A 57,671-nucleotide genomic window follows, 5' to 3' on the forward strand; every position below is an offset into this window, starting at 1 on the left:
GAAGGTTTCCCCATCTTCGCTAAGTAGCACCTCCACATCGCCCGGCATATAGACCCACTGCATACGCTCCTGCATGAAGCGAGCAAAGACATGCTTTAGTTCGGTGACTTCCCCTAGGTCGATTGTGACATCGAGGGGCGTAGTGTAGCCCTGCCACTTCCCATCTAGATAGGTCGGAGTACCTCGTAGACCGTCGACGAGAGCCTGAGTACCTCCTGCGGGATACTTCTCATTCCATGTGTGTCCATTATAGGTAACCTTCTTGCCAATCGCCTTATGGTAGTCCGTGCGGTACCTTACAGAGGGTAGATCTAAAGGCTTAGCTCCATCGAAGAGCCGAGCCACGAGCAGGATCGAGTCCGCAGAGACGATGGGTTTGCCCAAATAGAGCTGAGAGGTAGCCGTCGGCTCTGTACCATCGGTCGTATAGCGAATCTCCGAGGGCTGTCGCTCCGAGGACAGATGGATCGAGACCTCACGCCTTGTACTGTCGAGCTGCATATCCACGGCGATACGGCGTAGAGGATAGACGTTGATACCACGCTCTTGGAGTCGTGGGACATGGTAGTTTACCCTTGCAAGGAAATCTGAGTAGCTGCGTGTGGCCTGTGGTGACCAAACTACCTCGGATAAGGCAAGTAGGCGTGGGAAGAGCATGTACTCAGCGTGCCGTGCATCGAGGACGTACTCCGTCCATAGGTTCGCTTGAGCACCCAAGATATGCTTATGCTCCTCGGGGGTAAGGGCTGTGGGCTCGGGGTTATAGGAGTAGACCTTCTCAAGGGTAGTAAAGCCTCCGTTGGCACGTGGCTCACCTTCGCTCTCCCGTTGGTAGAAGTCTAGGTAGACATGGCTACCAGGGGTCATGATGACATCGTGCCCTGCCCTTGCAGCGGTAATGCCCCCTTCCTCTCCACGCCAACTCATGACGGTCGCCTCTGGTGCCAACCCACCCATCAGAATCTCATCCCACCCAAGGAGCTTACGCCCCTTACTCAGCAGGTAACGCTCGATGCGCTTGATCATATAGCTCTGGAGCTCATGGTTGTCCTTGAGACCTTCCTCCTTCATACGTCTCTGGCAATCCGTGCATGAGCCCCAATGGTTCATGGCGGCCTCATCGCCCCCGATATGAATATACTTCGAGGGGAAGAGCTGTATTACTTCGCTGAGGATATCCTCAAAGAAACGGAAGGTAGACTCCTTACCAATGCACACATCCGAGGCATCAAAGGTCCACTTCCCCTTACAGCTTAGCTCTGGGTAGGCGAAGAATAACTCATTGCTGTGCCCAGGCAACTCAATCTCGGGGATAACAGTGATACCCAGCTTCGTGGCGTGGCTAATGACTCTGCGGATCTCATCCTTGGTATAATAGCCACCATAGGCACCCGGGGTCTGCTCGTCGACGAACTTGCGGTCTTTCTGCCAGAAGGTATCCCAGTCCTTCTCCATACGGTAGGCAGCTTTCTTCGTCAGTAATGGGTACTTCTCACTCGGGAAGCGCCACCCTCCGCCATCGACCAAATGCCAATGGAAGCGGTTGAGCTTATAACGAGCCATCTCATCGAGGAGCCTTAGGATCATCTCCGAAGGCATGAAATGTCGTGAGACATCGAGCATCACACCTCGATAAGCAAAGCGTGCTGAGTCGGTGATCGTCATGTAGGGGAGCTTCGTGCCATACTGCTCTAGGAGCTGAAGGAGCGTCTGTGTCCCTTGGCGCAGGCCATCCTTAGAGCCCCCGATGAGCGACACACCACGCTCCCCGATCGAGAGACGATAAGCCTCTCGACCACGAAGTTTAGGATCGATCGAGCAAGCAATACGGCCCCTACTGCGACGCATGCTCGGTGCAGCATTGATGGAGAGCCTCTTGAGTCCCTCTGTGAGGAGTGGGGGCGTATCAACACCCAGACGTAAAGGGCTAGGCAAGCAATACACCCCAGTGCCACGCTGGACAGATACAGGCCGAGGGATGAGCTGTAGGCTATCCGAGCAGGCTCGAAGCTGGGAAGGGGTTACCCACACACCTAGACAGATCAGGAGGGCGAAGCACCATGATGAGCGAAGGAAATTCATAAGACCAATCGTACTAACTGAATGAATGAACACAAAGATAACCCACCAAAGGGTAAGAAGCGAATAAGCCCCGAGTAAAGAGACCTGACTATGCTGGTTTTCCCCAACACCATCCGGACTTTACCCGAGGCATATCCACTAAATTACTACGGCAAGCCGAAGACCCTCTTGATTTAAAAGAGTGGGCAACTCTTTGGGGAATGAATTCCAAGCATAGAGTGCTATACTTGTAGCTTTCCTCGAAGCATTTGATAAGCATTGCAGGTCTTCTGACTTGTACACCTTGTCTACCGACGCATCACCTTCCCAAGGACACAGAACCCTCAGTGGTGGTGGGTTACCCCAGCATATCGTGGTAGCTGTATGATGTACTCACAGCAGCGGGACTGTCCGAGACTCACACTCGATTCCCTTTTAAGCTCACCCCCACGCACACAGATCTATGTGAGAGCAAGACACAACGCTTTGGGGGCAAAGGTAGTAAAATAGTCGAGAATGTACACCTCTTATCCGATGATGGGGGAGCATATTCCTTCGCTCGTTTCTCTCCCCGTACCCATCGATCGACATGTGGTGTAATGGGAATAAAGTGTACACCTAAAGTCAAAAAACGACCCTAAAAGGAGTACAAAAACAAACTATAATCCAGCAACTTATAAACCCCACCCAAACACACCCCAATGACTTACCATAACTCGTCACAACGAGTTACTATAACTCATCCAAGCGAGTTACCATAACTCTCTGAAACGACTTACCACAACTCTCTAAAACGAGTTATGGTAACTCTCAGAGGCACCCCCAAACACACTCTATATCTAACTCTCCTTCACCCTTGCTCGAGGCTCTTTGATTCATCCTGCACCACCTCACCCCAACCTCTACATTATTATATAGCAGATACACGAGGGTCAGTTGAGGTGTGTTCATTTGACACATCATAACGAGCCAGCAACCAGACCCAAGGCAACAAGCATGTCATTATCACACACTCTAGGAGCAGGGTATTACCAAAATTTGGGGGAAACATGCACATCATTAAATATTTTAATTGACTGAATATCAACGCTTATAGACTAACATTTTTACCCCTCGGGGCAAATAGTGAAGTAAAGTAACAATCTTCTCGTTTTTTTGATACCTTTGCCTATGGGTATAGTCCGAAGGCTCTTCCCAGTAGCACAGAGTGTCTGATCGTGCCCAGAGCTTGATGTCAATAACTATTCATTTTCAAATACTGCTCTTATGAAGAAGCACAATTTCTCGGCAGGACCATCCATCCTAGACGAAAGTGTGATCAAGGACGCAGCCTCTGCTGTCCTCAACTATGCAGGCACAGGCCTGTCCCTCCTCGAAGTATCTCACCGTGGTAAGGAGTTCACCGCTACTATAGAGGAAGCTCGCAACCTGATGAAGGAGCTGCTCGATGTACCCGAGGGTTACGAAGTGATCTTCCTCGGGGGCGGTGCGAGCCTACAGTTCTATCAGGCTCCACTGAACCTACTGAAGACCAAGGCTGCCTACGTAGACTCCGGCACGTGGGCGAGCAAGGCTGCTAAGGAAGCTAAGCTCGTCGGTGAGGTTGTCACCTTCTCCTCTAAGGCAGACAACTACGTCTGGTACCCCAAGCCATGGGAAAAGAACGAGGTGCCCGATGATGTAGACTACCTCCACATCACGACCAACAACACCGTCTACGGTACGGAGCTCCGCTACGACCCAGACGTCAAGACTCGTCTCGTGGGTGATATGTCCTCCGACATCTTCACTCGTGAGGTGGATGTAGCTAAGTACGACCTCATCTACGGTGGTGCACAGAAGAACATCGCTCCTGCTGGTGTGACCTTCGTCATCGTACGCCGTGATGCCCTCGGCCACGTAGATCGTCCTCTGCCTACGATGCTCGACTATCGTACGCACATCGAGAAGGACTCTATGTTCAACACTCCTCCCGTATTCCCCATCTACGTCGCTCTACAGACGATGAAGTGGTACAAGGAACTCGGCGGTGTGAAGGCCCTCGAAAAGATGAACCTCGAGAAGGCTCGCATCCTATACGATGCCATCGACTCCAGCCGCCTCTTCCGTGGTACCGTCAATCCCGAAGACCGCTCGATCATGAACGTCTGCTTCGTCATGAAGGACGAGTACAAGGAGCTCGAAAAGGACTTCTTCGACCTCGCTACCTCACGCGGTATCTCCAGCATCAAGGGGCACCGCTCTGTAGGAGGCTTCCGTGCTTCACTCTACAATGCCCTACCAAAGACCAGCGTAGAAGTGCTCATCGAAGCTATGAAGGACTTCGAGCGTAAGCACTAAACGGAGCCTTTCATCTCTCATTGAAACTTGGTTGCCATCAGTTTCAACTAGAAGTAACGCACAGGCACGCACCTCCTATTACAACTAAGGCAGAGGTGTCCGTGTGCTGTGCGCTACTTCTTCACTATGCGTATCTATTCACTAGCTAATTATTACCAGAAATCATGTCCAAGGTACTTATTGCCACCGAAAAGCCATTCGCAGCACCTGCCGTAGCAGGGATACGTCAAATCCTCACCGATGCAGGCTTTGATGTTGTTGCACTCGAGAAGTACACCTCTAAGGCTGAGCTCCTCGCCGCAGTAGCCGATGTAGAGGCTATCATCATCCGTAGTGATATCATAGATAAGGAGGTCTTCGACGCTGCTAAGCAACTCAAGATCGTCGTACGTGCTGGTGCAGGCTACGACAACGTAGACCTCGAGGCTGCTACCGCACACGGCGTATGCGTCATGAACACCCCAGGGCAGAATGCCAACGCTGTGGCTGAGCTCGTCTTCGCCCTCCTACTCTTCTCCGTTCGCAATCGCTTCAACGGCGCATCCGGCACAGAGCTCAAGGACAAGAAGCTCGGACTGCTGGCCTATGGGAACACTGGTCGTAACGTGGCTCGTATCGCCAAGGGCATTGGCATGGAGATCTTTGCCTTCGACCCCTATACCCCAGCTGATGTGATGGTCAAGGAAGGTGTGACACCCGTTAGCTCACAGAAGGAGCTCTTCTCCACCTGTGACGTCGTCTCCCTACACATCCCCGCTACACCCGAGACCAAGGGCTCGATCGGTCGTGAGCTGGTAAGCCTCCTGCCTAAGAAGGCTATCCTCGTCAATACAGCACGTAAGGAGATCATCAACGAAGCTGAGCTACTCGAGCTCCTCAAGGAACGCGAAGACCTTCGCTACCTCAGCGACATCCGCCCCGCTAACCACGAAGAGATGGAGGCAGCCCTCGGCGAACGCTACTTCTCTACACCTAAGAAGATGGGTGCTCAGACCGCTGAAGCCAACACCAACGCTGGTCTAGCTGCTGCTCGCCAGATCGTGGGCTTCATCAAGGAGGGTAACGAACGCTTCCGCCTCAACAAGTAGCCGACACATACACGTACACATCACACTAGCACAAACACCATCCTATGGCTGTCATCAAACCATTCCGTGGTATCCGCCCACCCCAAGATCTCGTAGAGCGTGTCGCCTCTCGCCCCTACGACGTGCTCAATAGTGACGAAGCTCGTGCCGAAGCAGCGGGCAACGAGATGTCCCTCTACCACATCATCCGTCCCGAGATCGACTTCCCAGTCGGTACAGACGAGCATGAGGAGAAGGTCTATGCTAAGGCGGCTGAGAACTTCCGCCTCTTCCGTGACAAGGGCTGGCTCGTACAGGACGACAAGGAGAACTACTATGTCTACGCTCAGACAATGAACGGCAAGACACAGTACGGCCTCGTCGTATGTGCCTCCGTCCAGGACTACATGACGGGCGTCATCAAGAAGCATGAGCTTACCCGCCGTGACAAGGAAGAGGACCGCATGAAGCACGTACGTGTGAACAATGCCAACATCGAGCCTGTCTTCTTCGCCTACCCCTCCCAAAAGGAGATCAACGACATCGTCGCTAAGTACACGAAGGAGAAACCCGTCTACAGCTTCATCGCTCCACTAGACGGCTTCGGCCACGAGTTTTGGATCATCGACAACGAAGCCGATATCCGTCGTATCACCGAGCTCTTCGCTGCTATGCCTGCGCTCTACATCGCAGACGGTCACCACCGTTCTGCCGCCGCTGCCCTCGTGGGTGACGAGAAGCGCAAGCAGAACCCCAACCATCGTGGCGACGAGGAGTACAACTACTTCATGGCTGTCTGCTTCCCCGACGACCAGCTGACCATCATTGACTACAACCGTGTCGTCAAGGATCTCAATGGCCTCACCAAGGAAGAGCTCCTAAAGAAGCTCGAGGAGAACTTCGTCGTCGAGGACAAGGGTACGGAGATCTACAAGCCCGCATGCTTGCACAACTTCGCCCTCTACCTCGGAGACCACTGGTACTCACTCACAGCCAAGCCCGGCACGTACGACGACCACGATCCGATTGGGGTACTTGACGTGACGATCTCCTCCAACCTCATCCTCGACAAGATCCTTGGCATCAAGGACCTGCGTTCGGACAAGCGCATCGACTTCGTCGGTGGTATCCGTGGCCTTGGCGAGCTAAAGAAGAGGGTGGACAGCGGTGAGATGAAGTTTGCTCTTGCCCTCTATCCCGTATCGATGAAGCAACTCATCGACATCGCCGACTCGGGCAATATCATGCCACCTAAGACCACGTGGTTCGAGCCTAAGCTCCGCTCAGGCCTGATCATCCACGAACTCGTCTAAGCACGAAATCACACAAGATAGCCTCCGAAGCTCTTTATAGAAAGACATCTCGGAGGCTATCTACTTTTATCCAACCATATAAAACCACAAGTCCAAATGAAACCTTCTTTATCTCTTATTATGGTACTGGCTTTAGCCTTCTCTTCCTGCACTAGTGATCCCTCTGGGCTAGGTAAGAAGGTAGAGCTCCCTTTAAAGGGCAATAGGGTAATACACCTTGCTATCCAATCGCCTCGTACAGTAACACTCCGAGCAGAGGAGCAGGATAAAGACCCAATGGAGGAAATTAGTTCTCTACGTTTCGTCTTCTATGGCGGAGCAAGCAAAGACAAAGTGAGCCACATCAGAGAGCTCACCGTACTGCCCTCCACAACACTGAGCGACATACCCCTTACGCTCCCCGCAGAGGATTATCGTCTGGTTGTAATCGCTAACGCAACACCCAGTCTCAAGGCGTCGACTCAAGTAGGGAGTCCACTCTCTATGCTAGAGAACTTCACTCCTCATCGGGCTTCTGATTTCACTACTGACCATCCTTTACGTTTAGCGATGCTCAACAGCCAAGGTGCAGTAGAGGTCAGTCGTACAGCCTTCTCCTCCCCTACCCCCTCAGTAACGATCACCCTAGAATCTACACTTGCTCGTGTGCTGGTTTATGGCGATCCAACACTCGCGGGTGGAGCGAAAAAAGGCAATCTACCGCCAAGCTACATAATCACCGCACAAGCAAAGTCCATTGCAGCCCTTCGCCCACTCGCCCTACTCCCCAACGGGAGCATGGAAGTACCAGGTGATGGATCCTCTCCCGAGGATCGTTATCCTAAGGGAGAGTACTACGATACTTGGCTCTCAACACCTCCCACAAAGACTGCAGGGCTACTCTCCTATTTTGACCCTCTGAGTGTCGCCATAAATACCATTGAGTGGTGCGCAATGCCAACCAGCGAACCAACAAGCAACTCATGGAAGCAGGTGCGTGGCATCTATGCAAAGGAAAGTACCATCCCTCCAACGGCCTACCTCACAGGCACTGTTCCTACCGTCTATCTACGCTATCCCTACATCCCCAGCGGACTTACGCTTACAGCCAAGGAAGGCTGGCTTAGCTTCCAAGGACAATATTACACCGAAACACAAGTCAAGCAGATGCTTCAGACGGAACGATACCCCGATGAAGAGCTGAAGGAAGCCCTGACACGAGCAGGGATTACCTCTGCATCCTTTACCAAGCCATTCGATAAGGAGGGACTTGCTTTTTACTATATGGGAATTAGCTACTACACAATCCCCATCCGGCACTTCGACAACACCAAGGCTCCATTAAAGAACTCCATTGGTCGCTATGGCCTTGTCCGTGGTAATGAATACCGCATACATATCACCAATATCCAGCGAGCAGGTAGCCCTCTTCCCGCCAAGCTCGAGGACAACTTGACGCCGCTCTCTGAGGAGAAAGCACATCACTCTGCTCTCACCCTCGCCCCTGTTATCACGAGACGATCAGACACTGAGTTATACTAAGGACGATAAGGTAGCACATATACCATACATATCGTCTGGTTCTTACCTTGGGTTGGCAGAGCTATCAAATACTCTAGTTAATCCTCCCTGTTTCTCTAGAGAAACTCTCGCAAAAGATAATAGTCTGCAATCCGAAGAATACAAGGATCCAATAAGAGACGCTCAAAAAGCGATATGCTCCTGCGTCTCTGTCCTCAATCTTCACAAGATGGGCTTTTAGATCTGCCCAACCAACAGGAAGTAACACTTAGTAAAGAATAAGAGTGGGGACATCACGTGGCGTACATTGCCACGTGATGTCTCCACTTCTTTTTATCCAGATACTAATTATGATACAGCCTACCCTCAGAGGACATCTCTAAGAGTAGGCTGTACGCATTTATGAGAAATAGTAGTAACCTAATCAGCGAGACCTCGAGCACGAATAAGGCTCTTCATATCAGGAGCTAGGCGTCCAGTGAAGGCTGCGAAAAGGTCTTTGACAGGCTGAGAATTGCCACGTGAAAGGACAAGGTCTCGTAGACGCTGACCATTCTCTGCCGTCATCCCTCCGTGCTCGACGAACCAGTCAAAGATGTTACTCTCCAGCACCTGGGTCCAGAGGTAAGAATAATAGCCGGAAGCATAGCCTCCACCGAAGACATGTAAGAAGTAGGTAGAGCGATAGCGAGGTGGCACCTGAGACAGGTAGAGACCTCGCTCATCCAGAGCCTTCCGCTCGAAAGCATCTACATCCGTGATCTTCACACCGGGAGCGAGCATACCCCATGCCATATCAATCGCTACAGCACCAAGATTCTCCCCAAGAGCATAGGCTTGGTTGAAGAGGGCTGAAGCCTTGAGCTTATTGACGAGGGCCTGAGGCATGGGTTCACCCGTCTGGTAATGGCGAGCATAGTTGCTGAGGACGACAGAGTCCGTCATCCAATGCTCATTAAACTGCGAGGGCATCTCTACGAAGTCACGAGGTGTCTGAGTACCAGAGATACTAGCATACTGCTGCGAAGCAAAGAAGCCATGCAGAGCGTGGCCAAACTCATGGAAGAGTGTCTCGACATTATCGGAGGATAGGAAAGCTGGGGCATCTCCAACGGGGGCTGGGAAGTTACAGACGTTATAGATGACAGGCTTACGACCAAAAAGGAAGCTCTGCTGGACGAAGTTTTCCATCCATGCTCCACCATTTTTAGTCGGACGGCGGAAGTAATCTGTGTAGAAGAGTGCAAGTGAGGAGCCATCCTTGTCAAAGACTTCATACACCTTCACCCCATCTGCATAGACCGGTATATCGGTGCGTGGCTTGAAGGTCAGGCCGTAGAGTCTATTTGCAGCGAAGAAGACGCCATTCTTCAGCACACTATCAAGGACAAAGTAAGGCTTGAGGTCATTCTCATTCAAGTCAAACTTTGCCTTCTTCAGACGCTCAGCATAGTAATCCCAGTCCCAAGCCTCGAGCATGAAGTCCTTACCCTCAGTCTTACGAGCGAACTCCGTTAGCTCAGCTGCATCAGCCGCTATCTTCTTCCTATAGGCAGGAGCAATCTCCTCAATGAGGCTATAAACAGCACTTGGCTCACGAGCCATCTGGTCACTCAGCGCCCAAGCCGCAAAACTATCATAGCCGAGGAGCTTAGCCTTCTCTGCACGTAGCTCAGCGATGCGAGCAATCGTCAGCTGAGTATTATTTGGATCATTGGGACGAGAAGCACGAGAGAGCGAAGCCTCCAGTACACGACGGCGTAGATCACGATTATTCAGCTCGGCGATATAGCCAGGGCGCGTAGTATTGGAGATCTCTAGGAGATATTTCCCTTTCTCTCCTCGCTCCTCAGCGAGCTTAGCTGCTCGGTCAAGATTCTCTTGCGAGAGACCGTCCAACTCCTTGATATCCGTGACGAGTACTGCTGCAGCATTGGTGGCATCACGTACCTGATTGACGAACTTAGTCTCCAGCACGGAGAGCTCTCCATTAATCATCGAGAGCGAATCTCTACTCTCAGCTGACAGGAGCGCTCCTGCGTGGACAAACTCTCGATAGAGCACCTCGGTCAAGCGCTGGTCTTCCCCCGTGAGCAAGGTATCGGCATCGTACACAGCTTTTACTCGAGCGAAAAGCTTCTCATTTAGCAAGAGGGCGTCATGATGTGCCGAAAGAAGCGGTGTTGCCTCTTCCTCTACCTTACGAAGCTCATCCGTACCATTGGCAGACGTCAGCACAGAGAGCAGAGTGGAGGCTCGAGTAAGCAATCGTCCACTCTTCTCGTAAGCTAGGATGGTATTTGCAAACGTTGGAGTCTCTGGATTGCGAATGATACTATCTATCTCTGCTTGCTGCTCAGCTATCCCCTGCTTAATGGCAGGCATAAAGTGTTCAGGCAGGATCTTGTCGAACGGAGGAGCATAGAAGTCAAGAGTGCTCTCCGTCAGCAAGGGATTGTCCGTAGTAGAGGTCTTCGTATGACAGGCACTAAGCATGGCAAAAAGGCCAAAGGCGATGATTAAATGTTTCACGTTCATAGGACAAATGGGTAGTTAGTAAAGTTAAAGTAGAGGCTCGCGCTCTCCAATCCAAGCGATAGCCTCATCTAGAGTAGACATGCTTGTCTCAGGTAGATGACGGCGTAGGTCGTTGATAGATGCTTTGACGCAATAGTCCCCAGCAAGGCCGGCGACATCAATATGCGTAGCACCTAGCAATAACTCAGGTACAGCATCCTCGAAGGCACTATATGCATCGCGATGGCGAGACATCGCCTTGGGAACGAAGAAAACACTCGCACCTGAGCGTTTGGTATTCATCAAGATTTCAGCTAGCGGTGGGTAGAGTGCAGCCCCAACGGTATAGCGCACACAGTGAATCGGCCACTGACCTCCCTGTACCTGAAAGCTACAGTGGTCGGCAGGATGCTGATCGAGTGTGACCACAAAGGCATCATACTCGGTGTGATGCTCACGCAGCCACTCTGTGAGATAATCCATGGCCTTTTTCGCACCAGGTACAGCGAGCGAGCCTGTGATAAAGTCGTTCTGTGGATCTACGATGAGTAATACTTTCATGTGTTGTGTAAGATGGTGTGTGATAAAAGTGAGCGAGACCGCCCCACAAGTCTAGTGTAGGGACGGCCTCGACATATTATTCATTTCTAAGCAAGTGTGTGACTTCTACTAGAGCTCAAGGTCTAGTCCAAAGTCTTCATGCCAAGGCAATCCCTGTAGCTTCAGTTGCTCCATGAATGGATCTGGATCAAACTCCTCGACATTGTAAACACCCGGCTTGCGCCATAGACCACGGAAGAACATCATAGCACCGATGGCTGCTGGCACACCTGTTGTGTAGCTCACGCCCTGCGCTCCAGTCTCCTCATAAGCAGCCTGATGGCTACAATTATTCCAGACGTAGTAGGTCTGCTCTCGGCCATCCTTGATACCTCGTATACGGCAACCGATAGAGGTCTCTCCCGTGTAGTTCTCCCCAAGCTCACCGGGGTTAGGCAGTACAGCCTTGAGAAACTGTATAGGCACAATTTCCACCCCATTGTATAGGATAGGATCAATACGTGTCATGCCGATATTCTGCATCACCCTGAGGTGTGTCAGATACTCCTGTCCAAAGGTCATCCAGAAGCGTGCGCGCTTGATAGTTGGATAGTTCTTTACCAGTGACTCCAGCTCTTCGTGATAGAGGAGATAAGACTCACGCACTCCGATATTAGGATAGGTAAGGGGCTTGTGAATCTCCTGTGGCTCGGTTTCCTTCCACTGCCCATCCTCATAGTAGCGTCCTTTCTGCGTGATCTCTCGGATGTTAATCTCGGGATTGAAGTTCGTCGCAAAGGCCTTGTGGTGATCTCCGCCGTTGCAGTCTACGATGTCTAGGTAATGGATCTCATCGAAATGATGCTTGGCAGCATACGCCGTGAATACACCAGTCACACCCGGGTCAAAGCCACAGCCAAGGATCGCCGTGAGACCAGCAGCCTTGAATCGCTCTTGATAGGCCCACTGCCAGCTATACTCAAACTTTGCTTCATCCAGAGGCTCATAGTTCGCCGTATCAAGGTAGTTCACACCTGCCTCGAGACACGCATCCATGATGTGTAGATCCTGATAAGGTAGAGCGACATTGATTACGAGCTCGGGCTTAAACGAACGCATCAAGGCTACGAGCTCAGGTGCATTATCGGCATCTACGGCCGCTGTCTGTATCTTGACACCTTGTATCTCAGAGGCAATCTTATCACACTTACTCTTGGTACGGCTAGCGAGCATTATCTCTGTGAATACATCGCTATTCTGTGCCACCTTCTTTGCCACTACCGTGCCGACACCGCCAGCACCGATAATGAGGACTCTTCCCATAGGCTTTATATTCGTCTTCTTTTTAGGATGATTAATCAAAAACAAACTCTTTACTCCCCATGACAATGTGGAATAGGGACCACACAAAGATACGAAAAGTCAAGGAAGCCAGAGGGCTATTCCTCCTCTCCCTCCTACACAACAAACAAGAAGGGGACTGCATCCGACAGATGCAGTCCCCGTTGTGGTGACCCCGGTGAGGCTCGAACTCACGACCCAGTGATTAAGAGTCACTTGCTCTACCAACTGAGCTACAGAGTCATTGATTTGTGATGTGGAAGTCAGTGACCCCGGTGAGGCTCGAACTCACGACCCAGTGATTAAGAGTCACTTGCTCTACCAACTGAGCTACAGAGTCATTAAATGGTTGGTGCATTCCCTTCACTTAGCGTGATGGGTCTCCCCTCACAAATCGTGTGCAAAGGTAGCAGAAACTTTTGAATACGCCAAATACCCTACTCGCCCCTCACCTGACGGTCTCCCTGTATTTCGTGTGACTGAGGATAGAATACGTCTCCACCTCTAGCACAAACACCTCTAGTCAAAGACCTCATAAAACGACGGAAGGTGAGTAAGGATTTCTCCTCATTCACCTTCCAAGAGAGGTCACTGCGTCTTAGGCAACCTTCGCCTACTCTAGATGAATCAAACCGAGCAAGCTAGAGGGTCACTCCTAAAACTCAGACTGAAGAAGTGCGACCCACTTCTCTATGCGTTCGTCGGTTAGATCAGACTGGTTAGCCTCATCGATACATAGCCCAACGAGCTTACCACCTTGCTCCGTCTCCGTAGCATCATAACTGTAACCCTCGGGTGCATAGGCACCAATAAATGTACAGCCTGTGCTAGCAAGTCCTTCTTTAAGCTTAGCGATCGCTTCGCAGAAGCTATCAGGGTAGCTATCTGCATCGCCACAACCGAAGAGAGCAACCTTCTTACCAGCTAGATTTTGCTCAGCGAGCTTGGGGAGGAAATCTTCCCAATCATCCTGAAGGTCTCCAATCCCCCATGTAGAGGAACCGAGAAGGAGGACATCAAAGCCTGCTACATCGGCAGCATCTGCACTAGCGACATCGAAGATATTAGCCTCTGCGCCAAGTGCCTTACCTAGGCGTTGTGCTACCTCTGAGGTGGAGCCTGTCGAGGAGCCGTAGAAAATACCGATCTTACTCATTACGATATAAGTGTATTGATGTTAGTGATTAAGTTTCCAGAGACAAAGATAACAAACTCTTTTTTCCTCCACATCATTTCGTCTATTCTGTTCGGGCTTTCTGTATTTTCGCCGTAAGTACAACAGCAGAGGAATAAAGAGAAGAGGGATAAAGAGATGCAACCTGGTAACGAGTCATCCTCCGGGCACAAAATCCAGAGGCTCTATATCCGTAGTGATAAAAAGAAATGCAAGCAATTAAAGTAAGAGTAAAAACACACGATTTCCCGACCAAACTAAGCCCTGTTGTAACAAGCTATGTTTAAGCTATTTGCAAGAGGTCACGACGAGTTACCATAAGTCGTCTCAACGACTTACCACAACTCTCTACGACGACTTACCATAAGTCGTTTGAACGAGTTACCATAACTCTTTGGGACGAGTTACTACAACTCGTTATAAGCTCTTTTAGGAAACATCACAACATATTGACAACAAACGCCTTACACAACCATCAAAAAGAATAAAAAGGAAGGCATTACATGGGAGATACACAAGCCCGAATGTACTAACCCTCTCCTCAGCTGAGCATATAGGTTGGAGAAAAACCTATCAAAACCTATCTCTAGGTGGACTCTTGCTATACATTATATATTATAGGTATTATATGCGTGCCCCACATCAGAAGCAGTGGGGAGAAGGACACACTAGCTACAAGTTGACCTCATCTATCACCCTCTAGTCTTGTCCTTTGTATTATCTTTGCAGGACAGCAATCAAAAGAAATCCTTATGAGCTCAATGATAAAAGTAACATTCCCCGATGGCAGTCAGCGTGAATATCCCGCAGGTACGACCTCTTGGGACATCGCTGGTGACATCAGCCCACGCCTACAACAAGATGTGCTGGCAGCGGGTGTCAATGGACAGATATGGGATCTAATGCGTCCCCTCAAGGAGGACACCGAGCTAAAGCTCTACAAGTGGGATGACCCCGAGGGGAAGTATGCCTACTGGCACTCCAGCGCACACCTCATGGCAGAAGCTCTCCAGGCTCTTTACCCTGGAGTGAAGTTTGGTATCGGTCCTGCCATCGAGAATGGGTTCTACTATGACATCGACCTCGGCGAAGGGGTACAGCTCCGTGATGCTGACCTCGGAGCAATCGAGGCTAAGATGGCGGAGTTCGCTGCTCGCAAGGAACCTATCATTCGCAAGGACATTACCAAGGCTGATGTAACAGAGTTCTTCAAGCAGAAGAACGACGAGTACAAGCTCGAGCTCATCGCTGACCTACCTGATGGTTCAATCACAACCTACACTCAAGGAGAATTCACAGACCTATGTCGTGGGCCACACGTGCCTAACACCGGCTATATCAAGGCAATCAAACTCCTCAGCGTGGCAGGGGCCTACTGGCGTGGAGATGAAAAGCGCAAACAGCTTACCCGTCTCTATGGGATTACCTTCCCCAAGAAGAAGATGCTCGATGAGTATCTAACGCTCCTCGAGGAAGCTAAGAAGCGTGACCACCGTAAGATTGGTAAGGAGCTGGGGCTATTTGCCTTCTCACAGAACGTAGGCTCGGGGCTTCCCCTCTGGCTCCCCCGTGGTACACAGCTACGCCTTCGCCTAGAGGACTTCCTCAAGCAAATCCAAAAGCAGTTCGGCTACCAACAGGTAATCTCCCCACATATCGGGAGCAAACAGCTCTATATCACCTCGGGTCACTGGGCTAAATATGGTGCGGACTCTTTCCGCCCCATCACGACACCTCAGGAAGGCGAGGAGTTCATGCTCAAGCCGATGAACTGCCCTCACCACTGTGAGATTTTCAAGGCACTTGGCCCTCATTCCTATCGTGACCTGCCCCAGCGACTCGCTGAGTTCGGCACAGTATATCGCTATGAGCAAAGTGGCGAGCTCCATGGGCTGACACGTGTACGTGGCTTCACGCAGGACGATGCCCACCTCTTCTGCCGTCCAGACCAGATCAAGGAGGAGTTCTGCAAGGTGATGGACATCATCTTCATCATCTTCAAGGCACTGAACTTCGAGAGCTTCGAGGCACAGATTTCCCTGCGTGACCAAGTCAATCGTGAGAAGTATATCGGTAGTGAAGAGAACTGGGAGCGTGCCGAGCAAGCCATCATCGAGGCATGTGAAGAGAAGGGACTCCCTGCCAAGATTGAATATGGTGAGGCAGCCTTCTATGGCCCTAAGCTCGACTTCATGGTCAAGGATGCCCTCGGCCGTCGCTGGCAGTTGGGTACAATTCAGGTAGACTACAACCTACCTGAACGCTTCGACCTAGAGTACACCGGAGCTGACAACAAGAAGCACCGCCCTGTGATGATTCACCGTGCCCCCTTCGGCTCAATGGAGCGTTTCGTCGCAGTGCTTATTGAGCATACCGCAGGTCACTTCCCACTCTGGCTCACCCCCGACCAAGTGGTCGTGCTGCCCATCAGTGAGAAGTTCAACGACTATGCACACCAAGTAGCAGCACAGCTCAACGCACAGGATATCCGCACTCAGGTAGATGACCGCAATGAGAAGATCGGTCGTAAGATACGTGACAACGAGCTCAAGCGTATCCCCTACATGCTCATCGTGGGTGAGAAGGAAGCTCAGGAAGGAGAAGTCTCTGTGCGTGTGCAAGGTGAGGGTGATAAAGGTTCGATGAAAATCACTACCTTTGCCGAGCAAATCACCGAAGAGGTCACTCGCCAGCTTAACGCTTGGCACACTGAAAACGAGCAGTAGAGACCTAGGTGGTAGTTTACAATTAACAATACTGAATGGCAGTAGACAACAAACAAAAGTTCCAGTACCGCACAAACGAAGCTATCCGCGTCAAGGAAGTACGTCTCGTCGGGGACAATGTAGAGCAGGGAGTTTACACGATCCAACAAGCTCTTCGCATCGCAAATGACCAAGAGCTCGACCTAGTGGAAATATCCCCTAATGTCTCACCTCCAGTATGCCGTGTCGTAGACTACCAGAAGTTCATTTTCCAGCTCAAGAAGAAGCAGAAGGAACAGAAGGCAAAGAGTGTCAAGGTCGTCGTTAAAGAGATTCGCTTCGGACCTCAGACCGATGACCACGACTACAACTTCAAGCTCAAGCACGCTAAGGGCTTCCTCAGCGAAGGCTCTAAGGTCAAGGCTTACGTCTTCTTCCGTGGTCGCTCCATCCTCTTCAAGGATCAGGGTGAGGTACTTCTCCTACGCTTTGCAAATGACCTTGAGGACTACGGTCGTGTAGAGAGCATGCCTGTGCTAGAGGGTAAGCGCATGACCATCATGATCGCCCCCAAGAAGGTCGCTTCCTCTGCACCAAAGAAGGATAAAGCTACCAAGTCTGAAACTGAAGACGTTGAAGAGCTCTCTAGTGAAGACTAGTGCTCAGCACTCTACTCAGAGATTTATACATAATCCCCATCCCTGCACCTCGCGCATAGGCTGCGTCAGTGGAGTAGGGTCATATAGTAACTCATATAAATAGAAAAGAAAATGCCTAAGCTGAAGACAAACTCCAGTGCTAAGAAGCGTTTCGCGCTCACTGGCTCTGGTAAGATCAAGCGCAAACATGCCTTCAAGAGTCACATCCTGACCAAGAAGACGAAGAAGCAAAAGCGTAACCTCACCTACTTCACCACGGTGGACAAGGTAGACGAACGTGAAGTAAAGGAACTCCTCCGCCTTCGTTAATTCGGCAAGTTTAGTAACGATTATTCAGTAACAGAGCGGTAAGCAAAGACAAGTATCTGTCTTGGGATTACTTCCCAGCCAGATCGCTACCAATCACAAAGAAGAAACATCATGCCAAGATCAGTCAATCACGTAGCTTCGCGTGCGAAGCGTAAGCGCATCCTCAAGCTCACTCGTGGCTACTACGGCGCTCGTCGTAACGTCTGGACCGTTGCCAAGAATACTTGGGAAAAGGGTCTTACCTACGCCTTCCGTGACCGTAAGAATAAGAAGCGCAACTTCCGTGCTCTTTGGATACAGCGTATCAATGCAGCAGCACGTCTAGAGGGGCTCTCTTACTCACGTCTGATGGGAGCTCTGCATGCTCAGGGTATCGAGATTAACCGCAAGGTCCTCGCTGACCTCGCCGTCAATCATCCCGAAGCCTTCAAGGCCATCGTTGCCAAGGTAAAGTAAGGATCGCTCTCACCTCAATAGAGCAACCTACGAAGCCTCATCTGTCACCCTCTCCTAGAGGACACAGATGAGGCTTCGCTATTTTTCATTCCAACCTTAACGCACAGATTACACTCATCCTACTCAGCAGGGAGCGAAGAGAGACAAGGCGAACCCTTCCTACCTCAGCATCAAAGTCTCCTCTCTCCCTCGAAGCCCAGCTCCAGCAACACAAACAAGGCCCTAACCGTTGGTCTTTATCCTAAGGCTACGAATACGAAAGCCCCCGAGGTGGTAAAACGAACCTACCATCCCGGGGGCTTTCTGTACTTACCTTTCTCGACTGCCGAGAAAGGCCTGTCGTGACCTTATGCTTCGAGGGAAGCAATCATCCAGACTGTCTTCTCCTGGTCATCGATGAGGTCAGAGACGAGATCGCCCGTAGCGATATCGCCAGCCTCATCAGCGAGGGCTGCCACAGCACGTTCCTGAGCGATAAGTACCTTCAGAGCATTAAGGATGAGTGGGATAATGTCATCCTTGCTGGAGACCTTCGTTTGCTCCTTGATCTTGCTGATCTTGAGGTACTCGCTAAAGCGATTTTCAGGCATTGCCCCGAGCTGAAGGATACGCTCTGCGATCTCATCGATATGCTCTGCAGCACCATCATACATCTTCTCAAACTGCTCGTGCAGTGTGAAGAACTGTGGGCCACGCACGTGCCAGTGATAGCCACGCAGGTTCGTATAGTACACCTGGAAGTCTGCGAGTAGTTGATTGAGTCCCTTGACGACCTTAGCCGCAGCGGCAGCCTTGATACCGGTAATGGATAGTACGTTCATAATCGTTAATTTCTTTTTGTTTCATTTAACTTTCACTGCAAAGGTACAGCTTCTTCATTCAGCCAACCAACAGACATCATCTATTCCCAAATAATCAAAGTCAATAGCTATCTCACACTTCGCCTCCCCCAGCTCTACCTCAAGGCTGTCCATCCCGAGATAAGAGGGGCAGAAGACTCTGCCGAGCACACATTTACCTCCACCCACAAACGGATAGCATCTAGCTAAAAGACAACACATTAAGGAGATCACCCCAAGAGCCTCCAACGAGTTACCATAAATCGTCCAAGAGAGTTATGGTAACTCACCAGCAAGAGTTACCGTAACTCGTTCACGGGAGTTATGGCAACTCGCCAAGACGACTTATAGTAACTCGTTAGCAACCATTACTACGTCTTCACAGCACACTGGTTACCAACTGGTTAGAAACGGGATTCGGAAGGGGTGTTTCTATCCTTCCCTTACATTATATGTATAAAGGGCAAGGAAATCCAGCCTCCCTACTAGGGAGAAACAGGGAGAGAAAGGGCACGGATGCGTCGAGCCTCTTGGAATGGCGGCTTCACCTTTTAGAGTCTCTTCGGGCGTCATGCTCCCTAGCTTTGGTCATTTCCCTAATATTATGTACCTTTGCGTGATTTTCTTATGTAAGGTTTGGGAGAAAGCACGCTGCGGGATTGCCGTAGCGACACCTTACGAGGCTAACTTTTTAGTAGTTATAGATACGCAATGTACGTTATTGCAGAAATCCAAGGGCAGCAGTTCAATGTAGAGCAAGGCCGCCGCTTGTTCATCCACCACGTCAAGGGTGCAGAGAGTGGCACAGTAGTCGAATTTGACAAGGTACTCCTCGTCGACAAGGATGGTGCCGTCACCGTTGGCACTCCTACCGTAGCAGGTGCGAAGGTCGTTTGCGAAGTCATCACTCCGCTTGTAAAGGGAGATAAGGTGCTCGTTTTCCACAAGAAGCGCCGTAAGGGCTATCGTAAGCTCAACGGACATCGCCAGCAGTTCAGTGAAGTCCGAGTAAAGGAAATCATTGCATAATTGTATCACCGCATCAGTTTAGAATAACAAGACAATGGCACACAAAAAAGGTGTAGGTAGCTCCAAGAACGGTCGTGAGTCAGAGAGCAAACGACTTGGTGTAAAGCTTTTCGGTGGTCAGAGAGCAAAGGCTGGGAACATCATCGTTCGTCAGCGTGGCACACAGCATCACCCAGGTGCAGGTGTCGGTATCGGTAAGGACCATACCCTCTATGCTCTGATCGACGGTACAGTCGTCTTCACACGCAAGCGTGACGATCGCTCCTACGTCTCGGTACAGGCAGAAGCCTAAAGCGAGACAAAGGAAGTTCACAGGACGACCACAAGATACTCCTTCCCCCTTCCCCTAGAGGGTTTGGGCATGGACGGATAGGTATAAGTGAGGCCGCTTCTAAGGATCTATTCCTTGGGGCTGCCTCTCTTTCATTTTGGCACAAACCATATATCACCCATATGCTTACCCTAAAGCAAATCAAAGAACAGACTGAAGATGTCCTCAGACGCCTGAAGAAGAAGCACTTCGAGGCTCGTGAGTACATCGCCGAGATACTTAACCTCGATGAGCTACGCCGTAGTACCCAGCAGGAGCTTGACGCTGCGCTCGCACGGCAGAACGCCATCGCCAAGGAGATCGGAGCGTTGATCAAGCAGGGAGCGAAGGAGCAGGCTGAGGCTATTCGCACTCAGGTTGCAGAGCTGAAAAGCCTTAGCAAAAGCCTAGAGGAGCGCAAGGAGTCTGCCGAAGCAAAGATCCGAGAGCTCCTACTGCTCATCCCTAATCTTCCTAATGAGATTGTCCCTGAGGGCTCCACAGCCGAGGACAATGTCTGTGTTAAGATGGGAGGTGATTCGCCTGCTCTCCCAGAGGATGCCCTACCCCACTGGGAGCTTGCCAAGCAATATGACCTCATCGACTTCGAGCTAGGGGTGAAGATCACAGGGGCTGGGTTCCCTGTCTACAAAGGCTATGGTGCACGTCTGCAACGAGCGCTCATCAACTTCTTCCTCGACAACGCACGCCATGCAGGCTATACCGAGGTACAGCCTCCGTACGTCGTCAACGAAGACTCTGGCTACGGCACAGGACAGCTCCCTGACAAGGAGGGACAGATGTATCATGTCGGAGTAGATAATCTATACCTTATCCCAACAGCCGAAGTCCCCGTCACCAACCTCTATCGGGATGTCATCCTCGAGGAAAAAGACCTTCCCGTGAGGAACACCGCCTACTCCGCATGCTTCCGTCGTGAGGCTGGCTCCTATGGTAAAGACGTACGTGGGCTGAACCGCTTGCATCAGTTTGACAAGGTAGAGATCGTGTGTATCGACACACCTGCACGTAGCTATCAGCGTCTCGATGAGATGGTCGCTTATGTAGAGACCCTTGTCACGAAGCTGGAGTTACCCTGGCGTATCCTCCGCCTCAGTGGTGGGGATATGAGCTTCACCAGTGCATTAACGTATGACTTTGAGGTCTTCTCTGCAGCACAGAAGCGATGGTTGGAGGTTAGCTCTGTCTCCAACTTCGAGAGCTACCAAGCCAATCGCCTACGCCTCCGCTACCGCAGTAGTGATGGCGTCCAGCTGGCACATACCTTGAATGGTAGCGCTCTGGCTCTACCACGTATTGTAGCAGCCCTTCTAGAGAACAACCAGACCCCTGAGGGCATTCGTATACCCGAGGCACTACGCCCCTACACAGGCTTTGACCTCATCCCTCACCCCTAGAGCATGATAGGGAGTATGATAAGGTAAAGGAGCATCTCACCTCTGCTCCACTATCCTTTTCACCCTCGACGCTATAGGCTATTCCCAACAAGCCCAATAAAGCTCGGGGCGGCACATCACAGTGATGTACCGCCCCGAGCTTTATACCTTTGGCTAGAAAGGATAGCCTATCGCTAGATGTAGCCCCAAGGCATCTCGGAAGCGAGGGATGTTATACCATCCCTTTCGAGAGGTCTCATAGGGTAAGTGCAAGCCTATACCCACATCAAAGCGTACGACCAAGAATGATAGGTCATAACGCACACCCACACCTGTCCCCACAGCTATCTGACGGGCGAACTCACTCAGGCCTGCTAGCTCCCCGAGGGATGCTCCTGGGCGATCGGGGTCACGACGCAAGAGCCATATATTCCCAGCATCTAGGAAGACTGCCCCATAGCAGTCACCGAAGAGTCGACCACGATACTCAACATTCCCCTCCAGCTTCATCTCCCCTACTCTATCCATGAAGGAGTAGGCACTCTCCTCCTGCGTGCGGAAACGTCCTGGGCCAATACTCCTTACTGTGAAAGCTCGGATACTGTTAGCACCTCCGACGTAGTACTGCTCGATATAAGGCGCAGTCGATGCATTACCGAACGAATAGATTGCCCCTGTAGCCAAGCGGGTCGCTATCGTCTGGTTACGGTCTATCCGCCAAGAGTAGCGTAGGTCCATCGAGGCTTTCACGAACTGAGCGAAAGGCACCCCAAGCATCGTCTTCGTCCCATTATATGGCCTCCCGAAGGCAGCCATCAGACCATTGGTCAGATTACCTGCCTCACTCACCTCCCCGAATATCTGGAAGAAGTGGGGGCTATCCTCCTTATGCCTAGTATAGGTGAAGTAATAGCCCACCTTGGGGATGAACTGGTTACGTAGGCTAAGACCCAGAGCAGGGTTCTCCTGTAGGAGCTTATCAAATCGTGCCGTCGTACGTGTGAGCTGTGTATAGTTGAGGCTCAGTGGACTCAAGCGGTGACTCCATCGTGAGGATGGCTGGAAGCTGTAGTCCATCGTGAAGGCAAGTGAGCGAAGGGTATAGTACTGAGCATGGTTGATCCCCTGCATCCCGACCTTAAAGGAGGTAGAGGTCGGATACTTATAGTAGTTATTGATCCAGCCTGGGAAGAGGATGAAGGGGAAGGTAATACCAATATCTCCCCCGAGCTGATAACTATTGATCGATATAGAGCTACCAGCCACTGGGCTTCGACCCGTTTGCCACTCGTAGGAGCCATACACGTTAGCCGTCAGTCGCTCCCCACCACCGAATAGGTTACTACGCTCTATAGACGCTGAGATCCCTGGGCCTATATAGCTCGTAGACTTACGCATGAAGGCTGCCCCTAGGTACGTACTCCAGGGCTTGTCTGGGCGTAGTAGGATGGTTACATCGAGCGTCCCCATCGTATCGGGTTGCATGGTGAAGGCAGGGTGTGGGTTATCCCCTAGGCTATCAGCAGCAAGGACAGTCACGAGGCTATCGGGAGAAACAGCTGCTTCCTCTCGCTTGGCGAAATAGAACTCTACCGAGGAGAAAGCCCCAAGGTTCGTCAAGGCGCTCAGTGTCCGCTCTTCATCCTTATGTCGATAGATCTCCCCCTCCTTCATCCGTATGCGTGTCCTCAGCACAGCAGGGCGCACCAGCGTCTTATCCCTATAGTAGAGCATGATGCTGTCACTTAGGGCAAGGCTATCGTTAGCCACTACCGATCCGCCATCACTCTCCCGCCCCATCAGGCGCAGTTGTACCCGCCCGATCTTCCATTGCCTTAGGGCATCCATCGGGGTAGTCTCTGCAAGCACTGTCCTCAGAGCCACATGCTGGGGCTTCATCAACGTGTCTGCTTGGTAACTGATGTAGTCGGGTTTTAGGTAGTAGTAGCCGAACTGCCTAAGGTAAGTACTGATGGCATTACGATCTCGCTCCAAAATCTCCATGGAGAAGGGCGTCCCCTTCTGTAACTCACTCACACTGCCATGCTCGAAGTATCTTCCCTTACTCATGTGCACACGTGGGAAGTACGTCACACTGTCCAGTAGGTACAGAGGCCCCAGCTGCATCTGGTAGCTCACCCTCGCTTGGAGTGAATCCTTCGGCTGTGGCAGGATCTCCGAGCGTACCGTGGCACCGAGGTAGCCATGCTCACGTAGGGTCTGCTGAGCAACCTTTGCTCTGAGGCTGGGGCTCACCTCTCGCATCCATACAGGTTTAGAGGTAAAGCGTCTCAGCACGCGAGCTATGAAGGTCGAGTCCGAGGAGAATCGCATGTATAAGTAGGGACTCATGAGGGGCAGTGGCCAGCGATGGCTACTACTGCCGAAGATCGAACCATTGGGTGCATAATTGAGCTTCTCCTCAGCTTCTCCTATGGCATGATCTGCATACGACCCTCCGGGCTTATCCACGACCTCTATGCTCTTAACCCCAATATAGAGCTGATCCTCGGGACCTTGGTAGCGATGCAGGGAGCAGCTCCCGAAGACTAAGGACAAAAGGCACAGGAGGCTGAGCTGGAGACTCACCCGAGATAGGCTAGGGAAACCCTTGCAAGCATCGCAGAGGAGACTCTTGCAAGCCTTCCTCGACATACCCATGCTAGGATAAGCGTCGGAGTGCATGCGTGGGTTTCTTTTCGAGGGAATAAGCCACCTCAAGAGAAGCGCTATTGGAGACATCATGTGAAGGGGTTATTGCTCTACGGGGCGAGAGGATGACGTACTATCGGGGGTAGGCATATCGGTCGTATCACCACCGAGACGCCAGGGCAGAGCAACGGTCTTCGGGGGGGTGACCTTGGGCTTCTTCTTTAGGAAGCTGAAGAGATCCGAGAGGCTATTCATCTTACGTCTGAGTACATAGCCGACCCCAGTCTCTGCATATTCGCCCTCGAGGATGTTGTCTGTCACCCACTTATGATAAAGGCTGAAGTACTGCTCACCCGTCTTATCCAGCTGGTACTGGATTGAGACATTATCAAGGAAGTTTTGCCCTTGGTTACTGCGGTTAGAACCACTCTGCACCTTCCCCCCGACGATGATACGAATACGATCGTTGTAGAAGCGGCGACTGAAGCTATACGTATAATCCGTACGAGTAGCTTCCCCAGAGGAGCCATCATAGTGGTCCATGCCGATGCTGAGGTCTGTACCCTGTAGGAGCTTGCCTGCGGTCTTATTGATCTGAGACTGCAGGAGGCTAGAGAGGGCGGAGTTCAGACTAAGGTTACCGCCCCCGGAGGAGCCAGATAGGTACATCCCCGTAGCCATGAGAGCGATGGCCTGTTTGCTCTGCTCCTCGGCAGACATTGTGGATATGCTATTCTGCATCGAGAGGTTATCAGGGGCTGCGATGGCGAAGCTCAAGTTCATCCGTTCGACATAGTCCTTGATCCGGATGCTGACATTGAAATTCACTCGCTGCGAAGACTTCCCATCTGAGGAGGGAACAGTCGCCTTGACCTTCTGCGTTGCAGTGAAGTTGAGGTACGGGTTCGCAATAGGTCCATTCCAAGCCAAGGTGCTGGTTGGATCGATGGAGAACTGCTTATTGCCCACCACGGGGAGTGTATAGCTTAGGTCCCCACCACCGCTCATCTCATATCGACCCGTGAGGCTCATCTCACCATAGGGCGGATAAGTAAAGTTCAGTCGTCCCCCCCCCTGTGCACGTACGTAGTCTTGCCCATCAGTAGTGAGGTCTGCTCCAATACGCACCGAGGGATCTACGTTTATGGTGAGGCTAACATCCAACCCTCCAAGGGAAGGGGGCTCAACCTCTGCTTGCTTGATAAAGAGAGTGTCTGAGAAGTCCTTAAACTCTACCAGCTCACGGCCTCGCTGGCTGGAGCTAAGGGGGTCTTCGCGCATGATGTAGGTACAGTTCGTTCCACTCAGCACATTGAGGCTTCCTCGCACACGTAGGCTGGTCATCGGCCCCGATACATTCATATTCGTCGAGGCAATGATGCGACCATAGAGGAGCTGATCCTCCTTGGTCGGGCGAGGCTCGTTGAGCAGGGTCAGCTCATCCGAAGTGATACGCAGTGCAGCCCGAGCCTGAGCACTCGTACTCTTCATGATGCTCCCATCGATATAGATTGCCTTAGTCGTATCCACCGAGGGATGAATAGCATAGTGGTCGAAGTAAAGGTTAGAGCGGTCAAGCCGGAGGGGGATGGTATCCAATCGTAGATGTGTGCCATAGGTATCGAGGTTCACCCCTGCATGGCTTAGAGAGAGACGGCCAGATAGGATCGGCTCAGTCAGTTCCCCAGAGAGGTTTATCTCACCTAGGGCAAGCCCCTGCAACGACGCCCCACGCTCCAGGAGGAAGGGGTTAGCAAGCTCGAGAGGGAAGCCCGTGAGGGAGAGTGTCCCCGAGAGTGGGGAGGTCTTCTGCTGGGGACGGTATATGCCATCGATTGTCATCGCTGACTGTCCGTTGTAGCCAATGTCTGCGGTGATGTAGTGTGAGGAATGGTCACGTGGCTCATAGAAGAGTGAGGCAGAGAAGTGACCGAGCTTCTTATCCTCATAGCGGAAGCCTGTGAGGGAGAGATCACCCGAGATCGTAGGCTGAGCCTTCAGATCTCCATGACGCTCATAGTGTAGCCCCACGAATACATTCCCTGCCACATCTGGTAGGCCAAGGCTTCGGAAGTCCTCAAGGTGTAGGTTTCGGATGCTTAGTTCAGCCTCCTGCACACCCGGTGTTTGCTCTACGGCCTGCAACGATATATCACCGTGCTCCTGACTAGAGAGGGAGAGCGAACCAAGGAGGAAATAGTCCCGCTTGCGCAGGCTCAATAGATTGTCGCTATTCACAGCAAAGTCCGTGTAGCCGATACGCACCCGCTCCTTGTCGAAGTGGAGCTTGTACGCCTCTCCCACCCATGAGCCTAGGATATATGCCTCATGCATCGGGCGCCCGCTCTCATCACTCCAGGTGAAGCCCAGAGACCCCTCATGCAGAGATGTCTGTAGCTGGGCTTGTATATCAAAGCCCGCTTGGTTACGGAAGCGAGACTTACTGACCTTCGCCAGCAGAGAGAGGCTCATACTATCCCCTCGGGCGGTTGGGCTATGTAGCGTAGAGAGTGAGAGTGAGGCTGCATTCAGGCGAAGGGTATCCATCCGAAGGTCAGAGACACTTACTTGCCCCGTCAGCCCATCCCTTGCCGAGGTGGTGAGCGTAGCCTTCATGCCTCCGAGAGCAATCCTTTGCTCAGCTAGATAGTAACGTAAGGGGTTGTTCTTGCCCATAGAGAGAGTTAGGCTTGCCTCGGGAAGCAAGTGGAGGAGGTCTCCAAGATTACCCTTCGGTGAGCCTCCCGAAGATATAAGCCCCCACTCCCTCTGTGCTTCAGAGCCAAGGCGAGTAAGTAAGGTCTGTAGGGAGCGAAGCCCCTGCCCCACATCGAGCGAAGCCAACATATCGCCAGAGGTGAGCTTCCCTGTTATCTTCTGTGGCGTGGTATGTACCTCTAGGTCTGCACGAGGCGGTGCAATCGTCTCCTCACCCATCGTGAAGTGCATGGAGTCTACAGCCGCGATGAAGCTATGCGTATCATTTAGGTCTGAGCGCAACTCTCCCTCTAGACGTAGACGGCAAGCCATTGGGGAGGTAGCCAGCCCAAGGCGTTGTAGGTCGAGGTCAATGAGGTCAATACCAACGCCCGTATTGATCCCCTTAGGTGAGAGGATGCCATCTAGCTGGAGTGAGAGGTTAGCCCCAGGGTTCTCACTATTAAGAGAGAGTGCTAGATATCCGCCCTCTAGGTTTGCATCGAGTGTCACATCACGTAGCTGTAGGCTCCCCCAGTGAGCCTCATGCAGTCTCCCCGAGAGATTAAGATGAGTCTTGGGACTGAGGGGCTCAAAGCCTCTCCCCTTCACCACGATCTCCGTGCTCAGTATCCCTAGGGAGTCAAGGGGCATGAAGTGCATTAGATTAAGGTCAGCCACACGTAGCGTTGCCTCGTAGCTCTTTGTCGCCTCATGGAAGCGTCCCTTCAGAGCCACGGTACCCGAGCTATCGGTAGCTTTTAGGTCAGTGATATAGCTCCCTCGGCGAATATCCACATCTCCCTTCAGGGCTAGGTCTGCTGGGAGGCGATACTCCTTGGCTAGGTCAGGGGCGACAAGAGCTAGTAACAGACTTGCCTTCTTCCCCAATTTGCCATCGAGGTAGAGCTTACCTGCTCGTGCCTTAGCATCAGTGAGTGCATAGAGCTTGCCCTGCATGGAGAGTGTGAGCACATCAGGCCAACGGAGCTTCGCCTCACTCAGTCGTAGCTCGGAGAGCGACCCCATACATCCCACTTTGAGGGAGATTGGGGCAATGAGCTGTCTATGGGCTAGCTTACCTCGGAAGACACCCCCCTGATCCATTTCCTCCAGCTCCTTCCCTGTGAACGTAAGGATATCCTTCGTACCAATAGAGGCCTCCGCACCTAGGAAGAAGCGAGCCGTGCTATCACCCGTCAGGACGCTCCACGGCAGGAGCATGTCACCTCGGATGTATGATGCATCAGTAGTCAAATCCAAATTCCCTAGCTCCACGCGGGTACTATCCATCTGGTAGCGACCAGACAGATGGATGAGCTTCAGCCCCGACTGCTCTCTGAGCTGACCATGCTTGAGATATAGAGATAGGAAGGTCCCCTTCGAGTCAATATCCTCGGCCTCTAGACGTATACCAGAGAGGAGTATGTGCCTGTAATCGAAAATCGGCTCTACAGAGATTCCTTCATCCACAGCATAGCCTAGCTCTCGACCCTCCGCACGTAGATGGGCAACCCTAAAGTGCATCTGCTCTAGATCCGCCTCCAGCCTCTGCCCTCGGAGCACAGAGACATCAGCCGAGACATAGAGTGAATCAAGGGGCATAGTCACCCGCACCTTGGTCTCTGAGAGCTCTACGGTCTCGGCCGCAATCTGCCAGCGGATGGGCTCAGATTTCTTCTCTTGGGTAGTTGTGTCTTGGCTAGCAAAGGTAACATCCCCCCCACGTGTAAGTAGTCGCCCAAGCTGCACCTGCTCCTTATCTAGATCGACAAAGAGCCTCTCTACAGCAGCCTCCGCCAGCTTTGCCTTGAGTTGCGTGAGACCTGTGCTGTCGGTATAGTTTAAGTTAAGCCCCGAGAGCTGTATCTCGGGAATCTCGATCTGCTTATCAAAGAGGGGACGAAGACTTGGGGAGAGCGAAAGCGAGGAGAGAGTCAGCAGTGTGTCTCCCTCCGCCTTAATCACCTCCACACCTCCTACATTTAGGTCAAGTGGAAAACCTAAATGCAGGTGGTCAATATGTACGGTCATCCCCGTCCGCTCCGACAAGATCTTCGTTGCCTGAGCGACGACGAACCGCTGGACGGGCGGTATATAGAGTAGGACGGCTATAAGTAGCAGGAGCGCAAAGGGCGCGATGAGCAACCCTAGTATGATGCGCCTAATCCTCTTCGCTCTGGGCGACATGCCGTCTTCGTTATCGTCTTAAGTCTGTTGGCACCCTTAGTGCTGTAGGTACCAGGCGAAGAGACGCTGGACTCCGTCCTCGATCTCTACCGTATGGTGCCAGCCGAGGCTGTGGAGCTTCTCTACAGAAGTGAGCTTGCGCATCGTGCCATCAGGCTTAGTGCTATCCCACTCGATCACTCCTTGATAATCGGTCACCTTCGCTATGAGCTCAGCCAGAGCACGGATGCTTATCTCCTTGCCCGTACCGATATTCACATGGCAGTTGCGTATCTCCTTGCCCTCGGGACAAAGATCACGGAAGTCCACATTCAAGAGGATATGCACTGAAGCATCCGCCATATCCTCACTCCAGAGGAACTCTCGGAAGGGGCTTCCTGAGCCCCACAGCTTTACTCGCCCAGGATAAATTCCAAAGGGAGCGAGGAGCTCCACTAGCTCACCTTCGCTCATCCCCTCACGATAGCCCGTGATAGGACGCTTCGTGAGGTCTCGAGTGACAGCCTCTAGATCTTGTTCACCAAGGCGTCCTGCTAGATAGATCTTGCGGATCATTGCTGGCAGGACATGGCTATTCTCTAGGTGGAAGTTATCGTTGTAGCCATAGAGGTTGGTAGGCATCACAGCTAGGTAGTTCGTGCCGTACTGCAGGTTGAGGCTCTCACAGAGCTTGAGTCCTGCAATTTTCGCTATGGCATAAGGCTCGTTGGTATACTCCAGCGGTGCGGTGAGTAGCTCTTCCTCACGGATCGGCTGACGGGCATTGCGTGGATAGATGCATGTACTACCGAGGAACAGTAGGTCACGCACATCGTGTCTGAAGGCTTCACCGATGACATTCTGCTGGATCTGCAGGTTGTCGTAGATGAAGTCTGCTCGATAGGTGTTGTTGGCAAGTATACCTCCCACATGAGCTGCAGCTAGGATAACGGCCTCAGGACGCTCCTCATCGAAGAACTGACGTACGGCAACACCATCGGTCAGGTCAAGTTCGCTATGGCTACGCCCCACGAGGTTCGTAAAGCCTCTCTTCTGGAGGTTAGCCCAGATTGCCGACCCCACGAGCCCCCTATGCCCTGCGACATAGATCTTCTTCTCTGCTGTGATCTTAGCCATTAGAGTCGTCCCTCTCTATGTGTGGCTACATACTGCACATCGTGCTCGACCATGATGCGCACCAGCTCCTCGAAGCTCGTCTTCTGAGGATTCCAGCCTAGCAAGGTCTTAGCCTTCGTTGGGTCACCAAGCAGGGTCTCTACCTCTGCGGGGCGGAAGTACTTAGGATCAACCTCTACCAGCACGCGCCCCGTAGCCTTGTCAATCCCTTGCTCCTGTACGCCCTTGCCCTGCCAGCGAAGCTCAATACCCACATGAGCGAAGGCACGCTCGGTAAATTCGCGGACGGAGTGCTGCTCACCCGTGGCAATCACAAAGTCCTCGGGCTGGTCATGCTGAAGCATCAACCACATACACTCTACGTAGTCACGTGCGTAGCCCCAGTCACGCAGAGCATCGAGGTTACCCAGATAGAGCTTATCCTGTTGTCCTGCGGCAATACGGGCTGCAGCAAGGGTGATTTTCCTCGTAACAAAGGTCTCTCCTCGACGCTCACTCTCGTGATTGAATAGGATACCATTGACAGCGAACATCCCGTAGCTCTCACGGTAGTTCTTCGTGATCCAATAGCCATAGAGCTTCGCTACTCCATAGGGTGAACGGGGGTAGAAGGGAGTCGTCTCACGCTGGGGAATCTCCTGCACCAGTCCGTAGAGCTCAGAGGTAGAGGCTTGGTAGATCTTCGTCTTACGCTCTAGCCCTAGGATACGTACAGCCTCGAGGAGTCTAAGTGTCCCCGTAGCATCAGCCTCAGCAGTGTACTCAGGCACATCGAAGGAGACCTTCACATGGCTCTGTGCAGCTAGGTTGTAAATCTCATCAGGCTGGGTCGTTTGGATAATGCGAATCAGTGAGCTGGAGTCCGTCATATCCCCATAGTGAAGGTTTATCGACCGATTCCGCTTCATATCACGCACCCATTCATCAAAGTATAGATGCTCAATACGAGCTGTATTGAAGGATGAGGAACGGCGGATAATCCCATGGACCTCATATCCCTTGTCAAGGAGGAACTCAGCTAGATACGAACCATCCTGTCCTGTGACGCCTGTGATCAGGGCGACCTTATGTGCTACACTCATATTTTTTATGATTGATAATTATTCTTTTGCAAAGATACAACATATCGTGCTAGCTAAGAAGCCCTCCTAAGCCCCTGCATTCACCACCCTCTTCACCGACCATAACCACCTCTCTATCAAACACCATAGATGGGCCATCATGACCGCCATCTAATCGTGATTTGCGAGCGATATACACTCGCATGTATCATCCATTGAGTACCGAAGTGCAATACACACTCCTCCACCCTTTCAGACAGGACTCATATCAAGCTCGTATTAAACCAGATACAAAGGATAGAAAAAGGAGTAGTGATGAGTTACCATAAGTCGTCACAAAGAGTTATGGTAACTCGTTTGAGCGACTTACCATAACTCTTCGCCACCCCTTCTCGCCCCCTGTCTCCAAGGCATTTACAAAGGAGGGAAATAGCCCTTGTTTACACCAATTTGGGAGCACTACGACCACTCAAAAAGGGAGGCATGGGAGAGTGCTATCGATGTTTTTCCTTACCTTTGTGCGCCTCTGTGATCCAAGGTAAGCGACCGCGGTGCAGAGACCTACAGACCCGAAAGCCGGGAACCCATAGCGACCAATCCCTGATCCCATGAGGGCGATGGTGAGCGGATGGTATGGGTATGTTGGATGTAACAAAAAATATATGACGTTGAAAGGAATTCTTTTCGGTGCCTGTGCTTGTGGCATGCTTATCCTAGCCACCTCTGCAAGCGCTCCTCACAAGACAGCCTCTTCTGGCCTCAATGTGGGAGATGTGTTACCGAAAATGAAGTCTCTGGACGTGGGCAAGCACACGCTGCTCTCCGAGGACAAAACACCTAAGATGACTCTCATTCACTTCTGGGCTGCATATGATGCAGAGAGCAGAGCGGAGAACATCCAATGGTCGCAGTACTTCGAAGCTACACCACACGAAGGAATTGTTTACCGAGGTATCGCCCTCGACCCCGATCGTGACGTGTATGTGCGTACGCTAGCCTTAGACCAAGTGGCGGAGCAAACCCAACAGTGTCTCGACACTGAGGAGCGCAAAGAATGTATGCGTACCATGGGGCTATCGGAGCACTTTCACACTTACCTCATTAACGAACGAGGTGTGATATGCGCCGTGGATCCCTCCCCACAAGAAATTGCGAAGTATCTTTAAACATGACTAAAATGAAGAGCCACAGTTAGCTTATGCTAGCTGTGGCTCTTTTTCTTTGTACTGCACGACCCAAGGCTAATATGCCTTGCCGTCGATAGTCACATTACGACAGCCCTCGAGGCGATAGGGCTGCTGAAGGAGTGCATACAAGGGGGTACAGAAGAGAAACTTGCAGGAGTCACTGAGGAAGTGCTTGCAAGCCTCTGTTTCACAAAGCTAGTAGAAGCTATCTAAGGATGGTACATAGGGGAAAAGAAGGGGATGTATGTTGAGTAGTAAGCACATACAAGGGAACGGTAGCTTGATTGGTGAGCAGAAAAGTCCCCTTACACGTATACAAAGCTACTTTACCCGCATGTAAAGCAACCTCCCTGAGGACAAAAAGAAAGTGAGGCGACTCATCATGCATAGCATTCAGTCGCCTCACTTATTTATAGACAAGGTGCGTATAGGTAAGCTACTTGAGAGGCTTAATGCCGAGACGCACAGGGTGTGTCATGTTCTCGGGAGCAAGCACGGTGTCGAGGTCTTCCTTAGATAGGATGCCATGCTCGATGATGAGGTCATATACGCCACGACCTGTCTCGAGGGCTTCCTTAGCGATCTTTGTAGAGTTCTTGTAGCCGATGATGGGGTTCAGCGCCGTGACGATACCGATGCTTTCGCGCACATAGCTACGGCACTTCTCTTCGTTAGCTGTAATGCCCTCAATACAGAGCGTGCGGAGGGTATCGAAGCCATTGATTAAGAGGTCTATCGACTCGAAGCAGCACTGTGCCATGACGGGCTCCATAGCATTGAGCTCCATCTGTGAGGCGTCACCAGCCATCGTCACACAGAGATCATTCCCGATGACCTTATAGCATACCTGGCTCATCACCTCGGGGATAACGGGGTTAACCTTACCTGGCATGATGGATGAACCGGGCTGCATGGCTGGGAGGTTAATTTCCCCAAGTCCACAGCGAGGGCCACTAGAGAGAAGGCGTAGGTCATTACAGATCTTATTTACCTTGACTGCTATGCGCTTCAGGGCAGAGCTGTAACCAATCATCTCGCTCGTGTCACTCGTTGCACCGACGAAATCTGCGGTACGTGTGATCTTCCAGCCTGTAATCTTTGCCATAGCCTCCGTACAGTAGTCTGCGTACTCAGGCTCCGAACAGATCCCTGTACCGATTGCCGTGGCTCCCATGTTAATAGAGAGGAACTGCTCGGCGGCGAAGTCCAAGCACTCGACCTCATGCTCTAGTATAGAAGCAAAGCCACCGAATGTCTGACCCAGCGTCATGGGTACGGCATCCTGCAGCTACGTACGTCCCATCTTCACCACATGAGCGAACTGTGCAGCCTTGTCACGGAGCGCCTTAATCAGCTGTAGAAGATGTGGGCGGAGCTTCAGGTGTGAGGCATACAGACCAAGGTGAATAGCTGTAGGATAAGCATCATTTGTGGACTGTGAGCCATTGACATGGTCGTTAGGTGATAGGTACTGGAACTCTCCAAACTCATGCCCCATGATCTGTAGAGCACGGTTGCAGATGACCTCGTTGGCATTCATGTTCGTCGTCGTACCAGCTCCTCCCTGGATCATATCGACAGGGAAATGCTCGTGGTGCTTACCCTCGAGTAGCTCATGACAGGCCTGTACGATGGCATCCTTCTGAGCATCGGTGAGCAACCCCAAGCGGTGGTTAGCGATGGCAGCTGCCTCCTTCGTCCACGCAAGCCCATGAATGAAGAGTGGATAGTCTGACAGATGGAAACCACTGATACGGAAGTTCTCTTCTCCTCGTAGCGTCTGTACACCGTAGAGATACTCGTTACTGATCTTGCGTTCTCCGATCAAATCACTTTCGGTACGAAAGCCTTTGTCTGATGTTGCCATAGTCTGTTGTTCGTCTTAACGTTATTGTATGTATATGTATTTGTCACATCTAAGGGCAAAGGTACATCTTTTTCTTACGTATTATCCCCTCAAAATAAAGGGCTTCAAGGCATTAGGACTAACCAAAGAGCTTTGTTTCCCTTATAATACCAACCAATCAAGGTGAATGCAGACCCTTCAGTGCTTTTTATAGCCACTATCCGCCGAGAATTACAGCAATTTGTCAGCCCAACCTAGGGGAAATCTCTTAGCGATAGATTAGTTGGTGGAAGGTCTCCGTATCGAATAGCTCATACGCCACCTCATGTAGCATCTCTGGCGTGAGCTCTGTTAGTCGTTTCTCCAGCTCCTCGGGGGTGTCACAGACGTTGTGGTGTAGGAAGGTCTTTCCCATCGTAAGGAAGGTCTGCTCACGATTATCCGAGGCGATGATGAGCTGCCCACGTAGTTGCGTGAGTGCAGCCTTTAGCTCTTGGTCGGTAAGGGGTGTACGTCTCATGCGCTCCAGCTCCATAAGGACAAGTTCGGTCGCCTCACGCTCTGACTCATGCGAAGAGCCAAAGTACACGGCAAAGAGTCCTGTATCAGAGTAGGGAGTGTAGTTACACTCGACATGATAAACCAAGCCTCGTCTCTCCCTTAGCTCCATGTTCAGACGGGCGTTCATCCCACTACCACCAAGGATATTGGCCAGTAGGCTTAACCCTAAACGACGCTTATCGAAGAGCGAGTAAGCCGTACGCCCTAGCAGTACATGACTCTGTGAAGTATCCCGACGTCGCACTCGCCTCATCGGAGGGGCAAACCCAAGGGAACACCTCTCCTGCTCGATACGCTGAAGGGTAAGGTCAGGCTGACCGAATGTAGTCATACGTGCCTCAGCAAAGCTAGCCAGCTCCTCTAGGCACAAGTCTCCTTGCGCAAAGAGCACCATGCACTCAGGACGATAATGAGTATGAAAGAACGCCCTCTGCCTCTTCGCTTCAATACGGTTCACAGAAGCCTCAGTCCCTAGTATGGCATGACCAAGTGGGTGACCACGGAAGACTTGATCCTCAAATTCATCGAAGATCAACTCAGAGGGGCTATCCTCGTATGAATGAATCTCATCAATGATTACCTCCTGCTCCTTACGCCACTCTTCCTCAGGGAACACACTACCCTGCACCACATCAAATAGGACATGTAGGGCTCGATGCACGAAGCGTTTCGGCAGGACGGCATAGAGCATCGTTTCTTCCTTTGTGGTATAGGCATTGAGCTCTGCTCCGACAGACTCTAGCCGCTCGATGATGTGTGTCGAGGAGCGCAGACGTGTACCCTTGAAGAGCATGTGCTCGATGCTATGCGCTAGCCCATAGCCGAGCCTTGACTCATGGCGAGCCCCAACTCCTATGGCAAGTCCTAAATAGGCCACGGATGAAGGCTCACGCAGGAGAATGATACGAAGCCCCGAGGCTAGGGTACGTGTCTCGTAGTGCATCTGATGTAGGTATCCAAAGAAGCAAAGCCACTCGCCCCCATCCCCCGAAGCAGTTATACCTCGGGAGATTGGGCTAGTGGCTACGATATAATGTCGAGGAGCAAAGGGTCAGCTACTTCTTCTCTTCCTTGGGGACAACCAAGTGCTCAGCCTCACCACTGCGTGCAATGCTCTCGTAGTACTCCTGGCTGTAACCTGGGAAGTTAGGCATGACAATCTGGCCGTATCCATTGGTCTCAAACTGCCCATCCTTCTCCTTCTTCACATTCCCATCCATGTACTTCACGATGAGGTACTCACCGAGCTGTTTCCAGCGAGCAGTGGTCTCATTGGCCACCTTCGAGCAGACACCTGTCAGGTAATCCTTCACCTTCGCAGGGTCGTTCTTCATCAGCTCGAGGGCATATTCATCTGTTGCCTTCACTAGTGCATCATAGCTACTCTCGAGTGCGGTCTGTACAGGACGAATATCCTGCATCATTGGCTCGTAGCGGTGGTAAGCCATGTTGGCAACCCAGTTATGAATCCAGAAAGCCGATGTCCAAGAGAAGTGTGTCATATCACCGTTCCCTCTGCGGTAGCATTCGGGGACAGAGGTGATGGCACTGTACATAGGCGTTAGGACGGCTGTATTGGCATCATCCACACCGAACCACAGGATACCCCCAATCTCATCAGGTAGCCAGTTGCGCATCTGTGCGATGAGGACGAAGCCCGTCTGCTGGGTAGCAATTGCACGCTCATTCACGTACTCCTTGCCATCGACCTTGAAGGTCATTGGACGCCAGCGATAGGGTACTTTATAAGCACCTGCACCGGGGTCGTTAGTCATTGAGAGTGGTGTACCTTCGTAGTGATTACGCATGCCTCGGCGTACGTCATCGAGCGTGACCTTACGATCGGGGACAATGTAGAGAGGCATGGGCTCTTCATTGATATCACCCTGGATGTGCTTCGTGTACTTATCCATACCCTTGTCGAAGGTGCGGAAGAAGCTCCACACACGAGCTTCGCAGGCTCTTAGCCCACTGAACTCATACGGATTGTATGCCTTCTGGAAGTCAAAGTCCTTATCACTCTTCCCCGTGTACCAGCCGTACTCACGGGCGAGCTTCACGACATCCTTCTCATACATACAGTTCTCCTTGTCACCGAAGGGTATCTTATGGATACGTGCCTGATTGGCATGCGCACTGATCGCATTATCAGGGATACGGATAGCGACCCATACGGCACCCTTTTTCTTGGGACCTTTACCAATCATTTCGAGAATCCAGACCTCGTTCTTATCAGCGATTGTAAAGGATTCCCCCGAGCTATAATAGCCGTAGTCACGGACAAGATCCGTCATCGTGCGGATTGCTTCACGAGCACTCTTCGAGCGTTGCAGAGCGATGTAAATCAGACTTCCGTAGTCCATGATGCCCTTGGGGTCAGAGAGCTCCTTGCGTCCACCCCACGTACTCTCGGTGATGGCTACTTGGTGTTCGTTCATGTTCCCGATGACGTTGTAGGTGACGGAGGCCTGAGGGATGAAGCCCAGAGGCTTGCCTGTGTCCCACTCATGCACCTCGAGCATAAGCCCCTTACCCCACGCCTTGGCTGGGTAATGGACAAGATCGCCATAGAGCGTGTGTGAGTCAGCAGAATAGCTAATCATCACAGAGCCATCTGCCGAAGCCTTCTTACCCACGATGAGATCGGAGCAAGCCTCGGAGGACTGAGGGAGAAGTAGTGCGCAAGCCAAGGCGCAAGCTCCGAGGAAAGTGATTTGTTTCATAGATCTATTGTGTTTGTTTGTATTGGGAGTATCCTTTAATTATGTGCCTTAAAGATACAAAAGTTCCCTGCAACCCGATGCCTCTCACCTCTAGCTACCAATCCTGCCACTTCTCCGTCCTCTATAAACGCCATGCAACGAAGCAGGTATCCCCCTCCCTAAACACCAACACAACCAACTAAAAATCAACACCATAAAAACGAACAAATACCTCCCCTCAACGAGTTACCACAAGTCGCTCTCACGAGTTACCATAACTCGCTACAACGACTTACCATAACTCTTGCGAGCGAGTTACCATAACTCTCTGTGACGAGTTATGGTAACTCGTCAGCCCCTTGCGCCAAAAGAAGCATAACAAACTATACCACAACGAGATACACCCATCTTATCATTGGCCATCACGATGTACTCGTTTAAGCCTTCTTCCCCTTCTCAAACAGACGGGGAATGAGCTAGCAGAAAAGACCTTTCATAGTATAGAGGGGCAGAAACAACGCATATTGTAGGAGAGAAGGGGAAAGAACAACGGGAATAAGCGGATAAAGGCATAGACATTTAGTGGCTTTGGTGTATCTTTGGGATATGAGGGCTGGGCGAAGGTCTTGCCTTCTCCTGGTGTATTAAAGCCCAAAGAAGAAATGCAGATACAAAGGAAGTTACCCAACTGGTGGAGACAGGCTTGCCTATCGCTCCTCATCCCAACCCTAGCATATAGCTGCCATAGCCCCTTGGCTTCGTCTGAAGAATCCCTTGAGGCCGTGGACTACGTAGACACGAAGATGGGGGGAATCAGCCACTTACTGGTTCCAACCTACCCCACCGTGCACCTCCCGAACAGCCTCATGCGGGTACATCCCCAGCGAAGTGACTATGCCTCGGAGCAGATCTCTGGTTTACCTCTCATCCTGACGAGCCATAGAGGCGTCTCAGCCTTCTCCCTCAGTCCACGTACAGACGTCACAGATTCCATCCCCAGCACGACACGCTACAGCTATGACGAGGAGGTTATACGCCCTTATTCATACGATGTATTCCTCGTAGAGCCAGAGGTTAAGGTAAGCTATGCCCCCTCTGCACAGAGTGCGATTTATACGTTCACCTTCGAGGATGACCGTAAGGGACATTACCTCGTCTTCTCGACAGCCAAGGGGGAGCTACAGGCCTTTGGACGTACACTCCGTGGCTACCAGGAGCTAGAGGATTCTACCCGTGTGTACCTATACGCCGAGAGCGATGTCACACCACAGAGCTACGGCCTGCGAGATGAGACCACGGGACGTGTGTCACTCAATCATCAGGGGGCAGAGGGGAAGACAATCGCCCTTGCCTACTCCGAGCAGGGCGTACGACTACGCTACGGCATCTCCTACATCAGCGTGGAGCAAGCAAGGCGCAACGTAGAGCGTGAAATCCAATCCTTTGAAGCCTCACTCATCGCTAAGGCGGGGCGCAACGAATGGATGAAGGCTCTAAGCAAGATCGAAATAGAAGGCGGAACAAAGGAGGAACGGACGGTCTTCTACACCTCACTCTACAGGGTCTACGAGCGCATGGTCTGTCTCTCAGAGGAGGGACGCTACTGGAGTGCCTTCGATCGTACTGTGCATGATGATGCTGGAGTACCATTCTACACCGATGACTGGCTATGGGATACTTACCGAGCCACTCACCCCTTACGCATCCTACTTGACCCACTGAAGGAGCAACAGATGCTGACATCTTACCTACGCATGGCCGAGCAGTCTACCGATGGATGGCTCCCCACCTTCCCCGAGGTAACAGGTGATACTCATCGCATGAATGGCTCACACACGATTGCAACCTTCGCCGATGCTTATGCTAAGGGAGTAACAGGCTTCAACCTCAGCGCCGCTTACCAAGCCTCGAAGAAGACCTTAACTGAGAAGTCCTACCTCCCTTGGACACGTATCCCGAAGGGTCCCCTCTCAGAGTATATGGATAAGAATGGTTACTTCCCAGCACTGCATCCTGGAGAGGTCGAGCAAGACCCACGAGTGACGAAGTGGGAGAAGCGACAGAGCGTAGCGGTGAGCCTAGCAGCAGCGTACGACTACTGGTGTCTATCGCAGCTAGCGAAGTTCTCGGGACACGATGCTGAGGCGGATGGCTACCTCAGACGTTCGTATGACTACCGCAAGCTCTTCAATTATGAGACAGGCTTCTTCCATCCCAAAGATGGCCGAGGGCGTTTCATCGAGCCTTTCGACTACGAGCTATCAGGTGGGCTCGGAGCACGTGACTACTACGACGAAAACAATGCCTATACCTACCGCTGGGACGTACTGCACAACCCTGCAGACCTCATCTACCTCATGGGCGGAAAGGAACGCTTCATCGATTATCTAGACGAGACGCTGCGTACACCGCTCAGCATGTCAAAATGGGAGTTCTATAGTCACCTACCTGACCAGACAGGAAATGTAGGGCAGTTCACGATGGCCAATGAACCCAGCCTGCACATCCCCTATCTATACAACTACGCTGGAGCTCCCTGGCGCACGCAGAGGCTCATTCGCAAGCTCATCGACACATGGTTCCGAGCAGACCTAATGGGCGTACCTGGGGATGAAGATGGCGGAGGGATGAGTGCCTTTGTGGTATTCTCTATGATGGGGCTTTATCCCATCACACCTGGGCTCCCTGTCTATAATATCGGTACACCATTCTTCCCCAAGATGACACTTCACCTAGCCTCTGGACGCACATTCGTCATCGAGGCTGAGGGGGCATCCTCCGTGAACAAATACATCCAGAGAGCAGAGCTCAATGGCAAGCCCCTTGATCGACCTTGGATCAGGCACAGCGAGCTAGTAGCAGGTGGACGGCTGGTCTTCACCATGGGGTCGCGTCCAAATAAGAACTGGGGAGCCAAGACTCCTCCACCCTCGGCTGAGCGGATTAACCTAGACAAAGAGTAACCCTCCACTCTAAGACACTTTAGCGATACAGACCATACCCACTCTAGTAGAGTGTAGACAGATGCAACGACAGCAATTCATACAGGAGTTCATAGCACATACGAGCCGTAATATCTTCCTCACGGGGAAGGCAGGGACAGGGAAGACTACGCTCCTGCACCACATCCGTACAAGTACGTACAAGAACTGTGTCGTGGCAGCTCCCACAGGAATCGCTGCACTCAATGCCGGAGGTGTTACCCTGCATTCGCTCCTGCAACTACCCATCGGGGCATACGTACCAGACTCATCCCTTCAGCCGAGTGCCTCCCAAAGTCAGCTCTTCGTGACGCCGAAGGACTTCCGCCGACACATCCGATTACAGGAGCGCAAGATTCGCCTCCTCAGAGCCATTGAGCTTCTCGTCATCGATGAGGTAAGTATGCTCCGAGCTGACACGCTTGATCTGGTGGATATGCTTCTGCGGAGTGTGCGACGCAATCCTCTACCTTTCGGTGGCGTGCAGGTGCTTTTTATTGGCGACCTCCTCCAGCTTCCCCCCGTAGTGAAGCCTCAGGAATGGGCTGTACTCAGCCAGTACTATGCTAGTCCATTCTTCTTCCACGCCCACGTCCTACGGGATCATCCGCCACTCTACATCGAGCTAACCCACGTCTATCGTCAGGAGGATAGTGATTTCCTTGGCTTGCTGAATAACCTACGCTACAACAGGGTCACACCCGCTGATCGCGCTTGGCTAGAGAGTCGAATAGACCCACATTTCGACCCTATACACAACGATGGTTATGTCACCCTAACAACACACAACCAACGTGCAGACGAGATCAACCAACGTGCCCTAGATGCCCTGCCAGGTGCACCACAAAACTATCATGCTCGCATCTCGGGGGACTTCCCTGAGCACCTCTACCCCATTGAGCCTATGCTTACCCTCAAGGTAGGAGCTCGAGTGATGATGATCAAGAACGATCAACAGACACCCAGACGCTTCTACAATGGTATGCTTGGCACCGTGGAGGCTATGGAAGAGAAGAAGCTCTTCGTACGTCTCGAGGATGGTGAGCTACTTGATGTGCCACTCTACAGCTGGGAGAATGCACGCTATACCCTCAACACTGACACTGGTGAGACAGAGCCCGATATACAAGGCATCTTCCGCCACTTTCCTCTTAGGCTCGCTTGGGCAATCACCATCCACAAGAGTCAGGGATTGACCTTTGATCGAGCGGCCATTGACCTTGAGGCTACCTTTGCCTCAGGGCAAGCCTATGTAGCACTGTCTCGCTTACGTCGCCCTGAGGGGCTTGTCCTGCTCTCTGCTCTCGGAGGGAATAGTCTCTCCATTCCACAGACACTCATGGACTACGAGCAGACTCGGGCAAACGATGCTGACCTAGAGCACATCCTCTCGGCAGAGAAGCTCGCCTACTGGCAGGGGCAGACACTCAATGCTTTCTCATGGTCGGGTGCTGCTGATCTCTGGCGACACCACGCCTACAGCTACCGCATGGAGAGTGAGAGGAGTAAGAAAAGTGCCTTCGGTGACTGGGCGGCAGAGGCGGCAGCAGAGGTCGATGAGCTACGTGTTGTCGCAGAGAAGTTCATCCTCCAGCTACGCAGCCTTTGGGGACAAGGAGAGGTTGCTCTTCCCTGCATCACCGATCGCATACAGAGTGCCACACAGTATTTCCTCCCTCGCTGGGAGCAGATACTCGTTGGGCTGATGGACGTACAAGTGAAGGTGCGGGGTATGAAAAAGGTCAAGGAATACATAGATGAGCTAGACGCACTACAAGCCATCTCAATCAGCTCCGTGCGCCTCTTACTACGCATCCAGGCTTCCATGCAGGCTCTGAGCCAAGGACAATATCCCGACCGAGAGGGCCTCCAACTAGAGGAGCGATTGGAGCAATGGGTTAGGCAAGTTAAGGCACAGGTTAAGACGCCCTACATCGTACCCACACCCGAGGAACCTAAGGCAAAGAAAAAAGAGAAAGCTCCTAAGGAAGCGAAGGTAAGCACCCAAGAGCAAACGCTCCAGCTTCTCAAGGCTGGTAAGACCATCGCTGAGATAGCAACCGAACGAGGCCTAAAACCCTCCACCATCACGGGGCATATAGCGATGCTGATGGAGCAAAGGAAGGTAACCGAGCAAGAAGTAGGAATAGATGAAGGGACGATGCAGATGCTCTCCCCGCTCTTCGCTACAATGGATGTAGAGGCTGGACTTCGAGGAGTGGTGGACGCTACTGAGGGTGTTTACTCCTATGATCTGCTTCGCCTTTATCTCGCAGCCTATCGCCAGCGTCATTCATTGCAGGATAGGGCTCAGGAAACCTTACTCTAGACAAGCTTCTGCAAGAATGCCTTTCCTCTAGAAGAGAGACCTAGCGTAGCATCAACCCCCCCCCCTTACTTATCCCCTTACTTTCACAGCACGTAGCACCTCACGCTTACCGGGGGGGCCAGGTAGTCGCTCCACTGAGAAGCCTGCATGCTGTAGAGCCCGTCGCACCACTCCCTTGGCACAATAGGTGGCTAGTGTTGCCTGACAGTTCATGGCATCGTAGAGCGAAAGGAATAGCCTCTCCTCCCACAGCTCAGGCTGAGCCTCGGGAGAGAATGCATCGTAGTAGACGACATCAAGAGCTTGGGGAAAGGTGTAGTCAGTGAGGTCTCCCAATACTTTATGCAGAGTAAAGAAGGGAGTAATGCATACATCTTCTCCCCAGGGGCTTTCATGTAGGCGACGTAGTAGCTCGTCGCTCCCCTTCCCTATAACATCTTCATAGGATAAGTGATGGAAGATTTCCTTAGGTAGGGGGTATTTCTCTATCGAAGTATAGTGAATAGGGATTTGCTCCTTGTTGGCTATAAGTGCGGTGAGCAGTGCATTGAGCCCTGTGCCCAATCCGACCTCAAAGAGGCGAAGAGCCTTCCCCTTATCTTGATGCCAAGTTGCCAAACGTCCCTCGAGGGCAAGCCCTGTATAGATATGCCGACTCTCCTGTACCGCCCCATGAGTAGAGTGATAATGCTCTCCGAAGCAAGGCGTATAGAGCGTCAGGCTACCATCCTCTGTTGCCTGTAGCTCGGGGTACTGCACCATCATCAAGAGAGGGTATGCAAGAGGGGACGAGCCATGTGCCAGAGTGCGATGCCTGCTGCTACACTGACATTCAGGGAGTGCTTGGTACCAAACTGTGGAATCTCCAAGCAATGATCCACCTGTTGCACCACCTCTTCCTTTACGCCGTGTACTTCGTTCCCAAGCACCAGTGCATAGCCTTGGTTTGGCTCGGGGATAAACGTATCCAGCTTCAGACTATCGTGTACTTGCTCCAGGGCAAGTACTTGGTAGCCCTCAGCACGTAGCTCTTTGACAGCCTCTAGGGATGAGTGGATATATCGCCAGGGGACACTCTCCTCTGCCCCAAGGGCAGTCTTATGAATATCTGTGTGGGGAGGTGTAGCCGTGATACCACATAGCACTAAAGCCTCAATACGAAAAGCATCAGCCGTGCGAAAGATCGAACCAATATTATTCATGCTCCTCACATCATCTAGCACGACGACAATTGGGAGCTTGTCACGACGCAGATATTCCTCTGGCGTGAGGCGATCCATCTCCGTACTCTTCAGCTTCTTCATGGATAAGATACGTGGGGCCGTTGCTCCTCAAGGCTTAGAAGGGCAGGTAAACGACCTTCTTCGTCTTAAAATATTCTTCATCGAAGGTAGGGTAAAGCTCCTGCACCTCGACAATGCGCTTGAAGGGGCGTAGCTCAGCTTGTAGCTCACCGCCCTTGAGGCAAATCAACCCATTGGGCATGCCATTACGCTGTGTGCCATGAACGAGTTGCTTCGTAAAGCCCACGAGCTCTTGTAGCTGCATCACTGCACGGCTAACAACGAAGTCAAACTGCTCCTTGATCTCTTCGCCTCGACCATGTAGCACCCGTACGTTCTTCAGTCCAAGACTCTCAGCCACTGCCCCTGCGACCTTAACCTTCTTGCCAATACTATCCACTAGCAAAAACTCACACTCAGGGAAGAGTATAGCCAAAGGGACACCAGGGAAACCTCCCCCAGTGCCGAAGTCGAGGATCTTCGTCCCGGGCTTGAAGCGTATCATCTGAGCGATACCGAGCGAGTGAAGCACATGATGCTCGTAGAGGGCATCGATGTCCTTACGAGAGATTACGTTAATCTTAGCATTCCAGTCCCGATAGAGGGGATCAAGCTCGGCAAACTGGCTCCTCTGCTCCTCAGTGAGGTGAGGGAAGTATTTTGTGATAAGATCCATGCAGCGAGCTACTGGTTTGTCTCAGGGAGATAGTGGTAAAGAAGGGAGTTGGGACGAAGGATCCCGACCAGAGCCTCATGAGGGATGAAGATCATGACTTGCCCCACTGCGTAGGGTGCAATCTCATAGGGATTATAGTAGTAGGTCAAGCCCTTCTCGTCGATGGTAAAGTTATCATTAGGAGTAATGTCTGATACGTAGATTCCCTCCTTCTCCTCCAGCTCCTGTTGTGTCTTACGCCCGTAGGAGGAGAGAGCATAGCGCTGTAAGATCTTAGAGAGGTCAGCAGCATAGCCATCAACAAAGAGGTCTCCCTCACTAATGATGGATCGAGTCTTCCTGTCCACATTGCTTATAGAGGAGCCATACATCCCATGCACCGCCCCCATGAAGTAGGTAGAGAGCGATTTTTCGACACTGATTACAAGGCTATCAACGTAGTGTATTTTATTCCTCAGCTCCAGATGGCTTCTCATCTGATCCAGATCCTCTGGGCTGTAGCCCTCCGTAGAGTCTGGGGAATAGATGTACTCTGTCTCTACCTCTTTGATGTAGCGTGCAACAGCCTCCTGAGGAGAAAGCTGAGCAAAGCTATCGCCAAACGTAAAGCGATTGAATAGGTGAATCAGCGCACTATCCCCCTTAGGATAGAGATAAGCGATATTAACGTAGACAGAAGGGCCTCGCTTCGTCTCAGGGTTGTCATAATAGGTATCATCTATAACGATCGAATCCCAGGCAAGAGTAAGGTTAGCCGAATCAAGAGCAGTAGAGTCTGCCGATCCTGTACCCTTCGAGCAAGAGGTGCAAGAGGGGAGGAAGGAGAGGACAACACCGCTCAAGGCAAGGAGTGTAAGAGTAAGGGCTCTTTGGTAGTTCATTGTTTTCACTTTTACGAAGCTGTATAGCAAAGATAGCACCTTTCATCAAGAGTTGCCCCCTGTACCTAAGTATCATCTACCACAAAACCCTAATACCTCCTCCTAGGAGACCCTAATAGCATCTGCCATGAGCCCCTAGTACCATCGACAAAGAGACCCTAATACCACCTCACGGGAGACCCTAATAGCATCTCCACATTCAGCCATGCGTTCCTTTCCCTCACACAAAAAAAAGAAGCCCCGACTAAGGAGTTTTAGTCCTTAGTCGGGGGCAACGTCTATCCGAGCTGGTAACCTCAGTGGCTACATCATACCACCCATGCCTCCCATACCAGGGTTCATGGCTGCAGCAGGAGCCTCTTCCTTCTTATCAGCGATGACACACTCGGTTGTGAGGAACATCCCAGCAATAGAAGCAGCATTCTCGAGAGCAACACGAGTGACCTTAGCAGGGTCAATTACACCCGAGGTATAGAGGTTCTCAAAGTTATCCGTACGGGCATTATAGCCAAAGTCTGCTTGGCCTTCCTTGACACGCTGTACGATGACAGCACCTTCCTTCCCCGCATTAGCTACGATTTGTCGGAGGGGCTCTTCTACGGCACGGCGTACGATCTCGATACCTGTTGTCTCGTCATCGTTCTCTCCATTGAGTCCGTCGAGAGCACGTACAGCACGGAGGTAGGCTGTACCACCACCTGGGACTGTACCTTCCTCTACGGCAGCACGTGTAGCGCTGAGGGCATCATCTACGCGATCCTTCTTCTCCTTCATCTCTACTTCGCTTGGTGCACCGACATAGAGTACAGCTACACCACCAGAGAGCTTAGCCAAACGCTCCTGAAGCTTCTCACGATCGTAGTCAGAGGTCGTATTGGCAATCTGAGCCTTGATCTGTGCAGCACGCTCACGGATAGCTTCCTTATCACCTGCACCGTTTACGATGGTTGTATTATCCTTGTCTACGGATATCTTCTCTGCCTTACCCAGCATATCTAGGGTGACAGCATCGATCTTTAGCCCCGTCTCTTCACTGATGACGACACCACCGGTCAGAGTAGCGATGTCCTGAAGCATAGCCTTACGGCGATCTCCGAAACCAGGAGCCTTCACAGCACAGACCTTGAGGCCTCCACGCAGACGGTTCACCACGAGCGTAGCAAGAGCTTCGCTATCGATGTCCTCAGCGATGATGAGTAGGGGACGACCCGTCTGTAGGGTTTGCTCGAGGATAGGAAGGATTTCCTTCAGTGTGGAGATCTTCTTGTCATAGATGAGCAGGTAGGGGTTCTCCAGCTGTGCCTCCATCTTCTCGGAGTTGGTGACGAAGTAGGGAGAGATATATCCGCGGTCAAACTGCATCCCTTCGACCACCTCTACGGTAGTCTCGATACCCTTAGCCTCTTCGACGGTGATTACACCTTCCTTACCCACCTTGCGCATAGCCTCGGCGATAAGCTGACCGATCTGCTCATCCCCGTTAGCGGAGATCTTGGCTACATGCTCGATCTTCTCGAAGTTATCACCGATCTCTTGTGCCATAGAGCGAATCTCGGAGACAACCTTACCTACGGCCTTGTCTATCCCACGCTTGAGATCCATTGGGTTCGCACCTGCTGCGACATTCTTGAGTCCAACACCGATGATACTCTGAGCAAGGATCGTTGCTGTAGTCGTACCATCCCCAGCGTCATCATTGGTTTTGGAGGCAACCTCCTTAACCAGCTGTGCGCCCATGTTCTCGAAGGTATCCTCTAGCTCGATCTCCTTAGCGACGGAGACACCGTCCTTGGTGATATGAGGAGCACCATAGCTCTTAGAGAGGATGACGTTACGCCCCTTAGGGCCAAGCGTCACCTTGACAGCATTGGCAAGGGCATCCACGCCACGCTTGAGGCTTTCACGAGCCTCGGTATCGAATTTTATTTCTTTTGCCATGATTGGAATATCTTTTCGTTGTTAATGAATCTTGTTTGGTCTGGGTAAAGGACTAAGTCCAACCACCCAGCCATGCTTGGCACTGCGACTTAGAGAGTAGCCAGCACGTCACTCTGACGCATGATGAGGTACTTCTCTCCCTCATGCTCTACTTCCGTCCCTGCATACTTGCCATAGAGGACGATGTCTCCTGCCTTCAGGACCATCTCTTCGTCTTTTGTACCACCACCGACGGCGATTACCTCGCCACGTAGAGGCTTTTCCTTGGCAGAGTCAGGGATGATGATTCCACTTGCAGTCTTCTCTTCTTGGTCAGCAGGGCGTACGAGTACACGGTCTGCTAGGGGCTTGATGCTCATTGTTTCTTTCTAGACTATGTTAGTTGTTTACGTTTCACTCTTCGCTGGGGGCTAACCCCCGTCAGCATGTGAGGCTGTGCAAAGGCTATGCCAAAGTCTCCCTAGGACTGCAATTTTGTCAGCCAAGGAAGTCTCTAGGTACACTACAGCCTACCATAGGTGGGATCGTCTGTGACCTCCTGGATCACCTCAATAAAGGGAGGGAACTTCACCTCCAGGTCGGGAGCACAAGAGATTTCAAGGATTTGGTAGTCTCTCCGTGGCTCAATGAAGTCGTCTACCTCGAAGTACTGTTTAGCCCAAACAAAGTTTCGTCTCAACTTATGCACCAAGACCTCCTCTGGGGCAGGTAGTGCATTCAGATAGGAGATATATTCATCAGGACCTATCTGTCGCTCGGTGATGATGGACTGGGTCTCAATAGGGCTCTTACGCGTCATGAAGTACACGTAGTTTCCCCTAAGTCCGCGCTTACGTATACGCACGCTCGATCCATCCTCCATATCTATATAGGCCTGATAGAGATCTGTCTCTACGCCAAAGGGAATCTCCCCAGTCACATGCACAAGGAACCGACGGCGTATATCGGTAAAGGTCACATGGTCGTCACCAAGGGTTTCGTGTATGGCGCGAAGCACTTGACGAATCTTCACCTGGAAGTCCACATTGTTCTCCACGATATGCAGCTGCGGGTGTCCCGTCCAGGCCTTCAGTATGCGAGCATCTAGCTCCCTCGCCTCCTCGATGGTCTCACCTCTGAAGGCATTATTCTCCAGCGTATAGAATTCCTCTGCCCCTTGTGCTGCCGTCACCATGTGGATGACCGCATCGTAGCGTGCATCACGTAGCTTAATCTCCGACAGCCCCAGCTCATCCAGCAGTGCCTGCCACATCGTCCGCTCGACATAGTTCGAGATATCCATCGTCCCCCGGTCTGAAATAATCAGCACGGGGCGGGAGGCTGAGTGGGCAAGCTCCAGGAAGGTATCCTCCATCTGGATCTGATACTTCATCACTGCCTTCTCGATATTGTAGAAATACTGTCGGTCAGGGGTGGCGAAGTTAATCGAGGCATTACTAAAGAGCGTCGGAGTCTCGGGAAGAGCATAAACCAAATAGCCAAGGTCACTGAAGTGCTCGATAATCTGTGCCAGTGCCGTAGTCTTACCAGCACAAGGGCCGCCTGTCAGGGCGATGCGTGTAATATTTTTGTTCATTCCTAATGTAGAGAGGCACGATTGCCCACACAAAGATACGGTGTCTTCTCCATTAACGGAGGAGCGAGCTTTCCTCACCCCAACCTTCATCTTTCCCAATCCCCTCTGTGGGCTTTCCCCTCTACCTCCATGTAGTTATCGGGGGAACCTCTCCAATCACCTATCATAGGTGGAGGCCTTTACCTATCATAGGCGACCATCGCCACCTATGATAGGTGATTTTGGGGGATACGAGGCAAAATAGGGACAACTACGACCAGGGAGCAAAGGGACGCAGGGACTGAACCTTCGCCATGATAGCGGGTAGACCTGTTCCTACCTAGCAACCAGACCTATCTGATCTCTCCGGCACACCCTCCCCACCCGACTACCCATCAGCCTCTGTCCCTTCCTCCTGCCGGCACTCGGTCCCCTTCCCCACAGGAGTGCCTTCATCTTCCTTTCGATTATTCCATTCTCTCCCCTTGGAACCAAAAAGCGACTGCATCACCGATCCCTCGGTAGTGCAGCCTCAAGTCTAAACATATAAGAAGAAAATCCCTTACATGGGAGGTGGTGGGCCAGGATGTCCCTGTTGCTTCATATCGCTCCGAGAGCCACCCCCAGCGAAGCTGTCGAAGCGGTAGATGAAGTGCAGCATAGCATACCTCCCGAGCGTATTCGACTCTTCGGTGGTGATGCTCGTGGCGGTGATGTTGCGGTAGATGCTACGACGTGAGTCTAGCAGGTCATAGCCCTTGAGACGGAGCGTAGCACGCTTACCCTTGAGGAAGCTAAAGGATATGCCTGCATTCAGGAGCCACTGGTCGTTCTCGAAGCCCGCCGCATAGCCCTGTGTCGTGGTGTAGGTACCATCGGCCTCAATGGCAAAGCCTAGAGGGAGGGTAAGGTTCATGTTCGAGCCGATGGAGTAGTCCTTGGTGGCGGTGGTGCTCACCGAGGTGAGGCTGTTGGTGGCATTGTAATAGCCGAGAGCCCCACGGAGGTTGATATCGAGGAAGGAGTTGCGGTAGTTCAGCGTCAGATCTTCGTTGAGCCTGAGGGAGAGGGAGCGGTTCTCCTCATCGTTGATGAAGGCAATCTGACGGATGAGCTCGTTGCGAGAGCCGAGACGTATGGAGAACTTCTTACCGGGCAGTACCTGCGTGAAGAAGCCCCCTAGGCCAGCCATAGCGTTACCACTGACATTGGTGTAGCCGATCTTCCTCACCCCAGTCGTGAGGTCATAGGTCGTGCGGGATACGATGTCGTTCTGCACGTAGCGGGCGTGTCCGAAGAGGGCAAGTGACGTCTGTGTCGAAGTCCAGAAGTTGTTGTACCGTCCAAAGAGGTTGTGCTGGAAGCCAGGGAGGAGGTTCTGATTCCCCTCATAGACGACGAGGGGATTAGTCACATCCTGCACGGGAGCCAGCTGATCGGTGGTAGGCTGGAAGCTACGACCGAAGTAGTCGATGCGAAGCTCTGTCGTTCGCTTGGGCTTGTAGGAGAAGCGTAGCGTAGGAGAGTAGTTAGTTGTAGAGCGGTTGATGCTACGAGCATTCACGCCTGCCACTACGGTGTAGCTACTGAGGTTGGAGCGCTCGAGGTTCACCCCCGCAGTGAGGTCATAGGTACTTCCCTTCTTCTTGAGTGCTAGCCCTACCTGATGCGTTAGGAAGTCGGAGTGGAACTCGTTGCTGTAGCGAGCGTTCTCCATGGTGTACTGCCCCGTGAGGTCAGCATCGAAGGCCTTTCGTTCGCTGAAGCTATTAGCTCCCTTGATCTGATAGGTAGCTTGACCGAAGAAGCCCTTGCCAAGTGGCTCGACCCACCCGAGACGGATACGGTACTCCCCACTCCGCTTGGTGCTCTCGATACGTTGGTCCACATGCTCCGTACCGGTAGCGGCACTGACGATGTCGGAGAGGTATGTCCCCGAGCCTAGCTCATTGGAGAGCGTCCCTGAGGTAGATAGCGTGAGGGTACGGCCACGGTCGGAGAGACGGCGGCTGGCATCTATCCTTAGATCTCCGTCGGTCTGTGACTGAGAGGTGCGCTGACGTAGCGAGGAGGAGCTGATGAGGGCATTGGTGGCATCGTTGAGCGTCTGCTCGTCAGAGGTGTAGGTACCTATCCCCTTGCCGTAGCGGAGCTGGGGGGAGATGATGAGCTCGGTCAGCGAGTCTATCTTCCACTGGAAGCGGAAGTTGCCTGCGTAGGTATCCTTATCGTTGTGCTCCGAGGTCTTGCCCGTCTGCGTGGTGGAGGATGAGGAGAGGATGTTTTGGATCGTAGAGGCGGTCGTCTTGTCCTTGGTGGTGTTCCCTGCTAGTAGGTTACCTCCGAGGATGAGGGAAGGATTGAAGGTATGGCTGAGGTTGCCCCCGAGTACCTTCGAGGTCTGTATCCCGTCGATCTGTCCGGGCATGCGCCCGCCACCTCCGCCTGGGCCACGACGGCCACCCGAGAGGCTGTACATGAAGCTCGCCTGACTAAGATCCTGCGCTATGTCACTGAAGCCAGCGTTGTTCGTGTTGTTCATGCTCCCCAGCACGGTGAGCTGGTTGTCACCGGTGAAGCGGTTGAGCATGGCACTGGCCTCATAACGCTTGTCCGTGCCTCCCCCGACGAAGGCTGTGCCGAAGAGTCCACGCTTCTTGCCAGCCTTGATGGTGAGGTTGATGATCGTCTCCTCGTTGCCGTCAGAGAAGCCCGACATGCGGGAGGATTCACTCTCCCTGTCCATGACTTGCACTTTGTCTACGAGTTCGGCAGGCAGGTTGTTCAGTGCGACTTTAGGGTCACCCTCGAAGAAACGTTTGCCGTCTACCATGATCTGCGAGACAGTCTTGCCATTGACCGTGACCTGTCCTTTCTCATCGACACTTGCCCCGGGGAGCTTCTTGAGGAGCTCTATGATCGCTGCCCCTTGTTGCGTAGTGTAGCTGGTGGCATTATACTCGAGGGTGTCGCCCTTGACGACCACTTCGTTAGCCTTGGCTACGACATTGACGTCGCTGAGGACAGCCCCATCCTCCTCGAGCGTTAGCGTGCCGAGGGGGAGATCTTTAGAGCCCATCTGCACCGCACGTGTCAGGGTCTTATACCCCACGAAGGAGATGCGTAGTGTGTACGAGCCTGAGGTGATGCCACGAAGGACGAACGAGCCATCCTTAGCCGTGGTAGCCCCCGTACGTAGCTTACCATCGGGAAGTAAAAGACTCACATTGGCACTCGACAGAGCCTCCCCTGCCTCATCATAGACACGCCCAGAGATACTATGCGTCGTCTGTTGTGCCCATGCTGGGAGTGCGGAGGCGAGGAAAAGGGGAAGGAGAAGCAGGCGTAGGAGGTAACGCCCGAAGGGACTATTCATAAATTATACCGTTTATCCGTTGTTCGTACCCTCTTAGAGTAAGGAATAGGGGGTGACGTTTAATGAAGTAAGGCACAAAGACCAAGTTTTTCATCCGTTGTCGAGGGAACGACCCAAGTCCGTTGGAGTCAATAAACTAAAAATTTTTAATTTTGCACCAATGCTTGAGTCATGTTACTACCCTCAGGGTAGGACAACGCTCGGCATACTGTGTATTTGATTGGCCTGCCCAAGGAGGGCACCTTCTGGGTTACGATGAGATTGCGTTTGGTGTTCGTAGTATAGCTAGGTATCCCTCCTGCAGGCTTTTTACTAAGGCTGTATCGTGGACTTCGGTCACGGTGCAGCCTTACTTTTTTCCTCGAGGAGCAGAGGGGAAGGGTTCAAACCATGAGTACCCCACCAAAAACAGATAACTCTCTGATGGTCTAGGTAATAAAAACTTTAAAGAAGTATTTGCATCTTCTTAGGCTAACCCACACAAAATTCCCCACGGTATCGGTACTAATCATATTCAGGATAGGGCAAAAACGCCCCAATGATCTCCCCCGTGTCCATTACCCAACAGACGGGAAAAAAGAAGAGAGACAGCTCGCAGGATTACTCCACATGAGTCTGTCTCTCTTCCTTCGTGGTGCCACCAGGAATCGAACCGGGGACACAAGGATTTTCAGTCCTTTGCTCTACCAACTGAGCTATGGCACCATCTACAATTCTACTTCTTAGGAGCGGAAGCGACGAGATTCGAACTCGTGGTACGGTTGCCCGTACGGCAGTTTAGCAAACTGCTGGTTTCAGCCACTCACCCACACTTCCAGTCGCACTCAGCTCTTGAATTGCGATGCAAAGATAGAATGATTTTCTTAATCCTGCAAATCCGCCCATGAAACCCACGCTGTCCCACTATCACCCTCTCTCTATTCCGGATATGCACCCTACTTGACTCCCTTCTTCCCTCCCTAGTACACCCTCTATTCACGTCCCTTCGTCTCTCCTCTAATCACCTATGATAGGTGGCGACACTCACCTATGATAGACGACGCCAGCCACCTATCATAGGCGATGGGAGAGGTTTCCCCGATACCTCCATGGAGTTTATCAGGGCATGGATAAACACTTATCCCCACTCCCATCCTCTACCCCGTGGAGAGATGTAGCTAAAGCTGTGGATAGCCAAGCGTAGCCGGTGGACAGAGTGGTGGAGCAAGAGGACGGGAGGAGGCTGCCTAAGGGGAGGGCGGAGGGGAGTTAAGGGAAGAGGAAGATAGCTTTCAAAAGCAAGTATATCCCCTCAGCAAAAGAGAAAGGTATTGATCAGGCAGGAGGACGAAGTGTGTACCTATCAGGTACGAGGGAGCATGAGCTAGGGAAGCGGAAGCAAAGCCTCTGGGTATCGGATGAGGAAGTCAGAGACCTTTGCTCGAAGAGCCGTGAGCCGTGCCGCATGCGCCGTAGACCCCTCATGCAAGGGTCGGTGACGCAACTCCTTCGTAAGGCGCAATGCTTCCGCAAAGGCTTGCTGGGTAGATGCATCAAGGAGCCAAGAAGTGAGACGCTCGGCAATCACTCGTTCGGCTAGCCGTGAGGGATGCGTGAGGTCTTCGGCAAAGAAACGATAGTCCCTCAGCTCATCCAGCAAGATCTCATACGAGGGGAAATAGTGGCAACGCTCAGGGAAAAGCCGACGAAGCTCATCGGTGAAGAGGTGGAGCGTAGCCTTGCTCAGGGTGTTCTCGTGTGCACCATCACGTAGATGACGAATGGGACTGACCGTAAGGATAAGTTTTAGCTCTGGGCAAAGAGCAAAGAGGCGTGTAAGCAGAGGATGCCACGCCTCAACAAGATTCTCTAGGGAAGCACGCTCCCGCAAGAAGGTCTTCTCGGGGTGCTTATGGCAATTACTAACGACCTCTCCCGTCAGAGCATGCCGATAAACATAGCTTGTGCCCCAGGTAAGGATGAGGTAGCGAAGCCCATGGATGCGCTCATGCGCCAATGAAAGTGTGCGATTCATCATGAGAAGAGCCTGCGTAGCGTCTTCGCTGGAGAAGCTCCCATGATGCAGCCAGCTGTGGTAAAGCCCGTTGTGGCATGTTAGCTCGGACTCTGTGAAGGGACGCCCCTCGAGGATACGCTCAAGAGTCCGAGCAATGGAGAGGGGATTATACAGGACGCCAAAGGGATTGGTAAGGACATTCATCCCTCCTTCCCCTAAGTGGTTTGCAATACACTCACTGAAGCAGGAGCCCAAGCTCATCACAGGATCACCAAAGTGCAGGGCAGGAGGGGTAGCTCCTAAAGCAACGGGGGTAGAGAGGGGAATCATAGGGCTTAGCGATGGGGCTTAGTGCGACCTCGAGGTGAGGACGAGCGTCTCCTAAGCGTAGGGTAAAAGGCATTGGGGATATGCTCGATCGTATAGGTACGATCGGGGGCAATATCTAGGGCGATAATATCGTAGCGCACCTCTAGCTCTAGGTGATGCAGGCGAACATAATGATCTGCCGCCTGGATAAGGAAGCGCTCTTTCTCTCGGGTGACACTCTCCCGAGCCTTGAGGTAGCTACCCGAGGATCGGGTCTTGACCTCGGCGATGACGAGTGTGGGGCCCCATTGGGCAATGATGTCTACCTCTTTATGCCCATACCTCCAGTTACGCTCATGGATTGTATAGCCGAGGGACTCAAGGTAACGACAGGCTAGCTCTTCACCAATCGTACCCGTCTTGAGATGTTCGTCCATAAGAGGTCTTTCTGCTCTTCCTCAGGCTCGAATGTCTCGATGTGTCGGAGGCGTTTGTCGGGGATGATGGTGTCAATGGCTATGAGAATACCTGTCTCCTCGACGAGCCCAAAGTCATAGTTAATCGCCGTACCAAAGACCCGCATCTTCGGGGAGAGAGCCATATAGGCACTGACCAGAGGCGGAATATTGTAGCCAAGAGCACGCACAGCGGTATTCAGCGCACGATAGTTCGCAGAGAAGTCATCCGTGGGGAAGAGCCTCTGCGCTTCCTCCTCATCCACCTCAATGGGTAGTGGCTCTGTAGGGATAACAAGACCCTCGGGATCAGAGAAGTGTAACCTAAGGAAGTGTAATATTAGATTGCGAGCATGACGATCGTAGTCCTTGTACATGGTGACCTTCCCATAGAAATACTTCATCTTCGGGTAAATCACCGTGAGCGCACCAAGTCCATCCCAGAGGTTGTCTAGGGCAAAGAGGCTCTTAGCTCCCATGCGTGTCGATTGGTAGGGAAGAGAGACAAAGGAGCGACCGAGCTCTATGGTATAGGGAAGATAGTCCGATAGGAACTGAGGGCTGAAATCAAACATACCAGCCGTCGCCAACCGAGGCTTGCCCGTCGTAGGATCAATATGTACCTCATCACCGAAGATGAAGCGATAGCCCCCGAGAATCGCCTGCTCGGCCGGATCCCAAACAATCAGCTGTCCATAGCCATCTCGGTCGGTATCGAAGTCATCGATGTCGCAATCCTTCCCCGTACCTCCCCCATAGAAGCGAAAGGCCTCTTCTCGGAGACGCCCAATCTCTCGCATCGTATTTGGAGCAGAGGAGGCATGGAAGACATAGATCTCGTTACCCCCCTTATTGGTCAGGCGTAGACGCTTATCCGGAGTAAGCTCCTCGAGGATAAGCGCTTTGGGGACAGGGGGGATGATGGGTGTGGTGTACATGGTCTACTTCTTCCTGCTATCGTACTCATCTCGGAGCGCGTAGCAGAGGCTACGGATACGAGCAGCCTCTGCCTCTGGGCTCAGGGTACTGTCACGTAGGCTCTGCCAGGAGATGGGCTCACCTACGATAATACGAAAACTCTTGCCCGTAGCACGAAAGAGTTCGTCAGGAAGGAGAGCTGTCCCGATGTCAAACTTCATCCTTAGGGCATTCTTGATATGCCATATCCAGTAAAAGTGTCGGGAGTTTTGCCCCACAAAGTGCAAGGGGACGATATCACGCTCGTGGTTGATGGCCTGAGTGATAAAAGTCTTACGCCACTCCTGATCCTGAATCCTACCATCATAGACACGAGAGCAGAACCCTGCGGGGAAGGTACCGATGGGGACATCGCTTCGCATAGCCTCCTGAAGCATAGCTACCGCCTCCTTGCCCTGCGCTCCATGCTTGTTGAGGGGCAGGAAGACGGGCTGTAGGGGCTTCAGGTGATAGAGCATATCATTGACCATATAGCGTATATCGCCATAGTGCCGTCCCAGCATGTAGGAGATTGCTATGCCATCCATCCCCCCTAGCGGGTGATTGCTGGCGAAGATGCACCGCCCATGCTCGGGTAGACGCTCCGGATGTACCCAGTCAAGATCTAGGCGGAACTCTCCTACGAGTGCCTCTAGGAAGTCCATACCCTCGAGGTGGCTATACCGATAGAGGATATCATTGATCTCCCGCTGATGTATGACTCGCTCCAGCGTGCGAAGGATAGGGGCGGGAAGACGACGATGTACCTTCTCCTCAATCACCTCTCCTACGTGTATGGCGTAGGGGTGATCCTGAGGAGTGTAGGCTGCCTTGTCGAAGGGGGGGAGATGTGTCTGACTCACTACTTGCCCGATAGCTGACGGATACTCTGCTTGATGCTGGCGATACGGCTCTCGGCATCGGTCTTCTTCTTCTGCTCTAGGGCGATGACCGCCTCTGGAGCCTTGGAGACGAAGCTCTCGTTGCTGAGCTTCTTCTCTACACCAGCGAGGAACTTCTGTTGATACTCGAGGTCGGCACGGAGCTTGGCGAGCTCCTCCTCTACATTGATGTAGGCTGCCATAGGTACAGCGAACTCGTCGGTGCCGATGACGAAGCTTACTGCTCCCTCACTGCGCTTACCACTGCGGTCAATCTCGGAGAGCCCTGCCATCTTGATGAGGACTTCATCCAGCTCGCTGGGGTAGCTCTCAGAGGCCTCTAGCGTCAGAGCCTCACGAGGAGAGAGGTTCTTGCTCGTGCGCAGGCTACGGATCGAGGTGATAAGCTCCTGCACAGCAGCGAAGCGAGAGAGGAAGGCTTCGTCAAAAGATTCTGCAGGGCGTTGCTGAGCATTCATGATGCT

At 52.1% G+C, this 57,671-nt stretch carries 39 protein-coding genes, 4 tRNA genes, 1 pseudogene and 1 riboswitch (2 of these 45 cut by a window edge); of the genes and pseudogenes, 14 read left to right on the forward strand and 30 right to left on the reverse strand.

The window, feature by feature from the left end:
- On the reverse strand, positions 1-2,082 hold the 5' portion of the coding sequence (locus tag HMPREF0636_RS00725) for a glycoside hydrolase family 20 protein (protein ID WP_044167767.1). The gene continues 168 nt to the left of window position 1, outside the view; only the first 2,082 of its 2,250 coding nucleotides appear in the window; the start codon lies at positions 2,080-2,082; its stop codon lies off the left edge, out of view.
- A 242-nt stretch (positions 2,083-2,324) separates the two neighbouring features.
- Positions 2,325-2,553, reverse strand: a riboswitch (cobalamin riboswitch).
- A gap of 774 nt (positions 2,554-3,327) precedes the next feature.
- Between HMPREF0636_RS00725 and serC the strand changes: the two genes are divergently transcribed.
- From serC to HMPREF0636_RS00745, 4 genes are all read left to right on the forward strand, one after another.
- Positions 3,328-4,401 (forward strand): 3-phosphoserine/phosphohydroxythreonine transaminase, encoded by a 1,074-nt coding sequence (gene serC, locus HMPREF0636_RS00730; protein WP_044167769.1) that lies wholly within the window; start codon positions 3,328-3,330, stop codon positions 4,399-4,401.
- Positions 4,402-4,565: 164 nt separating this feature from the next.
- Positions 4,566-5,489 (forward strand): NAD(P)-dependent oxidoreductase, encoded by a 924-nt coding sequence (locus tag HMPREF0636_RS00735; RefSeq protein ID WP_044167772.1) that lies wholly within the window; start codon positions 4,566-4,568, stop codon positions 5,487-5,489.
- Positions 5,490-5,533: 44 nt separating this feature from the next.
- Positions 5,534-6,781 carry a DUF1015 domain-containing protein gene (locus tag HMPREF0636_RS00740; protein WP_005469590.1) on the forward strand — a complete coding sequence of 416 codons (1,248 nt, stop codon included), beginning with the start codon at positions 5,534-5,536 and terminating at the stop codon, positions 6,779-6,781.
- A 96-nt stretch (positions 6,782-6,877) separates the two neighbouring features.
- Entirely contained in the window at positions 6,878-8,302 is a 1,425-nt protein-coding gene (locus HMPREF0636_RS00745; protein WP_081748363.1) for a fimbria major subunit, read from the forward strand.
- Positions 8,303-8,701: 399 nt separating this feature from the next.
- On the opposite strand, the gene HMPREF0636_RS00750 is transcribed toward HMPREF0636_RS00745, so the two are convergent.
- From HMPREF0636_RS00750 to HMPREF0636_RS00775, 6 genes are all read right to left on the reverse strand, one after another.
- Positions 8,702-10,819, reverse strand: coding sequence for a M3 family metallopeptidase (locus tag HMPREF0636_RS00750; RefSeq protein ID WP_248616845.1), 2,118 nt, complete (start codon positions 10,817-10,819; stop codon positions 8,702-8,704).
- Positions 10,820-10,843: 24 nt separating this feature from the next.
- Positions 10,844-11,359, reverse strand: a complete 516-nt coding sequence (locus HMPREF0636_RS00755) for an isochorismatase family protein (protein ID WP_005469607.1) — start codon at positions 11,357-11,359, stop codon at positions 10,844-10,846.
- Positions 11,360-11,467: 108 nt separating this feature from the next.
- On the reverse strand, positions 11,468-12,661 hold the full coding sequence (locus HMPREF0636_RS00760; RefSeq protein ID WP_044167775.1) for a saccharopine dehydrogenase family protein: 1,194 nt from the start codon (positions 12,659-12,661) through the stop codon (positions 11,468-11,470).
- Positions 12,662-12,846: 185 nt separating this feature from the next.
- Positions 12,847-12,922, reverse strand: a tRNA-Lys gene (locus tag HMPREF0636_RS00765).
- 24 nt (positions 12,923-12,946) lie between these two features.
- Positions 12,947-13,019: transfer RNA gene (locus tag HMPREF0636_RS00770), tRNA-Lys, on the reverse strand.
- A gap of 315 nt (positions 13,020-13,334) precedes the next feature.
- Positions 13,335-13,835, reverse strand: a complete 501-nt coding sequence (locus tag HMPREF0636_RS00775; protein WP_005469613.1) for a flavodoxin — start codon at positions 13,833-13,835, stop codon at positions 13,335-13,337.
- Positions 13,836-14,614: 779 nt separating this feature from the next.
- Between HMPREF0636_RS00775 and thrS the strand changes: the two genes are divergently transcribed.
- From thrS to rplT, 4 genes are all read left to right on the forward strand, one after another.
- A complete protein-coding gene (thrS, locus tag HMPREF0636_RS00780) occupies positions 14,615-16,579 on the forward strand; it encodes a threonine--tRNA ligase (protein ID WP_044167849.1) in 1,965 nt (654 codons plus the stop codon).
- Positions 16,580-16,614: 35 nt separating this feature from the next.
- On the forward strand, positions 16,615-17,217 hold the full coding sequence (gene infC, locus HMPREF0636_RS00785; protein ID WP_044167777.1) for a translation initiation factor IF-3: 603 nt from the start codon (positions 16,615-16,617) through the stop codon (positions 17,215-17,217).
- A 111-nt stretch (positions 17,218-17,328) separates the two neighbouring features.
- A complete protein-coding gene (gene rpmI / locus HMPREF0636_RS00790) occupies positions 17,329-17,526 on the forward strand; it encodes a 50S ribosomal protein L35 (RefSeq protein ID WP_005469616.1) in 198 nt (65 codons plus the stop codon).
- Between the two features lie 111 nt (positions 17,527-17,637).
- A complete protein-coding gene (rplT, locus tag HMPREF0636_RS00795) occupies positions 17,638-17,982 on the forward strand; it encodes a 50S ribosomal protein L20 (RefSeq protein ID WP_005469617.1) in 345 nt (114 codons plus the stop codon).
- 347 nt (positions 17,983-18,329) lie between these two features.
- Here rplT and HMPREF0636_RS00800 read toward each other — a convergent pair whose 3' ends face one another.
- The gene (locus HMPREF0636_RS00800) at positions 18,330-18,803 is read right to left on the reverse strand and encodes a Dps family protein (RefSeq protein ID WP_044167780.1); all 474 of its coding nucleotides are present in this window, start codon (positions 18,801-18,803) and stop codon (positions 18,330-18,332) included.
- A gap of 729 nt (positions 18,804-19,532) precedes the next feature.
- On the opposite strand from HMPREF0636_RS00800, the gene rplU reads away from it, so the two are divergent.
- The 3 genes from rplU to serS all read left to right on the forward strand — a co-directional run bounded on the left by rplU (position 19,533) and on the right by serS (position 21,578).
- Positions 19,533-19,850, forward strand: a complete 318-nt coding sequence (rplU, locus tag HMPREF0636_RS00805; protein WP_005469622.1) for a 50S ribosomal protein L21 — start codon at positions 19,533-19,535, stop codon at positions 19,848-19,850.
- A 34-nt stretch (positions 19,851-19,884) separates the two neighbouring features.
- The gene (rpmA, locus tag HMPREF0636_RS00810; protein ID WP_005469624.1) at positions 19,885-20,142 is read left to right on the forward strand and encodes a 50S ribosomal protein L27; all 258 of its coding nucleotides are present in this window, start codon (positions 19,885-19,887) and stop codon (positions 20,140-20,142) included.
- A gap of 161 nt (positions 20,143-20,303) precedes the next feature.
- Complete coding sequence (serS, locus tag HMPREF0636_RS00815; RefSeq protein WP_044167782.1) at positions 20,304-21,578, forward strand: serine--tRNA ligase; 1,275 nt, start codon at positions 20,304-20,306, stop codon at positions 21,576-21,578.
- A gap of 153 nt (positions 21,579-21,731) precedes the next feature.
- On the opposite strand, the gene tamL is transcribed toward serS, so the two are convergent.
- The 4 genes from tamL to gmd all read right to left on the reverse strand — a co-directional run bounded on the left by tamL (position 21,732) and on the right by gmd (position 31,294).
- Positions 21,732-24,116 carry a translocation and assembly module lipoprotein TamL gene (gene tamL / locus HMPREF0636_RS00820; protein ID WP_248616846.1) on the reverse strand — a complete coding sequence of 795 codons (2,385 nt, stop codon included), beginning with the start codon at positions 24,114-24,116 and terminating at the stop codon, positions 21,732-21,734.
- Positions 24,117-24,311: 195 nt separating this feature from the next.
- The gene (locus HMPREF0636_RS00825; RefSeq protein WP_044167785.1) at positions 24,312-29,096 is read right to left on the reverse strand and encodes a translocation/assembly module TamB domain-containing protein; all 4,785 of its coding nucleotides are present in this window, start codon (positions 29,094-29,096) and stop codon (positions 24,312-24,314) included.
- A 36-nt stretch (positions 29,097-29,132) separates the two neighbouring features.
- On the reverse strand, positions 29,133-30,212 hold the full coding sequence (locus HMPREF0636_RS00830) for a GDP-L-fucose synthase family protein (protein WP_044167787.1): 1,080 nt from the start codon (positions 30,210-30,212) through the stop codon (positions 29,133-29,135).
- Positions 30,212-31,294 carry a GDP-mannose 4,6-dehydratase gene (gene gmd, locus HMPREF0636_RS00835; protein WP_005469633.1) on the reverse strand — a complete coding sequence of 361 codons (1,083 nt, stop codon included), beginning with the start codon at positions 31,292-31,294 and terminating at the stop codon, positions 30,212-30,214. Before gmd ends, HMPREF0636_RS00830 begins: the two co-directional genes overlap by 1 nt.
- Before the next feature lie 647 nt (positions 31,295-31,941).
- Between gmd and HMPREF0636_RS08150 the strand changes: the two genes are divergently transcribed.
- A complete protein-coding gene (locus tag HMPREF0636_RS08150) occupies positions 31,942-32,439 on the forward strand; it encodes a hypothetical protein (protein WP_155807253.1) in 498 nt (165 codons plus the stop codon).
- 457 nt (positions 32,440-32,896) lie between these two features.
- Here HMPREF0636_RS08150 and HMPREF0636_RS00845 read toward each other — a convergent pair.
- The 3 genes and pseudogenes from HMPREF0636_RS00845 to HMPREF0636_RS00855 all read right to left on the reverse strand — a co-directional run bounded on the left by HMPREF0636_RS00845 (position 32,897) and on the right by HMPREF0636_RS00855 (position 37,590).
- Positions 32,897-34,327: pseudogene (locus HMPREF0636_RS00845) on the reverse strand (aspartate ammonia-lyase).
- Between the two features lie 247 nt (positions 34,328-34,574).
- A complete protein-coding gene (locus HMPREF0636_RS00850; protein WP_044167788.1) occupies positions 34,575-35,810 on the reverse strand; it encodes a M16 family metallopeptidase in 1,236 nt (411 codons plus the stop codon).
- Between the two features lie 112 nt (positions 35,811-35,922).
- Positions 35,923-37,590, reverse strand: coding sequence for a dipeptidase (locus HMPREF0636_RS00855; RefSeq protein WP_044167790.1), 1,668 nt, complete (start codon positions 37,588-37,590; stop codon positions 35,923-35,925).
- 641 nt (positions 37,591-38,231) lie between these two features.
- Here HMPREF0636_RS00855 and HMPREF0636_RS00860 point away from each other — a divergent pair.
- Together HMPREF0636_RS00860 and HMPREF0636_RS00865 are read left to right on the forward strand one after the other, a co-directional pair.
- Positions 38,232-40,532 (forward strand): GH92 family glycosyl hydrolase, encoded by a 2,301-nt coding sequence (locus HMPREF0636_RS00860; protein ID WP_052328673.1) that lies wholly within the window; start codon positions 38,232-38,234, stop codon positions 40,530-40,532.
- A gap of 61 nt (positions 40,533-40,593) precedes the next feature.
- Positions 40,594-42,879 carry a helix-turn-helix domain-containing protein gene (locus tag HMPREF0636_RS00865; protein ID WP_044167793.1) on the forward strand — a complete coding sequence of 762 codons (2,286 nt, stop codon included), beginning with the start codon at positions 40,594-40,596 and terminating at the stop codon, positions 42,877-42,879.
- Positions 42,880-42,948: 69 nt separating this feature from the next.
- On the opposite strand, the gene mnmD is transcribed toward HMPREF0636_RS00865, so the two are convergent.
- The 15 genes from mnmD to HMPREF0636_RS00940 all read right to left on the reverse strand — a co-directional run.
- Positions 42,949-43,644, reverse strand: a complete 696-nt coding sequence (gene mnmD / locus HMPREF0636_RS00870; RefSeq protein WP_044167794.1) for a tRNA (5-methylaminomethyl-2-thiouridine)(34)-methyltransferase MnmC2 — start codon at positions 43,642-43,644, stop codon at positions 42,949-42,951.
- A complete protein-coding gene (locus HMPREF0636_RS00875) occupies positions 43,644-44,183 on the reverse strand; it encodes an RNA methyltransferase (RefSeq protein WP_044167796.1) in 540 nt (179 codons plus the stop codon). The genes mnmD and HMPREF0636_RS00875 overlap by 1 nt, the downstream gene beginning before the upstream one ends.
- A gap of 34 nt (positions 44,184-44,217) precedes the next feature.
- Complete coding sequence (rsmG, locus tag HMPREF0636_RS00880; RefSeq protein WP_044167798.1) at positions 44,218-44,838, reverse strand: 16S rRNA (guanine(527)-N(7))-methyltransferase RsmG; 621 nt, start codon at positions 44,836-44,838, stop codon at positions 44,218-44,220.
- A gap of 8 nt (positions 44,839-44,846) precedes the next feature.
- Complete coding sequence (locus tag HMPREF0636_RS00885; RefSeq protein WP_044167800.1) at positions 44,847-45,719, reverse strand: RsiV family protein; 873 nt, start codon at positions 45,717-45,719, stop codon at positions 44,847-44,849.
- 303 nt (positions 45,720-46,022) lie between these two features.
- Positions 46,023-47,657: a chaperonin GroEL gene (gene groL, locus HMPREF0636_RS00890; RefSeq protein ID WP_005469658.1), complete on the reverse strand. Its 1,635-nt coding sequence runs from the start codon at positions 47,655-47,657 to the stop codon at positions 46,023-46,025.
- Between the two features lie 89 nt (positions 47,658-47,746).
- Positions 47,747-48,016: a co-chaperone GroES gene (locus HMPREF0636_RS00895; RefSeq protein WP_044167801.1), complete on the reverse strand. Its 270-nt coding sequence runs from the start codon at positions 48,014-48,016 to the stop codon at positions 47,747-47,749.
- Between the two features lie 143 nt (positions 48,017-48,159).
- On the reverse strand, positions 48,160-49,233 hold the full coding sequence (locus tag HMPREF0636_RS00900; protein ID WP_044167807.1) for an AAA family ATPase: 1,074 nt from the start codon (positions 49,231-49,233) through the stop codon (positions 48,160-48,162).
- A 541-nt stretch (positions 49,234-49,774) separates the two neighbouring features.
- Positions 49,775-52,588 carry a TonB-dependent receptor gene (locus HMPREF0636_RS00905; protein ID WP_052328674.1) on the reverse strand — a complete coding sequence of 938 codons (2,814 nt, stop codon included), beginning with the start codon at positions 52,586-52,588 and terminating at the stop codon, positions 49,775-49,777.
- Positions 52,589-53,220: 632 nt separating this feature from the next.
- Positions 53,221-53,293, reverse strand: a tRNA-Phe gene (locus HMPREF0636_RS00910).
- Positions 53,294-53,317: 24 nt separating this feature from the next.
- Positions 53,318-53,404, reverse strand: a tRNA-Ser gene (locus HMPREF0636_RS00915).
- A 547-nt stretch (positions 53,405-53,951) separates the two neighbouring features.
- Positions 53,952-54,914 (reverse strand): GSCFA domain-containing protein, encoded by a 963-nt coding sequence (locus HMPREF0636_RS00920; protein ID WP_044167808.1) that lies wholly within the window; start codon positions 54,912-54,914, stop codon positions 53,952-53,954.
- Between the two features lie 5 nt (positions 54,915-54,919).
- Entirely contained in the window at positions 54,920-55,330 is a 411-nt protein-coding gene (locus tag HMPREF0636_RS00925) for a YraN family protein (protein WP_044167810.1), read from the reverse strand.
- Positions 55,288-56,286 carry a glycine N(alpha)-acyltransferase GlsB gene (locus HMPREF0636_RS00930; RefSeq protein ID WP_044167815.1) on the reverse strand — a complete coding sequence of 333 codons (999 nt, stop codon included), beginning with the start codon at positions 56,284-56,286 and terminating at the stop codon, positions 55,288-55,290. The genes HMPREF0636_RS00925 and HMPREF0636_RS00930 overlap by 43 nt, the downstream gene beginning before the upstream one ends.
- Before the next feature lie 3 nt (positions 56,287-56,289).
- Positions 56,290-57,168 carry a 1-acyl-sn-glycerol-3-phosphate acyltransferase gene (locus HMPREF0636_RS00935; RefSeq protein WP_081748364.1) on the reverse strand — a complete coding sequence of 293 codons (879 nt, stop codon included), beginning with the start codon at positions 57,166-57,168 and terminating at the stop codon, positions 56,290-56,292.
- On the reverse strand, positions 57,168-57,671 hold the final stretch of the coding sequence (locus HMPREF0636_RS00940; RefSeq protein WP_044167816.1) for a valine--tRNA ligase. 2,118 nt of this gene lie beyond the right edge of the window; the window shows 504 of its 2,622 coding nt (coding positions 2,119-2,622); its start codon lies beyond the right edge, outside the window; its stop codon occupies positions 57,168-57,170. The genes HMPREF0636_RS00935 and HMPREF0636_RS00940 overlap by 1 nt, the downstream gene beginning before the upstream one ends.

It is taken from the genome of Porphyromonas catoniae ATCC 51270 (assembly GCF_000565015.1).
GTDB lineage: Bacteria > Bacteroidota > Bacteroidia > Bacteroidales > Porphyromonadaceae > Porphyromonas > Porphyromonas catoniae.

Bases quoted from the DNA above. Each gene is read 5' to 3' on its own strand.
- HMPREF0636_RS00875 (WP_044167796.1), bottom strand. From the start codon at position 44,183: ATGAAGAAGCTGAAGAGTACGGAGATGGATCGCCTCACGCCAGAGGAA.
- HMPREF0636_RS00735 (WP_044167772.1), top strand. From the start codon at position 4,566: ATGTCCAAGGTACTTATTGCCACCGAAAAGCCATTCGCAGCACCTGCC.
- HMPREF0636_RS00800 (WP_044167780.1), bottom strand. From the start codon at position 18,803: ATGAACGTACTATCCATTACCGGTATCAAGGCTGCCGCTGCGGCTAAG.
- serC (WP_044167769.1), top strand. From the start codon at position 3,328: ATGAAGAAGCACAATTTCTCGGCAGGACCATCCATCCTAGACGAAAGT.
- HMPREF0636_RS00925 (WP_044167810.1), bottom strand. From the start codon at position 55,330: ATGGACGAACATCTCAAGACGGGTACGATTGGTGAAGAGCTAGCCTGT.
- groL (WP_005469658.1), bottom strand. From the start codon at position 47,657: ATGGCAAAAGAAATAAAATTCGATACCGAGGCTCGTGAAAGCCTCAAG.
- HMPREF0636_RS00755 (WP_005469607.1), bottom strand. From the start codon at position 11,359: ATGAAAGTATTACTCATCGTAGATCCACAGAACGACTTTATCACAGGC.
- HMPREF0636_RS00760 (WP_044167775.1), bottom strand. From the start codon at position 12,661: ATGGGAAGAGTCCTCATTATCGGTGCTGGCGGTGTCGGCACGGTAGTG.
- HMPREF0636_RS00900 (WP_044167807.1), bottom strand. From the start codon at position 49,233: ATGAACAAAAATATTACACGCATCGCCCTGACAGGCGGCCCTTGTGCT.
- thrS (WP_044167849.1), top strand. From the start codon at position 14,615: ATGATAAAAGTAACATTCCCCGATGGCAGTCAGCGTGAATATCCCGCA.
- HMPREF0636_RS00825 (WP_044167785.1), bottom strand. From the start codon at position 29,096: ATGTCGCCCAGAGCGAAGAGGATTAGGCGCATCATACTAGGGTTGCTC.
- serS (WP_044167782.1), top strand. From the start codon at position 20,304: ATGCTTACCCTAAAGCAAATCAAAGAACAGACTGAAGATGTCCTCAGA.
- HMPREF0636_RS00850 (WP_044167788.1), bottom strand. From the start codon at position 35,810: ATGCACTACGAGACACGTACCCTAGCCTCGGGGCTTCGTATCATTCTC.
- HMPREF0636_RS00750 (WP_248616845.1), bottom strand. From the start codon at position 10,819: ATGAACGTGAAACATTTAATCATCGCCTTTGGCCTTTTTGCCATGCTT.
- HMPREF0636_RS00865 (WP_044167793.1), top strand. From the start codon at position 40,594: ATGCAACGACAGCAATTCATACAGGAGTTCATAGCACATACGAGCCGT.
- HMPREF0636_RS00830 (WP_044167787.1), bottom strand. From the start codon at position 30,212: ATGGCTAAGATCACAGCAGAGAAGAAGATCTATGTCGCAGGGCATAGG.
- infC (WP_044167777.1), top strand. From the start codon at position 16,615: ATGGCAGTAGACAACAAACAAAAGTTCCAGTACCGCACAAACGAAGCT.
- rsmG (WP_044167798.1), bottom strand. From the start codon at position 44,838: ATGGATCTTATCACAAAATACTTCCCTCACCTCACTGAGGAGCAGAGG.
- HMPREF0636_RS00775 (WP_005469613.1), bottom strand. From the start codon at position 13,835: ATGAGTAAGATCGGTATTTTCTACGGCTCCTCGACAGGCTCCACCTCA.
- rpmA (WP_005469624.1), top strand. From the start codon at position 19,885: ATGGCACACAAAAAAGGTGTAGGTAGCTCCAAGAACGGTCGTGAGTCA.
- HMPREF0636_RS00745 (WP_081748363.1), top strand. From the start codon at position 6,878: ATGAAACCTTCTTTATCTCTTATTATGGTACTGGCTTTAGCCTTCTCT.
- HMPREF0636_RS00855 (WP_044167790.1), bottom strand. From the start codon at position 37,590: ATGAAACAAATCACTTTCCTCGGAGCTTGCGCCTTGGCTTGCGCACTA.
- mnmD (WP_044167794.1), bottom strand. From the start codon at position 43,644: ATGATGGTGCAGTACCCCGAGCTACAGGCAACAGAGGATGGTAGCCTG.
- rplT (WP_005469617.1), top strand. From the start codon at position 17,638: ATGCCAAGATCAGTCAATCACGTAGCTTCGCGTGCGAAGCGTAAGCGC.
- gmd (WP_005469633.1), bottom strand. From the start codon at position 31,294: ATGAGTGTAGCACATAAGGTCGCCCTGATCACAGGCGTCACAGGACAG.
- rplU (WP_005469622.1), top strand. From the start codon at position 19,533: ATGTACGTTATTGCAGAAATCCAAGGGCAGCAGTTCAATGTAGAGCAA.
- rpmI (WP_005469616.1), top strand. From the start codon at position 17,329: ATGCCTAAGCTGAAGACAAACTCCAGTGCTAAGAAGCGTTTCGCGCTC.
- HMPREF0636_RS00740 (WP_005469590.1), top strand. From the start codon at position 5,534: ATGGCTGTCATCAAACCATTCCGTGGTATCCGCCCACCCCAAGATCTC.
- HMPREF0636_RS00885 (WP_044167800.1), bottom strand. From the start codon at position 45,719: ATGAACTACCAAAGAGCCCTTACTCTTACACTCCTTGCCTTGAGCGGT.
- HMPREF0636_RS00930 (WP_044167815.1), bottom strand. From the start codon at position 56,286: ATGTACACCACACCCATCATCCCCCCTGTCCCCAAAGCGCTTATCCTC.
- HMPREF0636_RS00905 (WP_052328674.1), bottom strand. From the start codon at position 52,588: ATGAATAGTCCCTTCGGGCGTTACCTCCTACGCCTGCTTCTCCTTCCC.
- HMPREF0636_RS00860 (WP_052328673.1), top strand. From the start codon at position 38,232: ATGCAGATACAAAGGAAGTTACCCAACTGGTGGAGACAGGCTTGCCTA.
- HMPREF0636_RS00895 (WP_044167801.1), bottom strand. From the start codon at position 48,016: ATGAGCATCAAGCCCCTAGCAGACCGTGTACTCGTACGCCCTGCTGAC.
- HMPREF0636_RS00920 (WP_044167808.1), bottom strand. From the start codon at position 54,914: ATGATTCCCCTCTCTACCCCCGTTGCTTTAGGAGCTACCCCTCCTGCC.